Origin of the sequence: Streptomyces sp. NPDC056987 (genome assembly GCF_042673865.1) — a bacterium.
Lineage (GTDB): Bacteria > Actinomycetota > Actinomycetes > Streptomycetales > Streptomycetaceae > Streptomyces.
Window position 1 is genome coordinate 1 of sequence record NZ_JBHURV010000033.1, and the last position, 56,733, is coordinate 56,733.

The window sequence follows — 56,733 nt, forward strand, 5'->3', positions numbered from 1 at the left end:
CGCGAGGTGGCGCCTTCACCCGTTTCCCGGAGCTACGGCCCTATGGCGTTACGGTCCTGCGGTGCTACGGCTCTACGTGCTACGGCCGTACGGTGTTACGGCGTGATGCGCGTCCGGCGCGTCAGCGGTCCACCAGCCGGTCGAACTGCGTCGTCGTATGGCGCAGATGCGCCACCAGCTCATCCCCGACCCGCGGCTCCTGCGCGTCCGACGGCACGAACAGGATCGACACCTGCATGTGCGGCGGCTCCGCGAACCAGCGCTGCTTGCCGTCCCAGACGAACGGCGACAGGTTCCGGTTCACCGTCGCCAGCCCCGCCCGGGCGACCCCCTTCGCCCGCGGCATCACCCCGTGCAGCGCCTTCGGGGCCTCCAGCCCCACGCCGTGCGACGTGCCCCCCGCCACGACCACCAGCCAGCCGTCGGACGCGGCCTTCTGCTGCCGGTAACCGAACCGGTCCCCCTTGGCGACCCGCGTCACGTCCAGCACCGAACCCCGGTACTCGGTCGCCTCGTGGTCGCCCAGCCACAGCCGCGTGCCGATCCGCGCGCGGAAACGGGTCTGCGGGAACTGCTGCTGAAGCCGCGCCAGCTCGGACGCCGCGAGGTGGCTCACGAACATCGTGTGCAGCGGAAGCCGGGCGGCGCGCAGCCGGTCCATCCACGCGATGACTTCCTCGACCGCGTCGGAACCGTCCGTACGGTCCAGCGGAAGGTGCAGGGCGAAGCCCTCCAGCCGTACGTCCTCTATGGCGGCGTGGAGCTGGCCCAGCTCCTCCTCCTTCACCCCGTGGCGCTTCATCGAGCTCATGCACTCGATGACCACACGGGCGCCCACCAGGGCGTACACGCCGTCGACGGACGAGACCGAGCGCACCACCCGGTCCGGCAGCGGCACCGGCTCCTCACCCCGGCGGAAGGGGGTGAGGACCAGCAGATCGCCGCTGAACCAGTCCTTTATGCGGGCGGCCTCGTAAATCGTGCCCACGGCCAGCATGTCGGAGCCGAACCGCGTGGTCTCGTCGGAGAGACGTTCATGACTGAAGCCGTAGCCATTGCCCTTGCAGACCGGGACCAGCCCCGGGAACTGCTCGATGACCGACTTCTGGTGCGCCCGCCAGCGCGCGGTGTCGACGTAGAGGGAGAGCGCCATTGCCGGTCCGGAACCTTTCTCTCGGCTGCGGTGTATCAGAGTGCTGCGGTGATAAGAATATGAATCGTCGTGCGGGTGGGAGTTCCTTGTCAGAAGGATCCACCCCGCACCGCCGCCGGAAACCTACGGCGGCACCTCAACCGGTCGGCCGACCGATCAACCGACCGATCAGCGGCGCGACATGTACATGTCGAGCGCCTTGTGGAGCAGCTTGTTCAGCGGGAAATCCCATTCCCCGATGTACTCGACGGCCTCCCCGCCGGTGCCCACCTTGAACTGGATCAGACCGAAAAGATGATCGGTCTCGTCGAGTGAGTCGGAGATACCGCGCAGGTCGTACACCGTCGCACCCATCGCATACGCGTCCCGCAGCATCCGCCACTGCATCGCGTTCGAAGGCCGCACCTCGCGCTTGTGATTCGCCGAAGCACCGTACGAATACCAGACGTGACCACCGACGATCAGCATCGTCGCCGCCGCCACGTTCTCACCCTCATGACGCGCGAAATACAGACGCATCCGATTCGGGTCCTCGGTGTTCAGCACACTCCACATGCGCTGGAAGTACGACAACGGCCGCGGCCGGAAATGATCCCGCTCCGCCGTGATCTCGTACAACCGCTGCCATTCACCGAGATCCTCGTAACTCCCCTGCACCACATCGACGCCGGCCTTCTCGGCCTTCTTGATGTTGCGCCGCCACAGCTGGTTGAACCCCTTCAGCACATCGTCCAGCGAACGATTGGCCAAAGGCACCTGGAAGACATAACGCGGCTGGACGTCGCCGAACCCCGCGCCCCCGTCCTCCCCCTGCTGCCACCCCATCTTGCGCAGCCGGTCCGACACCTCGAAGGCGCGCGGCTCGATGTGCGACGCCTCGACATCACGCAGGCGCTTCACATCCGGATCCTGAATACCCGACTTGATCGCCGCGGCATTCCACCGCCGGATCACCACCGGCGGTCCCATTTTCACCGAGAAAGCACCCTGATGCTTCAGATGCGCCAGCATCGGCTGCATCCACTCGTCCAGATTCGGCGCATACCAATTCAGCACCGGACCCTCGGGGAGATACGCCAGATAGCGCTTGATCTTCGGCAACTGCCGGTACAGCACCAGCCCCGCGCCGACCAGTTCACCGTTCTTGTCGAACCAGCCCAGGTTCTCGGAGCGCCACTCCGTCTTCACGTCAGCCCACGCCGGGACCTGGCAGTGACTCGCCGCGGGCAGACTCTGGATATACGCCAGATGCTGCTCACGGCTGATGGTCCTCAGGGTCAGACTCATACGGGGCGCTCCTCGGCAGGTGTGTCCCCATCGATACAGGGGCTCCGGCTCTCGCGCCGAAGCCTACTGCGCCGATGGAGCGCCCCGTCTGGGCGTCGGCCGGAGCCGACCGGGAAAGTGCGTGACCGGGCCTGGGCCCGGCCGGTAGGAGAGGCCTACCCGATGACCCCGCCGAACAGACCGCCGTGCGCCATACCGAGGAAGAAGCCGACCGCCGAGGCGCCCAGCCCGATGATCAGCAGGAACCGCTCGCGCGTCGTCACGGAGATGAACTGCCCGTACGCGCCCGTCAGGATCCCCACCAGCCCCGCCCACGAACTGATCAGATGCAGCTGGTGGAAGAACGCCGTGACGAAGGCGAGAAGCCCCAGCGCCACCGTCACCACCATCAGAGTGTCCTGAAGCGGATGGGGCTTCCCGTCCGTCGAGAAAAGCGACGTGGAGGGGTTCGGTCGCATTGCCTGTGCCATCTGGCACCTCCTGGCCTTGCCGGAGGCGGCGCATCGTAGCGCCGCGCACACCCGATGTGTACAGATTGCGCCCGCGGGCGGCAGGATTTCAACAGGAAGCCACCGGGCGGGTAGTCTGTACGGTCTGCACCGGTGTCTGCCCTGGCCAGAACACGATCCGCTCGTCCGACGAGCCGGATTGTCAGTGGCCGCCGATACCGTTGCTCACGCATCACGACCCTCCTGCCACGGAACGACCGTGGCCGCTGAGTCCAAAGGAGGTGGGTTCCACATGCGTCACTACGAGGTGATGGTCATCCTCGACCCCGATCTTGAGGAGCGCGCTGTCTCCCCGCTGATCGAGAACTTCCTCTCCGTCGTCCGTGAGGGCAACGGAAAGGTCGAGAAGGTCGACACCTGGGGCCGTCGTCGTCTCTCTTACGAGATCAAGAAGAAGCCCGAGGGCATCTACTCGGTCATCGACCTCCAGGCCGAGCCTGCGGTCGTCAAGGAGCTCGACCGACAGATGAACCTGAACGAGTCGGTCCTCCGGACCAAGGTCCTCCGCCCCGAGACCCACTGAGCCACCGGCTCAGCGTCATCGGGACCGAGTAGCAGCAAGCAGCCAGAAGCAATCCCCGCCGAGAGGTTCACCCAATGGCAGGCGAGACCGTCATCACGGTCGTCGGCAATCTCGTCGACGACCCCGAGCTGCGCTTCACCCCGTCCGGTGCGGCGGTCGCGAAGTTCCGCGTCGCGTCCACTCCCCGCACCTTCGACCGGCAGACCAATGAGTGGAAGGACGGCGAGAGCCTGTTCCTCACCTGCTCGGTCTGGCGGCAGGCGGCGGAGAACGTCGCCGAGTCGCTCCAGCGCGGCATGCGCGTCGTCGTGCAGGGCCGGCTGAAGCAGCGGTCCTACGAGGACCGCGAGGGCGTCAAGCGCACGGTCTACGAGCTGGACGTCGAGGAAGTCGGCCCCAGCTTGAAGAACGCCACGGCCAAGGTCACCAAGACCACCGGCCGCGGTGGCCAGGGCGGTTACGGCGGCGGCCAGCAGGGCGGCGGCGGAAACTGGGGCGGCGGCCCCGGTGGTGGCGGTCAGCAGGGCGGCGGCGGTGCTCCCGCCGACGACCCGTGGGCCACCAGCGCGCCGGCCGGCGGCGGTCAGCAGTCGCAGTCGCAGGGCGGCGGGGGCAACGGAGGCGGCTGGGGCGGAAGCTCCGGCGGCGGCTACTCGGACGAGCCGCCCTTCTAAGGGCGGGCTCGCACCCCACTTCTTGATCACACAGGAGAAACACCATGGCGAAGCCGCCTGTGCGCAAGCCTAAGAAGAAGGTCTGCGCATTCTGCAAGGACAAGACCCAGTACGTGGACTACAAGGACACGAACATGCTGCGGAAGTTCATTTCCGACCGCGGCAAGATCCGTGCCCGCCGCGTCACCGGCAACTGCACGCAGCACCAGCGTGACGTCGCCACGGCAGTCAAGAACAGCCGTGAGATGGCGCTGCTGCCCTACACGTCCACCGCGCGATAAGGGAAGGGTGACCGAATCATGAAGATCATCCTCACCCACGAGGTCTCCGGCCTCGGCGCCGCCGGCGACGTCGTCGACGTCAAGGACGGCTACGCCCGCAACTACCTGGTCCCGCGCGGTTTCGCGATCCGCTGGACCAAGGGCGGCGAGAAGGACGTGGCGCAGATCCGCCGCGCCCGCAAGATCCACGAGATCGCCACCATCGAGCAGGCCAACGAGATCAAGGCCCGCCTCGAAGGTGTGAAGGTGCGTCTGGCCGTTCGCTCCGGCGACGCCGGCCGCCTCTTCGGCTCCGTCACCCCGGCCGACCTCGCCTCGGCGATCAAGTCCGCCGGTGGTCCGGAGGTCGACAAGCGTCGCATCGAGCTCGGTTCGCCGATCAAGACCCTGGGCTCGCACCAGGTGTCGGTGCGTCTGCACCCCGAGGTCGCCGCGAAGCTCGGCGTCGAGGTCGTCGCCGCCTAAGCGACGCGCTCGGCAGAGCACGCAGGAAGAGGGCCGTATCCCGGTGGGGTACGGCCCTCTTCTCGTTCCCGCTCTCTTCGTTCCCGCAGCCCGGCCCTGTTCCCCTCGCCTCGGCGTCGTGCCAGGTTTCATATGAAACGGGCACACTGGGTGTTTCACGTGAAACGGTGGCCCGGTCGGGGTGTGTCAGCGTGTAGCGCCCGTGACCAGCCACTGGCCGGAACGGGTCCGCAGCCAGAGCGTCAGCATGCGGACCGTCATCATCAGCCCCATCGCCCACCAGAGAGCCGTCAGCCCGCCGCCCAGGACCGGCACGAGCAGAGCCACCGGCGCGAAGACCACCAGCGTCACCAGCATGGCCCCGGCGAGATACGGGCCGTCCCCCGCGCCCATCAGCACGCCGTCCAGTACGAACACGATCCCCGCCAGCGGTTGCGTCACCGCCACCACCAGCAGAGCGGGCACCAAGGTCTCCCGCACCGCCGGGTCCCCGGTGAACAACGGAATGAACAAGGGGCGCGCGACCACGATCAGCACGCCTAGCACCACACCCGACACGATGCCCCACCGCACCATGCGCCGGCACACCTCCCGGGCGCCCGTGGTGTCCCCCGCCCCGAGATAGCGGCCGATGATGGCCTGCCCCGCGATGGCGATCGCGTCGAGCGCGAATGCCATCAGGCTCCACAGCGACAGAAGAATCTGATGTGCCGCGATGTCCGCGTCCCCGAGCCGTGCGGCGACCGCCGTGGCGATCATCAGAACTGCCCGCAGCGAGAGCGTACGGACCAGCAGTGGCGCACCGGCCTGTGCACTGGCCCGTATCCCCGCCGCGTCGGGCCTCAGCGATGCGCCGTGCCGACGCGCTCCCCGTACGACGACGACCAGATAGACGGCGGCCATGGCGCACTGCGCGATCACCGTGCCCCAGGCGGAGCCGGCGATGCCGAGGCCGGCGCCGTAGACGAGCGCGACGTTGAGCGCCGCGTTGGCGCCGAAGCCGCCGATGGCGACGTACAGCGGAGTACGGGTGTCCTGAAGCCCGCGCAGCACGCCGGTGGCGGCCAGAACCACCAGCATGGCGGGGATGCCGAGGCTGGAGATCCGTAGATAGGTGACGGCGTACGGGGCGGCGGTGTCCGAGGCGCCGAAGAGACCGATGAGCCAGGGTGCGGTGGGCAGGGCGACCGCGACGACGGCGGCGCCGAGCAGCAGGGCCAGCCAGATGCCGTCCATGCCCTGGCGGATGGCGGCCGGGAGGTCGCCGGAACCGACCCGTCGGGCGACGGCCGCGGTGGTGGCGTAGGCGAGGAAGACGAAGACGGACACGGCGGTCGTCAGCAGGGCCGCCGCGATGCCCAGTCCGGCGAGTTGCGGGGTGCCGAGATGGCCGACGACGGCGCTGTCGAACATCACGAAGAGCGGCTCCGCGACGAGGGCCCCGAAGGCCGGAACGGCGAGTGCGACGATCTCGCGATCGTGCTGTCGCCGTACCGTCCTGGATGGCGAGGGGGCCTGTGTCATGCGCTCAACCTAATCTTCCACAGGTAAGTGATGCAAGCGGTAGGTGATCCTTACTTCTGTCTCTGCTGAAGGATCGGTTGTGCGGTGGTTCCGCTGATCTTGGCCCAGTCGGGAAAGTTTTTCTCCCCCACAGCCGGTGGATGGAAAAAGCCCAGGTCAGTAGCAGTGTGGGGCCGCCGGTATGACTTTGTCCACAGCACTGTCCCCCGCTCCGTGCACAGGTTCGCGCACGTTCTCCACAGCATCTGGTCTTTCGTCCACACGGCCTGTGGATAACAAGATTGGCTGACGTCGCTGACGGGCCTACCGTGGACCGGCGTCCGACGCGCCGGAACCGGAGTCAGACCTCTCGTTTTGTCAGTGTCGTGCCGTACAAAGAGTGGCACGGCGAGGTCCGCTGGGCGGACATGAGGAGGTGGCCGGTGAGCATTCCCGAGCCGTTGGACGACCCCTGGACCGATACCGGTCCCAGCGACCGTCTGCCTGTCTCCCGGCAGCGCCGTGGGGAGGGCCGGGGCCGCGAGGAGCAGCACGACCGGGGCAGCGAGAGCGGCCCCTGGGACGGCGGTTCCGGGTTCGAGCGGGTGCCTCCGCAGGATCTCGACGCGGAGCAGTCGGTGCTCGGCGGCATGCTCCTGTCCAAGGACGCGATCGCCGATGTCGTGGAGATCATCAAGGGCCATGACTTCTACCGTCCGGCGCACGAGATGGTCTTCCAGGCGATTCTCGACCTCTACGCCAAGGGGGAGCCGGCCGACCCCATCACGGTGGCGGCCGAGTTGGTCAAGCGCGGTGAGATCGGCAAGGTCGGCGGGGCCTCGTATCTGCACACCCTCGTCCAGTCGGTGCCCACGGCGGCGAACGCGTCGTACTACGCGGAGATCGTGCACGAGCGGGCGGTTCTGCGCCGGCTCGTCGAGGCGGGTACGAAGATCACACAGATGGGGTATGCGGCCGACGGGGACGTCGATGAGATCGTCAACTCCGCTCAGGCCGAGATCTATGCCGTCACGGAGCAGCGGACGAGCGAGGACTACCTGCCGCTGGGCGACATCATGGAGGGCGCGCTCGACGAGATCGAGGCGATCGGTTCGCGCAGCGGTGAGATGACCGGGGTGCCGACCGGCTTCACGGACTTCGACTCCCTCACGAACGGTCTCCACCCCGGCCAGATGATCGTCATCGCGGCCCGTCCGGCCATGGGTAAGTCCACGCTGGCGCTGGACTTCGCGCGTGCGGCGTCCATCAAGAACAATCTGCCGAGCGTGATCTTCTCCCTGGAGATGGGGCGGAACGAGATCGCGATGCGTCTGCTGTCGGCGGAGGCGCGGGTGGCGCTGCACCACATGAGGTCGGGCACGATGACGGACGAGGACTGGACTCGGCTGGCCCGCCGGATGCCGGACGTCTCGCAGGCGCCGCTGTACATCGACGACTCGCCGAACCTGTCGATGATGGAGATCCGGGCCAAGTGCCGTCGTCTCAAGCAGCGCAACGACATCCGGCTGGTGGTCATCGACTACCTCCAGCTCATGCAGTCGGGCGGTTCGAAGCGCGCCGAGAGCCGGCAGCAGGAGGTCTCTGACATGTCGCGAAACCTGAAGCTGCTGGCCAAGGAGCTGGAGCTGCCGGTGATCGCGCTGTCGCAGCTCAACCGTGGTCCCGAGCAGCGTACGGACAAGAAGCCGATGGTCTCCGACCTGCGTGAGTCGGGCTCGATCGAGCAGGACGCGGACATGGTGATCCTGCTGCACCGTGAGGACGCGTACGAGAAGGAGTCGCCGCGCGCCGGCGAGGCGGACCTCATCGTGGCGAAGCACCGTAACGGTCCGACGGCGACGATCACGGTGGCGTTCCAGGGGCACTACTCGCGCTTCGTGGACATGGCGCAGACCTGAGTCGGCGGCCCGGCTCTCGGAGTTTCGTGCGGGTTCCGCGTCGACCAGGTCGACAGGCGCGATCGTCGTTATGCCGTTTCGCCGGTGCCGGCGACCATGCGGACGAGGGTGTCGATGAGTTCGTCGGCGGTGGTGTGCAACGAGCCTGTCTCCAAGTGGCCGCTGAGCTCCATGTCCGTGATGCCGTGGGTGCTGGTGAGCAGCAGGGCGCCGTAGTGCCGTGCGCTCCGCTCCCCCACGAGGGCGGCGACGATGGCCAGGAACTCGTCCTGGAAGCGTCCTGCCGCGCGGATGCGGTCCGCGGTCGGGTCGTCCGCCGGTCCGCATAGCTGACGCCGGACGTGATCGAGCCCTTCACCGAGTTCTTCGGGGCGGTGTCCGGGACGCCTGAACAGCATCTGGTACAGGTGCGGCCGGTCCCGGCCGATGCCGACGAGGGTGTGGAGAGCACCGCGCAGGGTGTCCGGGGCCGACAGGGAAGGGTCGGCCCTCAGCGCGTGGACCTGGTCGCCGATCCGTTGCCAGCTCTCGGTCGCGACGGTGGTCAGCAGGCTGTCCTTGCCCGTGAAGTGCCGGTACGGCGCTCCCCGGCTCACGCCTGCCCGCGCACCCACCTCGCGCAGGGTGACCGCTTCGGGGCCGCCGAGGTCGAGGAGTTCGGCGGCCGCGTCGAGCAGGGCGCGGCGGGTGACGGCGGCGGACTCCGCACGGGTGACCATGACGTCCATCCTACAGTTGACGGTGTCATCCGAACTGGTATCTTAATCGAGGTGACAACGTCATCTGAAATCCAGAAGCTGGTCGTCGTAACCGGAGCCTCCACGGGCATGGGCGCGTCAGTCGCCCGCGAACTGGCTCGCCGGGGATTCCACGTCCTGGCCGGCGTGCGGCGCGACCAGGACGCCGACGCCATCCGGTCGACCGGCATCGAACCGGTCATCCTCGACATCACCGACGCCGAGCACGTGGAGGCACTCGCCGCGCGGGTCGCCGACGACCCGCGGGCGCTGCACGCGCTCGTCAACAACGCCGGCGTCCAGGTGAACGCCCCGGTCGAGGCCCTGCCGATGGCACAGTGGCGGCGGGTGTTCGAGGTCAACCTGTTCGGCCACATCGCCGTCACCCAGGCGCTCCTGCCCGCCTTGCTGCGCAGCAGGGGCCGTGTGATCAACATCAGCTCGGTCGGTGGCAAGGTCGCCATGGCCACGTACGGCGCGTACGCCGGTGCGAAGTTCGCCCTGGAGGCGGTCAGCGACTCGCTGCGCCGGGAGGTCGCGCCGCTGGGCGTACAGGTCGTCGTAGTCGAGCCCGGCGGCGTCCGAACGGAGATGGCCACCCGCGGGATCGCGACGGCGAACGACCTGGCCGCTCGGATGACGCCGGAACACGACGGGCGCTACGGCAGCCTGGTCCGGGCGAACAACACGTTCATGGCCTCGGGCACGGCGTCGGGCCTGACCGCCGACGCCGCAGCCCGGGTCATCGCGAAGACCGTGACGACCCGCAGACCGCGCACCCGCTACACCGTGGGCCGGGATGCCGCCCTGGTCACCCGCCTGGTCCGGATGGTGTCCGACCGCACGCTCGACCGCATCCTCGCCGCCAACCTGCGCCGCCACTACCCGAAGGGAGCCACCCCCGTCCCCACCACCCGGGGCCGTCGGGTGGGACCCGCCCGGTGCTAGGGCGGACCGATCAACGAGCCGCCGGAGCAACCGTTCCTTGCCGGGGGAGGATGACCGCATGGCATCGCGACTGGAGTTCGGTGAGAGCGTGTGGGCGGAGCTGGGGCGGCCGGTGGGGGCGCGTCGGCTGGAGAGCAGTCCGCGTTCGCGGGTGTGGCGGGTCGGGCTGGCCGGGGGATCCGCGGTGGTCAAGCAGGTGGTGGAGGGACCGGACGCGGATGAGCGGTACGCCCGTGAGGTGACGGCGTTGCGGCTGGCGGCGCGGGTTGATCCGCCGGTGGTTCCCGCGGTGCTGGGGACGGATCCCGGGGAACGGGTGCTGGTTCTGGAGGATCTGGAACATCTGCGCCCGCCGGGTGACTGGGTGGTGGCGTACGCGGGCGGGCTGGCGCGGTTGCATGCGGCGACCGGTCCCGGGGACGCGGGGGTGCTGCCGCGATGGGCCGGGCCGACGCGGGGCGATGTTGCGTCGTTTCTGGCGCTGGCGGAGTCGCTCTCCGTCCCTGTGGCACGTGAGGTACCCGGTGAGCTGGACGCCTTGGTGGCGCGGCTCGGCAGTCTGCCCGGGGACGCGTTGCTGCACGGGGATCCGTGCCCCGGCAATGACCTGCACACCGCCGCGGGAGTTCGGTTCATCGACTTCGAGCAGGCGTCCCTCGGCAGTGGTCTGGTGGAACTGGCGTATCTGCGGATCGGTTTTCCCACCTGCTGGTGTGTGACCGAGGCGTCCGCGCCGCTGTTGGGGCGGGCGGAAGCGGAGTATCGCTCGGTGTGGCGCGCGGAGACGGGGAGCGAGCTGGAGGGCGATGCGGTGGACGCGTGTGTGGGCTGGTTGCTGCGGGGGGACGCGCTGGTGGAGCGGGCGTTCCGGGGGAGCGCCGACCATCTGGCGCGGGTTCCGGACGAGGACTGGACGTGGGGCACCGCGACCGCGCGGCAGCGGCTGGTGCACCGGCTGGGTGTCGTCGGGCGGGCGGCTTCTGGCCGGCCCGGGCTGGGGGCGGTGAGCCGTCTCTCCCTGGATCTGCGCGCGCGTATGCGCGAACTGTGGCCCGGGGTGCGGCCGTTGCCGTCGCGGCGCCCGGAGGGCTGACCGGTTAGGCGGGGGCGCTGTGTGCGGACGGGTCAGGCCGCTCGTTCGGCCGCGTTGCGCTCCACGCAGAATTCGTTGCCCTCGGGATCCGCGAGGGTCACCCAGCCCGAGCCGTCGGGGCGGCGGCGGTCGGCCACGAGGGTGGCGCCCAGCGCGAGGATGCGTTCCACCTCTTCGTTACGGGTGCGTTCCTGGGGCTGGAGGTCGAAGTGGACCCGGTTCTTGGCGATCTTTTCGTCGGGAACGGCGATGAACAGCAGGGTGACGCCTCGCGCTTCGAGGAGCGCTTCCGAGTCCCCGGGCAGGTCGTCGTCGGCGAGGGAGGCACCGAGGACCTTGCCCCAGAAGGTGCCGAGAGCGTAGGTGTCGCTGCAGTCGATCGATATGTGATGCACGAGAGAAGTCATGGGGGTCACAGTGGTGATGGCCGGCGGTGCTTGTCCAGCACTTTTTGAGGCGGCGCCCGGTTTCCCGGCGGCGCGGGGTGGCGAGGGTTTCGGCGCACGGCGAAATGTGGTCGACGCGGCGGTGCGGCGCGGGTAGATGTGGTTCATGACCACACCCTGGGAAGAGTTGTTGCCCGGAACACGACGGGCCTTGCTGCATCGTGTCGCTGTCGCGCAGGCGGAGGCGCGGGTGCCTTCGGTGGTTGCGGCGGTGGCTCGCGACGGGCGGATGGTGTGGTCGGGGGCGCGGGGTTCCGTGGGCGGGCAGGAGCCGGACGCCGGTACGCAGTACCGGATCGGGTCGATCACGAAGACCTTCACGGCTGTGCTGGTGCTGCGGTTGCGCGACGAGGGGCTGATCGGTCTCTCGGACCCGCTGGAGAAGCACCTTCCGGGCACGGGGGTGGGTGAGGTCACCGTCGCGCAGCTTCTGGACCACAGTGCGGGGCTCGCCGCGGAGAGTCCGGCTCCGTGGTGGGAGCGGACGCCGGGTGAGCTGCGCCCGGAGCTTGCGGATGTGCTGGGTGAACGGCCGGTGGTGCACCCCGCCGGACGGCGGCACCACTACTCCAATCCGGGGTTCACGCTGCTGGGTTCGCTGGTCGAGGCGGTACGTGGCATGCCGTGGGCGGAGGCCCTGCGGCGTGAGGTTCTTGAGCCGCTGTCCATGGACCGTACGACACCGCAGCCGGTCGCGCCGGCCGCCGGCGGCTGGGCCGTGCACCCGTGGGCCGACGTGATGCTGCCGGAACGGGTCGAGTCTCTGGGGCTGATGGCGCCCGCGGGTCAGCTGTGGTCGACCGCCGCCGACCTCTGCCGGTTCGCGGGATTTCTCGTGGAGGGCGATGAGAAGGTCCTGAGTGCGGCATCCGTGGCGGAGCTGCGCACGCCGTCGGTGGCACCTGAGACGGGTCAGTGGGACGGCGGCTACGGCCTCGGGACGCAGTTGATGCGGCACGGCGACCGGACACTGGTGGGGCATACGGGGTCGCTGCCAGGGTTTGTCGCCGGCCTGTGGGCGAGCGTGGCCGACGGGGTGGCGGCGGTGGTGCTGGCCAATGCCACGTCGGGGCTGGCGTCCGGTTCGGTGGCGGCGGAGCTGATCGGGATCGTGGCGGACGCGGAACCACGGATCCCGGCACCCTGGAAGCCGCTGCCCGAGGTGGACCAGGAGCTGCTGGCGCTCACCGGGCCCTGGTACTGGGGTACGCAGGCGGTCGCGCTGAAGCTGACGGCGGACGGCGGGCTGGAGCTGTGCCCGTTGCGCGGTGGCGGACGGGGTTCGAGCTTTGTCCCGGCGGGCGACGGCGGCTGGACAGGGCTCGACGGTTACTACGCGGGGGAGACCTTGCGGGTGGTGCGGCGTCCCGACGGATCCGTGAGCCATCTCGACCTCGGCTCGTTCGTCTTCACCCGAGGGCCGTACGAGCCGGGTGACGCGGTTCCCGGCGGGGTGGACGCGGGGGGCTGGCGCGGGCTCGACGGGTAGCGCCGATGGTGATGTTTCACGTGAAACCGGACGCTCCGGTCGAGGGGCGGTAGAGTGCTACCGGGCCCGAAGCCGCAAGCGTGAATTGCGACTTCGGGCCTTGTCGTTGAGGTGGGTCAGTTGCGGAACGCCTGGAGTTTCGCGCCTCCGTGCCATGCCTCCAGCAGACCCCGGTGGACGGCGGTCATGTCATGGCGTCCGGCGAGCAGCAGTGCGTCGCGGGTGAAGGGGCAGGTGGCGACGAGCAGGGCGATGTCGGCTTTGTGGTCGAGCTTGGCCATGCCGATGAACCGCTGTACGTCACCGCTGGTGATGGTCGCCGCAGGGGTGCGTGCTCTGCACTGGACGACCACGCGGCGTCCGTCGGGCGTGTAGGCGACGATGTCGGCTCCGGTGCCGCCGTGGCCGCCGGTCACGATGACCGGATCGCATCCGTCACGGCGGCAGAGCCACGCGATGTGTTGCTCGAACTGGCTGCTGTTCATGGCGTCGAGCGCGCCCATGGAACCGGCTGCCTCGCTCTCGCGCAGGATGCGCTTGAGACGGGTCACCTCGTCCTCCAGGGCTTCGATCCGGGCGCGCTGCTCGCCGTCGTTCCGGATGGCTGTGTTGAGCGCCGGGACGACCGCCGTGCCGATGGTGGTGCGGACGATGTCCTCGGCGATGCGCACCGCGTCGGCGTCGGCGGGCGCGGTGGGGTGCAGGGCGAGGGCGTCGGTGATGCGGGTGTCGATCCACTCCTTCAGCCTGTGGATTAAGTTATCCACAGGCTCTGCGGAGTGGCTCCGCTCGCTGTCGAGCAGGTATGTACGCACCTGACGTGCGACGATGCTGTCGCGGAGCAGCATCGCGATGTTCAGGACGGCGCGACGGGAGAAGATCCCGAGGGAGCGGCTGCGGGACCTGATTCCACAGACTTGCTTGAAGTAAGTCAGTTCCTCACCGCTGAGAACGCGGTATCCGTTGGCGTCGAGTTCGCTCCGATGGTCGTGGATGACAGCCCAGATCGCGTTCTCGCTGACCTCGAAGTAGGCGGCGACGTTCTTGGTCGTGGCATGCAGGCCGTCCGGTGAGAGGGCCAGTTCTTTGACTCTGTCGAGGACTTCGTCGCGTTCCGCGACGCTTGCGCGCAGGGAGCTGGACTCCAGCAGAGCCATCTCGTCGAGCATGTGGTCCGTCTCCTCCTGGCCGTGCGGCCCGTGGGAGGGGCGGGATCCGAATGGGCATATGTCCCGCCCCCTTGCCGGGGGCAACGAGCCGGATCGGATAAGGATGCGGTTTTCAGATACTCAGTTTGAATCCGACGTGGGAGGCGGTGAAGCCGAGTCGCTCGTAGAAGCGGTGCGCGTCGGTGCGGGTGGCGTCGGAGGTCAGTTGGACCAGTTGGCAGCCCTCGCGGCGCGATACGTCGATCGCCCATTCGATGAACCGGGTGCCGAGGCCGCTGCCGCGTTCGTCGGAGTGGACCCGTACCGCTTCGATGAGGGAGCGGGTGGCACCGCGGCGGGAGAGCCCGGGGACGATGGTCAGCTGGAGGGTTCCGACCACGCGGTGGCCGCGTACGGCGACGACGAGGTGCTGGTTCGGGTCGGCGGCCAGCCGGGCGAAGGCCGCGGTATACGGAGTCAGGTCGTCGGGCGACTCGCGCTGTGCGCCGAGCGCGTCGTCCGCCAGCAGGGCCACGATGGCAGGGATGTCGTCGGGGACCGCGGGCCGTATCTCCACGTCGTTCATGGTCGGCAGCGTACGCCGCCGGGGTGTGGCCGGGGTGGGCGGTCAGCCCGTGGCCAGGGTCAGTGGTGCGAAGCGGCGGGCCCGGTCGCCGGGCAGGTCGGGGAGGCCGTACGTCATGAGCGTGGTGTGGTTGGCGAGTTCCAGACCGTGTTCTTTCAGCCAGTTCAGCAGCCCTTCGTCGCGTACGTCGACGGAAGTGCGCAGCGGCCGGTCCGGACCGGGGGCGAGGGCGGAGATCAGGGCCTTCGCGGTGTCGGTGTCCCGGGCGACGAGGGGGCCGATGACATCGGTCGCCGGGGTGGGCCAGGCCGCCGCATAGCCGGTGATCGCGGAGGCTTCCTCGGCGACAGCGAAGCGGTCGGCGAAGGCGGGGAGTCGCGCGAGTAGGTGGGTGCGGTCCGCTCCGAAGACCTCGTTGTCGAGGCGGACGATGGCGGGCAGGTCGGCGGCGGTCGCGGGCCTCGTCGCCGGGAGCGGTGTACCGGGGCCTGAGGGCCGGAAGCGGCCGAGGACGGTCTCGATGGTGCCGATACCGGTGAAGCCGAGCCGTTCGTAGAGCGGTCTGCCGTGGGGCGTGGCGTAGAGGACGAGCGGTGTGGTGCCGGCCTCACGCAGGACATGGGTCATCAGACGTTGTCCGAGTCCCTGACGGGCGTGCCGGCCGGCGACGAGGAGCATGCCGACGGCGGCGAGTTCACGGCCGTAGGAGGTGACGACGCAGACGGCGGCCAGGCCCTTGCCGTCCGGGTCGTCGATGCCGTGACCGACGCCCGCCGACAGGAGCAGGCCCCATCGGTGTTCTTCGCGTGCCCAGTCACGGTCTTCGGCGAGGTCCGCGCAGGCCGTGAGATCTCTCATGGTCAGGCGCCGGACGGGCAGTGCGGAGTGCGGTGTCGGCATGGAGATCAGGCTGTCGGAGCCGGTGATCGTTCGTCCACCGTTTTACGGGAAGTGGCCAGGACCCGGAGGCGTCGGCCGCGGCGGGTGAGCCCCCAGGGCTTGAGGACGGAGATGGCCGTCAGGAAGAGGTAGGCGGTGGCGGAGACGACGGGGGCCGCGACGAGGCTGAGGTCGGGCTGTCCGTCGGCCGCGGCCTGGTGGATGTTCGGCCGCAGGGCGAAGACGGTCGCCGAGAGCGTGACGAGAGTCAGCCAGAACTTGATCCGGACCCAGTGGTGGCGCGCCAGGCCCCAGGGGGTGCCGAGGGAGAGCAGTACGCCGCTGAGGAAGGCGAGCAGGGCGAGGGGGACGATCAACCAGTCGGCGACGATCTGCATGGCGCGGTAGGCGGCCTGCGTGGTGGCGGGGTCTTCCGCGGTGTAGGCCGCGATACCGAGGGCCAGCAGACCGAGGGCGAGTCCCAGCCAACTCACGGAGACGATGACGTGGAGGGCGAGGAGGGTCCGGCGCATGGGCCGCTTGAGTTGTTTCACGTGAAACACGGTGCCTGGCGGGTGGGCGGCGGGCGTCTGCCCACGGGAGTAACCGCGCGTACTAGCCTCGGCGTACATGGCGAGTATGACGAGCACGGCGAGCGGACCCAGGCTTCATCTCTTCGACCTCGATGGCACGCTGATCCGTGGTTCGGCCGCCGCCGTAGAGATCTCCCGGCAGTTGGGGGTGGGCCGCGAGATCGCCGAGCTGGAGCGGGACTTCGTCTCTCGTGGGCTGCCGCCTGACGAGTTCGCGGTACGGGCCCGGGAGCTGTGGGCCGAGCTGACGGTGGAGCAGGTGGCAGCGGCTTTCGAGGGTGCTCCCTGGCTGTCGGGAATCCGTGAGGTGTGGGGTGACATCCGGAAGAGAGGTGATTACTGCGCTGTTATCTCCCTCTCGCCTGATTTCTTTGTTTCGCGGCTGCTGGAGTGGGGTGCGCACGCCACGCATGGTTCGCGGTGGCCGGGTCTGCCTTTCACCGAGCCGGTGGACCGGGCGGGCATTCTCAACCCCGCCGCGAAAGTGAAGATCGCGAATCGGCTGTGTGCAGAGTTCGGGGTGGGGCTGGACCGCTGTGTTGCCTATGGTGATTCGATGTCCGATGCGGAGATCTTCACGGTGGTGCCCTGTGCCGTGGCCGTGAATGCCGATCATCACCTGTCGGGGCTCGCCACGTACACGTACGCGGGAGACGATCTGCGCGAGGTCTATGAACTGGTGAGCCTCCAGCAGTAATACTCTGGTCCGGAGGTGCCGTGGAAACGCGGCGGGGATCCGGCGATTGAGTGCGGGAGCGATGCACCCTAACGGTAAATCCAGTGTGGATGCCCGAACTTCACGCTCTTTGTCCGCTGTCGCGGCATGGCCTGCCATGCTGCGACGACGGGCGTTGCGCGCTGTGCCGTATTCCCGCGCTTCCTGTCCCCGCGGGGGCTGAGGCGGGGGTTGGGCGGGCTGTCGGCAGTCCGAGTCAGAACGGGGAATTGCCTGCGTATTCCGGACCAGCGGATGTGCGCAGACCGACCGAAAGATGTTCGAGGCGAGGCACACGATGGACGCTCCGACCACCACGTCGGCTGACAACGGCACTCCCGGGGACGACGGCGGCTCCGGGGAGCGCGCGGGCGGCGGTTGGTTCTCCCCTCGGCGGGCGCCGAGCGGCGAGGGCCGGCCGGACCCGACGGCGTCGGGCGGTGCCGGAGAGGCGGCCGGCCGGGACCGAATACCCCCCCAGGGCCGTACCTTCGCCTCGCTGCGCCCGGTGGGCTCCGGCGGGACCCGTACGGCGCCGCCGTGGCGCGACGGCCCGGCCGCCCCGGGCCAGGATCCTGGTACGGAGCAGCCGTCGCCCGCGCAGCCGTTCCCCGCGGACGAGAGTGTTCCCGACGCGTTCCGGCCGCGGCCCAAGGGCACGCGCGCGGGGGAGGGTCCCGCGGCCCATCCGCAGGTCTCCGAAGGACCCGGGACGACAGCCGGCGGGATCGGCGGGCCCGTTTCCGCGGCCGCCGCGGAGGCGGCCGTACGCTCGGCCGCCGCGCGCCCCGGCCCCGTACCGCCGTATGCCGACGACGCCGTACGGCACCATCCCGTGCAGCCGGAGTACGAGCGACCCCTGGGCGGCGAGAGCGCCGGTGCGGCGCCCGAACCGGCTGACGCCGAGTGGGCCGCGGAGCCTTCGGGTGGCGAGGAGCGTGTGCAGGATGCCTCTCCGGGCGTCTCTCCGCCGCCGCAGATGTCCGTGTCGGCGGCGCTGCCGCCCGAGGCGCCGGCCGCCGCCCCGGCGGCACCGGCGGGGCAGCCGTCGGTCGTGCCGCCCGCTCCCGCGGCGCCCGATCCGAACGCCTCGCCGGACGCGATTCTCGTCCGCCGGACGCTGGCCGAGGTCGCCCCGGTGTCCGATCAGCTCACCTCGTACTTCTACTCGCTTCTCTTCGTGCGCCACCCCGATCTGCGCGGGCTGTTCCCGGTGGCGATGGACGCGCAGCGCGACCGGCTGCTCAGGGCGCTGCTGACGGCCGCGGAGCACATGGACTCGCCGGCCGTTCTCACGGACTATCTCCGGCAGCTGGGCCGCGGGCACCGCAAGTACGGCACCCAGTCCGCGCACTACCCCGCGGTCGGTGAGGCCCTCATGGGCGCGCTGGCGCGTTACGCCTCGGCCAGCTGGGACGAGGAAACCGAGGGGGCCTGGGTCCGGACGTACACGACCATCTCCCAGATCATGATCGACGCGGCGGCCGAGAACGAGCAGCACGCTCCGGCGTGGTGGCAGGCCGAGGTCGTCGCGCACGAGTCGCGGACCTCCGACATCGCCGTGGTGACGGTCCGTCCGGACCAGCCGTACCCCTTCCTCGCCGGGCAGTACACGAGTCTGGAGACGCCGTGGTGGCCGCGGGTCTGGCGGCACTACTCCTTCGCGTCGGCGCCCCGCCCGGACGGTCTGCTGTCGTTCCACGTCAAGGCGGTGCCGGCGGGCTGGGTGTCCAACGCGCTGGTCCATCACGCGAAGCCCGGCGACGTGCTGCGACTGGGGCCGCCGGCCGGCTCCATGACCGTCGACCACAGCACGGACAACGGCCTGCTCTGTCTGGGCGGAGGGACCGGCATCGCACCGATCAAGGCGCTCATCGAGGATGTCGCCGAGCGCGGGCAGCGGCGTCCGGTGGAGGTGTTCTACGGCGCGCGCAGTGATCACGACCTGTACGACATCGAGACGATGCTGGAGCTGGAGAGTGCGCACCCGTGGCTGTCGGTGCGCCCGGTGGTCGCGGAGGGGCCCACGGCGGGACTGACGGGGCGGCTCCCCGAGGCGGTGCGCGACCACGGCCCGTGGCACGAGTTCGACGCGTATCTGTCGGGGCCGCCCGGGATGATCCGCAGCAGTGTGGACGCGCTGCGGGGCGCCGGGATCCCCTCGGACCGGATCCGCCACGACTCTCTCGAGGAGCTGGTCGCGGCGGCCACGTAGTACCCGGTCACGGAAGACCCGACCGCGGAACGTCCGGGGCACCGCTCCCCGGCCGGGTCGTGTCGGCCGGGGCCGCCGGTCAGCCCAGGTCGGGGGCGTGCATCGCGCGCACGCCCTCGATGTTGCCGTCCAGGTAGTGGCGCAGGGAGAGCGGTACGAGATGGACGGCGGCGATGCCGACCCGGCTGAACGGCACCCGGACGATCTCGTACTCCCCGAGCGGCTCGTCGATCTCGGGGCCGTGCCGCAGCGAAGGGTCCATCGAGTCCAGCCGGCAGACGAAGAAGTGCTGCACCTTCACGCCGGTGACGCCGCCGTCGGCGATGTGCTCCACGGTGTCCACGAAGCACGGCACCACATCGATGATCTTGGCGCCGAGTTCCTCGTCCACTTCGCGGTGGAGGGCGTCGACGACGGTGGCGTCCGTTCTCTCGACCCCGCCGCCGGGTGTGAGCCAGTACGGATCCACTCCTGGCTTGGTCCGTTTGATCAGGATCAGGTCGTCGCCGTCCAGCAGGATGGCGCGTGCGGTGCGCTTGACCACGGGCCGTTCGGTCATGGGAAGAGGTTCGCCCGTCCCACCACTTCTGAAACTCCCGGCGCCGCTCCGGCTCGCCGCCCGTCACCACTCCACGGCGGCCCGCAGCAGCCACTCGTGCGCCCGCGCGACCGGCGGCAGGGCGAGGGTGCCGGTGCGCACGGCCAGGAAGTACGTGCGCAGCGGGGGGACGGGCGGGTCGAGCAGGGCGATGACCTCACCGCGCTCCAGGGCCGCCTCGCAGAGGTAACGGGGCAGGACGGCGAGCCCGGCGCCCGCCGCCGTGCACTCCAGCACGGCCCGTAAGTCAGGGGCGATCACGGTCCCCGCCGCCGCGGGCCGGGTCTCGAACACGGTGGCCCAGTAGCGGGAGACGAACGGCAGGGACTCGTGGACCTCGACGACCGGAAGCTGTTCGAGCACCACGATCCGCTCGCGCAGCACCTCGTGGCCGAGGCGGGCCGCCCAGCGGGGAGCCGCGATCAGGACGTGCTCCTCGTCGCAGAGCGGAGTCGAGGTGAGCAGCCCGCCGCGCGGCCGGGCGGTGGTGATGGCCAGATCATGATGTCCGGCGGCCAGCCCTTCCAAGGTTTCCTCGGAGTTTCCGAAGAACGAGGTGCGCAGGGCGAGGCCCTGGGCGGTGAGCGCGGTGAGCGCGGGCAGGGCACGCAGGGAGGTGAATTCGGGCGGACCGGCGAGATGGAGGGTGCGTACGCCGGACTCCTCGTCGAGTCCGGTCTCGGCGATCTCGACCAGGGCGTCGAGGTGGGGTGCGGCGCGGTGCGCGAGTTCGTCGCCGATGGTCGTGGGGGTGACGCCGCGGGCCTGGCGGAGGAAGAGAGGGCGCCCGAGCTGCCGTTCCAGGGTCCTGATCTGGCCGGTCACGGCGGGTTGGGAGAGGCCGAGCAGGGCCGCGGCGCGGGTGAAGGAGCCGGCGCGGTGCACGGTGACGAACGTGCGCAGCAGAGCCAGGTCCATGTCCCGCTCTCCCGTCTCGAACCGCGCCTGCGCCCTGTCCGGACAGGGCCTCGCCCCGGTGGCGACCCCGCGTCGCCAACTATAAATAAGTCGATAGGCCGCTGTCGCTACTGTGATTGGACACTGACGCAGAGTCAACTAGCCTTGGTTAAATGGTTCTCCGCGCGTGGAACCTGGGACGGTCCGAGCCATGAGGGGGGAGGCTCGGACCGTCTCTTTTCGTATACGGCCAGGTACGGCGACAGTGGACGGCGGGCCGCCGCCGGTCCTGCCTCGCGCGGTCGGCGCCCGCCGCGTCCGGTCAGCGCCCCGTTTGCCGGCGCACCGTGTCGAGGGCGTTCAGGACATCCGCGAGCAGGTCCTCGGGGTCCTCGGCGCCGACGGAGAAGCGGATGAAGCCGTCCGGTACGGCGTCGCCGCCCCAGCGTCCGCGCCGCTCGGCGGTGGACCGTACGCCGCCGAAGCTCGTCGCGTCCTCCACGAACCGCAGCGCGCCGAGGAAACGTTCCGCCTTGTCCCGGTCGGGCAGGACGAAGGAGACCACGGAGCCGAAGCGGCGCATCTGGCGCGCGGCGACGGCGTGCGAGGGGTCGCCGGCCAGCCCCGGGTGGCGCACGCCGCTGACGTCGTCGCGTTCCGCCAGCGCGCGGGCGAGGACCAGCGCGTTGGCACACTGGCGCTCGACACGGAGCTGGAGGGTGGCGAGCGAGCGGTGGGCGAGCCATGCCTCCATCGGCCCGGGGATCGCCCCGACGACCTTGCGCCAGCGCCGCACCCCCGCGGCGAGCTCCGGGTCGCCGCTGGTCACATGGCCGAGGAGGATGTCGCCGTGGCCGGTCATGCCCTTGGTGTCGCTGGCCACGGAGAAGTCCGCGCCGAGCTCCAGGGGCCGCTGGCCGAGCGGGGTGGCCAGGGTGTTGTCGACGGCGACGAGGGTGCCGCCGGCGTGCGCCTCGCGCACGAGCCGGCGGATGTCGCAGACGTCGAGCCCGGGGTTGGACGGCGTCTCGATCCACAGGAGGCGCGCCCCGGCCAGGACCCGGAGCTGGGCGTCGCCGCCGGTCGGCGCGGTCCGCACCGCCACGCCGTACGCCTCCAGCCGTTCGCGCAGCAGCGGAAGGGCCTGGTAGCCGTCGTCCGGCAGGACGATCGCGTCGCCGGCCCGGAGCTGGGAGAAGGCCACCGCGGAGATCGCGGCCATGCCGGAGGCGAAGGCGACGGTCTCGACGGACCTGCCGGGCGCCTCCAGCTCGCTGATGGCCTGTTCGAGATGGGTCCAGGTGGGGTTCTCGTCCCGGCCGTAGGTGTACGGGCCGGTCGGATCGCCCGGCAGGTGGTAGTGGGCGGCGAAGACCGGCCCGGGGAGGGTCGGTTCGTGCTTCACCGGCTCGGGCAGCCCGGCCCGTACGGCTCGCGTGCCGTCGCCGATGTCAGGAGAGTGGTTCACGGCCGGCCTCAGTCGTTGTCGTCGGGGAGCGCGACATTCAGTGCCCACGACACCACGGAGATGACCAGACCGCCGAGCACGGCCGTCCAGAAGCCCTCGACATGGAAGCTCAGGCTCAGGCTCTCCGCGAGCCACGAGGTCAGCAGCAGCATCAGGGCGTTGATCACCAGGGTGAACAACCCGAGGGTGAGGATGAACAGCGGCAGCGTCAGCAGCTTCAGCACCGGCTTGACGAGGAAGTTGACCAGCCCGAAGAGCAGCGCCACCAGGATCAGCGTCAGGGCCTTCCGGCCGGTGCTCTCGCCGGTCAGGGTGATGTTCTGGATCAGCCAGATCGCCACCGCCAGGGCCGCTGCGTTGGCAATCGTCTTGACTAGGAAATTCTTCATGGTCTGATCGTGGCATGAAGGCATTTCGACTGGATGAGCTGGAGGCGGAGCGTGCCGCCAACGACGGCGCGTATCTGCAGTTTGTACGAGAACGCAACATGTCCGTGGGCCTGTACGCGCTGGACGCCGGCGCGACCGACCCGCAGCAGCCGCACCGGCAGGACGAGGTGTACTTCGTCGTCAGCGGACGGGCGTCGATCACGGTCGGTGCGGAGACCACGCAGGTCAGCCGCGGCAGCGTCGTCTACGTACCGGCCGGGGCCGCGCACAAGTTCCACCACATCACGGAGGATCTGCGGGTGATGGTGGTGTTCTCACCGCCCGAGGGATGACCCTCAGATGTGTCTCAGGGTCGGATCAGGGGAGAGCGGGGGCTGTGGGGCCACCGCGGGCGCTGCCGCGGCTCTAGCATCGAAGACGTACAGCGGATACATCACGACTCGGTGAAGCGAGGTAGGGACGATGGCGGTTCGGGAGATGTTCACGGGCATGCCCTGGTGGGTCAAGTGGATCGCGGTGCCCGCGATCGCCATCGTGGTCTTCGGCGGGCTGATCATCAGCCTGCTCGCGTTCGTGATCGGCCTGCTGTTCAAGGTGCTGATATTCGTCGCCCTGGTCGGCGGACTGATCTACGTCGTACGGAAGTTCACGGCGTCGTCCTCGTCGCGCGGTGACTGGTAGGGCTGTCAGTCCATACGGCTGTTAGCCCGCCCGAGGGAAAGGTGAAGGGGAAACCAACCCCCGCCCCGACCTGCCCCTAGAGTGGCTCACCTCTGCCGCACCCGGCGGGCCTCCGGCCCGTCAGCACGCCTGGGGGTGATCTTTGGTCACAGCTACATCCGCCGCGGCTCCCACCCTGATCGGATCGGTGCGGCGGGCGCTGCGACTGCTGGAGTCGGTGGGAGCCCATCCCCACGGAGCCACCGCGAAACAGCTCGCGCGGGAAGCGGGGCTCGCCCTCCCCACCGCCTATCACCTGCTGCGCACCCTCACCTACGAGGGCTATCTCCGCCGCGAGAGGGGCGTCTTCGTTCTCGGGGACGCCGCCCAGCGGCTGGTGTGCGCCGGAGCCGCCCGGAGCCGCCGCGCCACCCTCGCCGAGGTCCTCGGCCGACTGCGCGACGCGCTCGGCGTCCCCGTGTACTTCGCGGTCTACCACGAGGGCGAGATGGACCTCCTCTGCGTGGCCGACAGTCCCGCGTGCCCCGCGGTCGACGCCCGCGCCGACTTCCGCGCGACCGCCCATGCCCACGCGATCGGCCAGTGTCTGCTGAGCCAGCTCGACGAGGCGTCCCGCCGGGACCACCTGGACCGCTATCCCGTCCGCCCGCTCACCCCGTACTCGGTACGGGACCGGAGCACCCTGCTGGAGCGTCTCGACTCGCTGGGGCGGATGGAACCGGTCGTGGCCCGCCAGGAGTACCGGCTCGGGACGGTATGCGCCGCCGTGCCGATCACTGTCGGATCCGCCGCGGCCGCGCTGGCCATTTCTATACCGCTCCGTCAACAGGAACGACTGCTTCCGGCGGCCGAGCGGTTACGCAGAGAGATCGGATCCCTGCTGACCTCGCAAATCCTCTCTATCAGTATCTGAAAAATTACTCCTTGTGATCTGCTAGCGCTTACAGGACTATGGCGTCAAGAGGGTCAACGGGGATCATTCCCAGCCACTGTTCCATCTACTCCGGAGTACAACGATGCGCGAGTCGGTCCAGGCCGAGGTCCTGATGAGCTTCCTCGTCTCCGAGGAGCTGTCGTTCCGTATCCCGGTGGAACTCCACTACAAGGTGGCTGATCCGTACGCGGTGCGCATGACGTTCCATCTGCCCGGCGACGCGCCTGTGACCTGGACTTTCGGCCGCGAGCTGCTGCTCGACGGCATCAACACGCCCAGCGGGGACGGGGATGTGCACATCTCGCCGACGACGCCCGAGGACCTGTCCGACGTCCATATGCGGCTCCAGGTCGGCGACGACCACGCGCTCTTCCGGGTCAGTGCCGCGCCGCTGGTGGCCTTCCTGGACCGTACGGACCGGTTGGTTCCGCTCGGCCAGGAGCGCACGCTCAGCGACTTCGAGGACAGTCTTGAGGAGGAGCTGGGCCGCATCCTCGCCGAGGAGAACGCCGGCTGAGGGCTTGTTGAGGGGGCCGTCCGGGTGATTCCGGTGTCCGGGGTGTCCACGGGACCCCGCAAGGGTACGGGCGGCCCCGCGGGCCGCTCAGGACCTCTCCGGAGCCGCTCCGGAGAGGCTCGCCCGCCCTACTTCTTGCGGCGGCGGCCCCTGCTGCCCGGGGCGCGCGTGGGCGGGGCAGGCACCAGCATCCCCGGCTCCAGAGGTCCGGGACCAGGCCCCGCCCCAGGTCCCGCGCCCGGTCCCGGAGAGGCGGGCTGCGTGGACGGAGCCGGGGGGTTCTCCGGGACGGACCGGTCGGCGGAGACCACCAGCGCCGCCAGCGCCGTGGTCACCGGCACCGACGCGACCAGACCGATCGACCCCACCAGCGTCCGTACGATCTCCTCCGCCACCAGCTCACTGTTGGCGACCGTCCCCACGCTCGACTGCGCGATGGAGAAGAGCAGCAGGAGCGGCAGCGCGGCGCCCGCGTAGGCCAGCACCAGTGTGTTGACCACGGACGCGATGTGGTCCCGGCCGATCCGGATGCCCGCCCGGTACAGCGCCCGCGGCCCCATCGTCGGATCCGCCTGGCGCAGCTCCCACACTGCCGAGGTCTGCGTCACCGTCACATCGTCCAGCACGCCGAGCGAACCGATGATCACGCCGGCGAGCAGGAGACCGCTCATGTCGATCTCTGGGTAGAGACCGTGGATCAGCCCCGTGCTGTCGTCGGTGTTGCCGGTCAGGCTCGCCCAGCCGATGAAGAGCGACCCCAGCAGTCCGATCAGCAGCAGCGAGATCAGGGTGCCGAGCACCGCCACCGAGGTGCGGGCCGTCAACCCGTGACACAGATACAGCGCGACCAGCATGATCGCGCTCGCCCCCACCACCGCCACCACCAGCGGATTCGAGCCCTGGAGGATCGCCGGCAGGATGAACAGGGTCAGGATCGCGAACGAGACCACGAGCGCCACCAGCGCCATGACCCCCCGCATCCGCCCCACCACGATCACCGCGATCGCGAAGATCCCCGCCAGCAGCGTCAGCGGGAACTGGCGGTCCACATCGGACACCGAGTACTGGAGATCACGGGGCGCGTCCGGTGCGTAGGCGACCACAACGCCCTGTTTCACGTGAAACTGCCGTGGCGCGTCCGGCTGGACGATCTCGATGAAGGTGTGGCCCTTCTCCTTGCCGCTCTTCAGCTCGACCGTCGCCTTCTTGCACTCGCCGGTCTCCTCCCGCACCGCCTCGCGGCCCTGCGGCGTCGAGGTGTCACCGGTCGAAGGGACCTGGGAGGCGTTCACGTCCTTGCAGGCGACCCGCTCGACCTGGACCACCTGGCCGTCGAAGGTCTGCCGGTCGAAGCCCACACCCGTCCGCTCGTGCGCGGGCGCACCGCCCGGCCAGAGCACGGCGAGCCCGACCACCACGGCGGCCGCGAACGGAATCAGCACCGCCGCGATCACCTTGCGGAGGTGCCGGGAGACCGGCGCGGCGGGGCCATGACTGTGCGAGTGGCCGTGTGCGTGGCCGTCCGATTCGTGGGTCTGCATGGGTGGTGTCACCGACCGATCATCGCAAGAAGGCGGAGGAAGCGCGGGGCCCTCTGTTCAGCGCGCCCGATCTGACGCTAGCGTGGAGGCACCTTTGCACACGCGGGAGCTCGGAGCACCGGGCTGAGAGGGCGCTGACGTGTAGTCCCGGGGACGAGTCCCCGGACACCTGCGCTGCGCCGACCGCTGAACCTGTTACCGGGTAATGCCGGCGTAGGGAGTAGGTCTCATGACCGTTCAGGACGCACACACGCCTGCCTCCGGCTCGGAGGACACCAGCACGGACACCAGCACGGACACCGGCGCGGATCCGGCCCTCCGGGGCGGGACCGAGGGCGGACGGCCCATCGGCTGGCACAAGGGATACATCGAGGGTTCCCGCCCCGATCTCCGGGTGCCGGTCCGCCAGGTCCACCTCACCAACGGCGAGGACGTCACGCTGTACGACACCTCGGGGCCGTACACCGACCCCGAGGTCGTCACCGACGTGCGCCGCGGACTCGCGCCGCTGCGGGAGAACTGGATCATCGGCCGCGGCGACACCGAGGAGTACGCGGGCCGGCCACCGCGACCCGAGGACGACGGGCTCAAGCACACTTCCCCGCGCGGAGGGCTGCTACGGAGCGGAGCGGCGGCCGATCTGCGGGGACTTGACGCGGTCTTCCCCGGTCGGCCGCGCCAGCCCCGCCGGGGCCGCGAGGGCCGCGCCGTCACCCAACTCGCGTACGCCCGCCGCGGGGAGATCACGCCGGAGATGGAGTACGTCGCGATCCGCGAGAACGTCTCCCCGGAGACCGTCCGCGAGGAGATCGCCGCGGGCCGCGCCGTACTGCCGGCCAACGTCAACCACCCGGAGATCGAGCCGATGATCATCGGCAAGCGGTTCCTGGTGAAGGTCAACGCCAACATCGGCAACTCCGCGGTCACCTCCTCCATCGAGGAGGAGGTGGACAAGATGACATGGGCGACCCGCTGGGGCGCCGACACGGTCATGGACCTCTCCACCGGGCGCAACATCCACACCACCCGCGAGTGGGTGCTGCGCAACTCCCCCGTGCCCATCGGCACCGTGCCGCTCTACCAGGCGCTCGAAAAGGTCGACGGCAAGGCCGAGGAGCTGACCTGGGAGATCTACAAGGACACCGTGATCGAACAGGCCGAGCAGGGCGTCGACTACATGACGGTCCATGCCGGTGTCCTGCTGCGGTACGTGCCGCTCACGGCCCGCCGCAAGACCGGCATCGTCTCGCGCGGCGGTTCCATCATGGCCGCGTGGTGTCTCGCGCACCACAAGGAGTCGTTCCTGTACGAGAACTTCGACGAGCTGTGCGAGATCCTCGCCGCGTACGACGTGACGTACTCCCTCGGCGACGGGCTGCGGCCGGGCTCCATCGCGGACGCCAACGACGAGGCGCAGTTCGCCGAGTTGCGCACGCTGGGCGAGCTGAACTCGATCGCCAAGAGCCACCACGTACAGACGATGATCGAGGGCCCCGGGCATGTCCCGATGCACAAGATCAAGGAGAACATCGACCTCCAGCAGGAGATCTGCGAGGAGGCGCCGTTCTACACGCTCGGCCCGCTGACCACCGATGTGGCTCCGGCGTACGACCACATCACCTCCGGGATCGGCGCGGCGATGATCGCGTGGTGGGGGACGGCGATGCTCTGCTACGTCACCCCCAAGGAACACCTCGGCCTGCCGGACCGCGACGACGTGAAGACGGGCGTCATCACGTACAAGATCGCGGCCCATGCGGCGGATCTCGCGAAGGGCCACCCGGGGGCGCAGGAGTGGGACGACGCGCTGTCGGACGCCCGGTTCGAGTTCCGATGGGAGGACCAGTTCAACCTGGCGCTCGATCCGGACACGGCACGGGAGTTCCATGACGAGACGCTGCCGGCGGAGCCGGCGAAGACGGCTCATTTCTGCTCGATGTGCGGGCCCAAGTTCTGCTCGATGAAGATCTCGCAGGACATCCGGCGCAAGCACGGCGGCGAGCCGGCGAGCGGCGCGCACGACACGGGCGGCACGGATGGCACGGACCGTGCGGACGGCACGGACCCTGCGGGCCGTGCGTCGGCCGACGAGATCGAGGCGGGCATGGCGGAGAAGTCCAAGGAGTTCGCCGCGGCCGGCAACCGGGTCTATCTGCCGCTGGTCGACTGACCGCTCCCGCGCCGGGCCGCTCGGAGGGCCGGATCTCTGTCCCAGGGCCGGGCCCCGCGCCCCGCCCCGGGTCCGGCGTCGGTCATGACGCGACCGAGCGGCCCGGACCACCTGCCGGGGTCATTCCGGCCGGTGCTCCGGGCCGCCGAAGTCGGGGCTGGTGAAGTCCGGACCACTGAAGTCCGGGCTGCTGAAGTTCGGCCGCTGTCCGGCGGAGGAGCCCTCGTCGGGGCTGCTGAAGTCCGGCCTGCTGTAGCCGATCTTGGGGAGCTGACCGGACGAACGAGGCGGGGCCGGCGCCGCCGGGTCCGCGCTCGGGTCGTCCAGGGCGGCCCGCAGGAAGGGCAGGATGCCGCGTTCCAGCAGGGCATGGCGCCACGCCTCGCGTGCGCGGGCGACCTCGTCGGGCAGCTCTCCGCCGGCCGTCTCGTCTGCGGGAAGCTGGGTCGAGCTGTTGCGCAACGCGGTGACCAGCAGCCCTATCGCGGCGGCCAGGATGCCGAGCGCGGTCACGGCCGCGAAGAACCAGCCCACGGCGAGCATGCTGTCCGCGAACGCGGGCGCCGGGTCGAGGGCCTTCAGGAGATAGCCGACGAGCAGGAAGATCGCCGCCGCGGTGCCGCCGAGGATGGGGACCAGGACCGTGATGACGGCCGTGAGCCCGGCGCCGGAGTCCGTCGTGGCGTCCTCCGCGGGTGCCAGCACCGAGTCGCGGATGGACGTGGTGGTGCCCGGTGAGCGGGACTCCTCGCGGATCTTGGCGTAGTGCTCGTACTCCGCCGTCGCGGAGGAGGCGATCCGGCCCGTCGCGTTCAGCGCCATGGTGCGCAACTGCTCCGCGTTGAGCCGCTCCCCGACGGCGGCGAGGTCCGGACGTTCGTGTGCATTACGCAGCACATCGCTGAGGATGCGCTCGAAATCCGCGCGATCCTCGCTCAGCAGGTGCGGAGCGCTTTTCATGTGCATCCCCCGATACTCCGTAGGGCCGTTGCGCCCGTGTGGAACGAGCCGCAGTCGGCGGAAACGGAGGAGAGCCTGCTACGGATAAGCCGATGGTAGAGCGGTTTTGGCGTGCCGTAACAGGGGGTTTCCGGAAAACACCTGTCCTACATTGATTCAGTTGGCCAACGGAAGCCGTACGACCAGCAGTTTTCCTGCCATCGTCACTCCGCCGTCCATGGCGATCGCCAGCCCGTCGGCATATACGTGTGGCCCTTCCACGACCGGTCCGGTGTCGCCTTCGTCGTCCGACGCGTCTTCTGTGCCGACTTCGCCGAGCAGATAGGGAATCGGGCTGTGGCCGTGGACGACACGTCCTCCGCCGTACTGGGAGAGGAGTTCCTGGACGGCCTGGGGGCCGCCTTCGTCACGGAACGCGAAGCGTTTGGTGAGTTTGCGGAACAGGTCCCAGCATTCGTCGGCGTCATTGCGCGTCAGGATCTGGTAGATGGTGTCGTTGACCTCGTCGATGGACGAACCGTAGTCGAGATAGGCCGTGGTGTCGGAGTGCATCAGCAGATGCCCGTCCTCCTCGACCACCGCGTCGAGATGGGACATCCACTGGAGATGGACGTCCTGGAGGCGCTCCATGTCCGTGCGCTGGCCGCCGTTGAGGATCCACGCGGCCTGGAAAGTGGCGGTGCCCGCACCGGAGTTGACCGGGGTGTCGCCGAACCGCTTGGCGCCGATGAGGAGCAGTTCGTGATTGCCCATCAGCGCCTTGCAGTAGCCGCCGGCCGCCGCGGCCTCCGCGGAGAGCCGCATGACGAGGTCGATGACCCCGATGCCGTCGGGGCCGCGGTCGGTGAAGTCGCCGAGGAACCACAGGCGTGCGTTGCCGGCCGCCCACTGGCCCTCGGCGTCGATCAGGCCCTGTTCGCCGAGGGCGGCGACGAGTTCGTCGAGATAGCCGTGGACGTCGCCGACGACGTAGAGCGGTCCCGGTCCGTCGGAGTCGGCGGCCTCGGTGGGGTCGATGTCGACCTGCACGGTGTCGCCCCGGTTGACCCTTGTGATCACCGGAAGGTCGCGTTCGGTGGGGGTGTACCCCTCCGGCATCCCGTCGGCGGGTACCGCGTCGCCGGGGTGGCCCGACACGTCGGCCGCCGGGCGCTCGGGGCTCTCGGTCCCGGGTACGGCGGCCGGGTGCGGAACGGTGGCGGCGGGCGCGTCCTGGCCGGCGGCCGGCTGCTCGGGGACGGTGCCGAGCTGTTCCTGTTCGGCACCGAGCTGGTCCTGTACCGCGCCGAACTGCTCCTGCACCGCGCCCAGCTCGTCCTGTACGGCGCCCTGTTGGACCTGCGGGGCTGCTGACGGGGCCGCTCCGGCGACCGGCTGCTCCGGCGCGCCGACGGGGGGCCGCCCGGGCCCGCCGGACGCGGTGCCGGCCGGTTCCTGCTGCCCGGGTCGGACCGGCTGCCCGGCCTGCCCTGGCTGTGCGGACTGCACGGGAACCTGCGCGTACGGCGGCACCCGGAAGTCGCGCAACGTCGCCGTCCGCACCGCGGGTCCCTGACCGGCCCCCTGTGTCATCGACCCCTCCACCACCGTCGTGCCGCAATACACCTCTCGGCCCCGCCGCCCTGCCGGACGGAGTGAGTCCGTCGGCGGAAAAGGGAAGGTCCGTGGTGTCGTGCGCCCATCATAGGAATGACCTCGGGCCTCTGCGACGCACCAGGGGTGGTGAATCGAATCGTACCGCCGGTTCGGCGGCTGTTTTCTCGCCGATCGCCCGAAATGCGGAAGGTCCGACCGTTCGGCCGGGCGCCGGGATCCGCGGGCCGCATGGTGCCGCGGGGCGCCGAGAGGCGTCGTACGGCCCCGAATCGCCGGGCCGCGGGCGATCGCGTCCCGCTTTCGTACCGCCTCCGTACCGGTTCCGTACGGCGCCGGTACGGAGGCGGTACGGAACCGGCGGGGCCGGCCCCGTACCGGCACGGCCGTGGCGCACGCGTCGCCTACGGCGGCGGTCAGTCGCCCGCCGGTGAGCGGGGAGCGCTGACCGTGGTGCGCGGCGGGCGGCGCTGTGAGGAGGTCCTGATGATCAGTTCGGTCGGTATCACCTGCTCGACCGGCCGGTCGGCCTCGATCCCCTCGATGGCGTCGATGAGGAGCTGGATGACGGCGGTGCCGATCCGGCGCGGCTTCAGCGAGAGCGTGGTGACGGGCGGTTCGGTGGAGGCGTACACCGTGGACTCGCTGCAGCAGACGATCAGCAGGTCCTCCGGTACCCGCAGCCCGTACCGCCGGGCGGCGGCGAGCAGATCGGTGCCGTTGGGGTCGAAGAGCCCGTAGACGGCGTCCGGGCGGTCCGGGCGGGCCAGCAGCCGGTCGGCGGCGACGGCCCCGGCGCACGGGTCGTGGGCGGGGTAGGACTCGTAGACCGGATCCTGGCCGACGCGCTCGCACCAGTGCAGGTACGCCGTGGTGGAGAGCCGGGTGTAGGTGTCCGTGGTGGTGCCGGTGAGCAGCCCGATACGGCGGGCTCCGGCGTCGGCGAGATGGTCGAGCAGGTCGAGGACGGCCGCCTCGTGGTCGTTGTCGACCCAGGCGGTGACGGGAAGGGTGCCCGCGGGCCGGCCGTCGGAGACGACGGGAAGGCCCTGGCGGACGAGTTCGGCGACGACGGGATCGTGGTCGGAGGGGTCGATGACCACGGTGCCGTCGAGGGCGACGTTCGCCCAGACGTCGTGGCGGGAGGTGGCGGGGAGGATGACGAGGGCGTAGCCGCGGGCGAGGGCGGCGGAGGTCGCGGCCCTCGCCATCTCGGCGAAGTAGGCGAACTCGGTGAAGGTGAAAGGTTCATCCCCGTACGTGGTCACGGTCAGGCCGATGAGCCCCGACTTGCCGGTACGGAGGGTTCGGGCGGCGGCGGACGGGCGGTAGCCGAGGCGCTCCGCTACTTCTCGGACATGGCTCCGGGTGGCGTCGGGTAACCGTCCCTTGCCGTTGAGCGCGTCCGAGACAGTCGTGATGGAGACACCGGCTGCGGCGGCGACGTCCCGGATGCCCGCCCGACTCTGCCGGCTTCCCCGGCGGGTTGTGTCCGTCCGGCTCACCTGGTGTTTCCCTGCTGCTGTCATGGCGAGCCGATAGTAGGGCTCGATCGGGCGGTGGGGCCGGTCGCATATGCACCCGGCAGCAGGCACGTTTCTGCAAGACAGACCAAGGCCAACCTCCTTGGAACACAAGGGAGTTAATCGTTACTGCCATGGTCTCCTATGTAAGGAGCGGTCTGGACCTGTTGAGAGGCCCATGTTTCGAAGAGGTCTCAACTCACCTCTACGAGGGATGCGCGCCACGGCGTGAGCCACCGGCGCTCGGGAGGGACGTAAGTGCTCCCCCCTGTTTTCCGGAGCCTGCGTCCTTTTCCGGGCGCCCGGCGTCCGCGGCGGCCGTCAATCCTCATAAGGTGAGCAGCATTGAAGGCGCCCGGACGGTGCAGGACCGGGCGCCCACCGGATGAACGGCCGAGGAGGACCCGCGGTGAGCGAGACGAGCCCCAAGCTGCGCGCCGAGCTGGACGGCATTCCGACGTACAAGCCGGGCAGGCCGGCCGCGTCGGACGGGCCCGTCGCGTACAAGCTGTCCTCCAACGAGAACCCTTACCCCCCGCTGCCCGGGGTGATGGAGCAGGCGATCTCGGCCGCCGGGGCCTTCAACCGCTATCCCGACATGGCCTGTACCGGGCTGATGAACGAGCTGGCCGACCGGTTCGGGGTGCCTGTCCCGCACCTCGCGACCGGCACCGGTTCCGTGGGCGTCGCACAGCAGCTTCTCCAGGCCACGGCGGGGCCCGGCGACGAGGTCATCTATGCCTGGCGCTCCTTCGAGGCGTACCCGATCATCACACAGATCTCGGGGGCGACCGCCGTACAGGTGCCGCTGACGCCGGGCGATGTGCACGATCTGGACGCGATGGCCGAGGCGATCACCGACCGGACCCGGCTGATTTTCGTCTGCAACCCCAACAACCCGACCGGCACAGTGCTGCGCCGGGCCGAGCTGGAACGATTCCTCGACCGGGTGCCCGGCGATGTGCTGGTGGTGCTGGACGAGGCGTACCGCGAGTTCAACAGGGATACCGCGGTGCCGGACGGTGTCGAGATCTACCGCGACCGCCCGAATGTGGCGGTGCTGCGCACCTTCTCCAAGGCGTACGGGCTGGCCGGGCTGCGGGTCGGATTCGCGATCGCGCACGAGCCGGTCGCCACCGCGCTGCGGAAGACGGCGGTCCCCTTCGGCGTGAGCCAGATCGCACAGGAGGCGGCGGTGGCCTCGCTGCGCGCCGAGGACGAGCTGCTGGGACGGGTCGGATCGCTCGTCGCGGAGCGCGAGCGGGTGTACGAGGGCCTGGTCGGCCAGGGGTGGACGGTGCCCGTGACGCAGGCCAACTTCGTCTGGCTGCGGCTCGGCGAGCGGACGTCGGCCTTCGCGGCGGCGTGCGAGGCGGCGGGTGTGGTCGTACGGCCCTTCGCGGGGGAGGGTGTACGGATCACGATCGGCGAGCACGAGGCCAACGACCTCTTCCTCCGGACGGCGGGGGCGTTCCGCAAGGAGCTCTAGCCCGGCTTCCGTGTCTTTTCGAACACGCGTTTCATTCGAACGTGGATTTCAGGGGTGACCTTTATGAGGTCACCCCTGACGTGTGTCGGCGCCGAGGGAGGAGCGTTTCGGGGAGTCGGCGCTCTCGGCGTGGGGGTGGCATTGCTCGTTCCGTGGGGGCGACGGGGCTCGCTCCTTGAGGTCAGCGGCACTCGTTCCTTGAGGGACCCCCCCCGCGAAGATCCGGAAGACTTGTGCGACATAATGCTTGTGAATGTGAACGCGTTCACAAGCTCGTCCGGTTCCAGGCGTTACGCCCCGGTCAAAAGGGACGGACAGGCTTGACGTAAGGAGAGAAGACGTGGATCTCGCTCTGGCGCCGGAGACCCTGGCGCGCTGGCAGTTCGGCATCACGACCGTCTACCACTTCCTCTTCGTCCCCCTGACGATCTCGCTCGCCGCGCTCACCGCCGGGTTGCAGACCGCGTGGGTCCGCACGGAGAACCCGAAGTACCTCAGGGCCACCAAGTTCTGGGGCAAGCTGTTCCTGATCAACATCGCGATGGGTGTGGTCACCGGCATCGTGCAGGAGTTCCAGTTCGGCATGAACTGGTCCGACTACTCGCGCTTCGTCGGCGATGTCTTCGGCGCCCCGCTCGCCTTCGAGGCGCTGATCGCCTTCTTCTTCGAGTCCACCTTCATCGGGCTGTGGATCTTCGGCTGGGACAAGCTGCCGAAGAAGATCCACCTGGCCTGCATGTGGATGGTCTCGATCGGCACTGTTCTCTCCGCGTACTTCATCCTGGCGGCCAACTCCTGGATGCAGCACCCGGTCGGCTACCGGATCAACAAGGAAGCGGGACGGGCCGAGCTCACCGACTTCTGGCGGGTTCTCACCCAGGACACGGCGCTCACCCAGTTCTTCCACACCATGACCGCCGCGTTCCTCGTCGGCGGTGCCTTCATGGTCGGCATCGCGTCCTTCCATCTCCTGCGCAAGAAGCACATCCCTGTGATGCGCACCTCACTGCGCCTCGGTCTGATCACCGTCGTCGTCGCGGGCATGCTCACCGCCGTCAGCGGCGACACGCTCGGCAAGGTCATGTACAAGCAGCAGCCGATGAAGATGGCCGCCGCCGAGGCGCTGTGGGACGGCGAGGGACCCGCACCGTTCTCGGTGTTCGCCTACGGAGACGTCGACAAGGGCCACAACAAGGTCGCCATCGAGATCCCCGGACTGCTCTCCTTCCTCGCCAACAGCGACTTCACCTCGCACGTCCCCGGTATCAACGACATCAACAAGGCCGAACAGGAGAAGTACGGCCCCGGCGACTACCGGCCCAACATTCCCGTCGCCTACTGGTCCTTCCGCTGGATGATCGGCTTCGGCATGGCGTCCTTCGGCCTCGGCCTGCTCGGACTCTGGCTCACCCGCAGGAAGTTCCTGCTGCCGCCCGCCCTGCGGACCGGCGAGGACGAAGTCCCGCACCTCGTCCTCTTCCGCAACAAGGCGCTCAGTCCCAGGTTCGCCAAGTGGTACTGGATCACCGCCCTCTGGACGCTGCTCTTCCCGCTGATCGCCAACTCCTGGGGCTGGATCTTCACCGAGACGGGCCGGCAGCCCTGGGTGGTGTACGGAGTCCTGCGCACCGCGGATGCCGTCTCCCCCGGCGTCTCCCAGGGCGAGGTGATCGCCTCGATGATCGTCTTCACCCTGCTGTACGCGGTCCTCGCGGTCGTCGAGGTCAAGCTGCTCGTGAAGTACGTGAAGGCCGGACCGCCGGAGCTCACGGAGGACGACCTCAATCCGCCCACCAAGATCGGCGGCGACCACGCGGACGCCGACCGGCCGATGGCCTTCTCGTACTGAGGAGTTGAGGAGCTATGCACCTTCACGACGTCTGGTTCGTGCTGATCGCCGTCCTCTGGACCGGCTACTTCTTCCTCGAAGGATTCGACTTCGGCATCGGGGTCCTGACCAAGCTGCTGGCCCGCGACCGCAAGGAGCGCCGGGTCCTCATCAACACCATCGGTCCCGTCTGGGACGGCAACGAGGTCTGGCTGCTGAGCGCCGCCGGAGCCACGTTCGCCGCCTTCCCCGACTGGTACGCCACCCTCTTCTCCGGCTTCTACCTGCCGTTCCTGCTCATCCTGGTCTGTCTGATCCTGCGCGGGGTCGCCTTCGAGTACCGGTCCAAGCGGCCCGAGGAGAGGTGGCAGCGCAACTGGGAGCACACCATCTTCTGGACCTCCCTGATCCCCTCCCTCATGTGGGGCTTCGTCTTCGCCAACATCGTGCAGGGCGTGAAGATCGACGCGGACATGGAGTACGCGGGCAACCTCGCGGATCTGCTGAACCCGTACGCGCTGCTCGGTGCGCTGGTGACGCTCGCCCTCTTCACCTTCCACGGCACGGTGTTCGCCGCGCTCAAGACGGTGGGGGACATCCGGGTCAGGGCCAGGAGGCTGGCACTCGGCCTGGGCGCCGTCACCGCCGTGCTGGCGCTCGGCTTCCTGGCCTGGACGCAGGCGGACAACGGTGACGGGGCGAGCCTGGTCGCGGCGGTCGTCGCCGTGGCCGCGCTGGTGACCGCGGTCGGGGCCGTCGCGGCGGGGCGTGAGGGCTGGTCCTTCACCTTCTCCGGGGTGACCGTCGTCGCGGTGGTCGCGATGCTCTTCCTGACGCTGTTCCCGAACGTCATGCCGTCCTCGCTGAACGAGGCGTGGAACCTGACGGTGACGAACGCCGCCTCCACCCCGTACACCTTGACGATCATGACCTGGTGCGCGGGGATCGCGACACCCGTCGTGCTGCTCTACCAGGGCTGGACATACTGGGTGTTCCGCAAGCGGATCGGGACGCAGCACATCGCGGACGCGCCGCACGTCGCCGATGCGCGGCCCGTCGCCGACGCGTAACGGGGGTTCGGCAGTGGGTGGCAGCAGGCGTCGCAGGAGTAGTCGTAGCGGCCGCGGTCGTAGCGGCGGAAGTGGGTGTTTCACGTGAAACCAATCGATCCGCGTCTGCTCCGGTACGCCCGCGCCACCCGTCTCTTCCTGGTGGCCGTGGTGGCGCTCGGGGCGGCGGGGGCGGCGCTGGTGATCGCCCAGGCGATGCTGATCGCCGAGGTGGTGGTCGGTGCGTTCGAGCGCGGGTACGACGCCTCCGACCTGCGTACCCCCCTGCTGCTGCTCGCGGCCGTAGCCGTCGGGCGCGCCCTGGTCTCCTGGCTGACGGAGCTGGCGGCCCACCGGGCGAGCGCGGCGGTCAAGTCCGAACTGCGCGGTCGGCTGCTGGAGCGGGCGGCCGCGCTCGGGCCCGCCCGGCCGGGCGGCCGGCGCATCGGTTCGCTGGTCGCGCTGGCCACCCGGGGGATCGACGCGCTGGACGACTACTTCGCGCGCTATCTGCCCCAGCTCGGGCTCGCGGTGGTCGTCCCCGTGGCGGTGCTCGCGCGCATCGTCACCGAGGACTGGGTCTCGGCGGCGGTGATCGTCGTGACGCTGCCACTCATCCCGATGTTCATGATCCTCATCGGCTGGGCGACACAGTCCCGGATGGACCGGCAGTGGCGGCTGCTGTCCCGGTTGTCCGGCCACTTCCTGGACGTGGTCGCCGGGCTGCCGACCCTCAAGGTCTTCGGCCGTGCCAAGGCCCAGGCCGAGTCGATCCGTACGATCACCTCCGAGTACCGCCGGGCCACCCTGCGCACCCTGCGGATCGCCTTCCTGTCGTCGTTCGCGCTGGAACTGCTCTCGACGCTCTCGGTGGCGCTGGTCGCTGTCGGCATCGGGATGCGGCTCGTCCACGGCGACCTCGATCTGTACACCGGGCTGGTGGTGCTCGTGCTCGCGCCCGAGGCGTATCTGCCGATCCGGCAGGTCGGGGCGCAGTACCACGCGGCGGCCGAAGGGCTCTCCGCCGCCGAGGAGATCTTCGCGGTCCTGGAGACGGAGCCCGCCGCGCGCGGTACGGAAACGGTGCCGCACACGGCGGGGACACCGGGCACGCCGCGGCTGGAGCTGGAGGGGGTGACGGTCCGCCACCAGGGCCGTACGGAACCCTCGCTGGACGCGGTCACCCTGGCGGTCGAGCCGGGGGAGACCGTCGCCCTGGTCGGTCCGAGCGGCGTCGGGAAGACCACGCTGCTCCACACGGTGCTCGGCTTCGCCGTACCGGACGAGGGCCGGGTACGGGTGAACGGCCGGGATCTCGCCTCCCTCGACCCGGAGCGCTGGCACGAGACCATCGCCTGGGTGCCCCAGCAGCCGTACCTCTTCGCCGGGACGATCGCCGAGAACGTACGGCTGGCCCGTCCCGACGCGGACGACACGGCCCTGGTCACCGCGTTGCGGGACGCGGGTGCGTACGACTTCGTGTCGGCGCTCCCCCACGGTGCGGAGACCGTGCTCGGCGAGGACGGTGCCGGTCTCTCGGCCGGTCAGCGCCAGCGGCTCGCGCTGGCCCGGGCCTTTCTCGCCGACCGGCCGCTGCTGCTCCTGGACGAGCCCACCGCGGCGCTCGACGGCGAGACGGAGGCGGGCATCGTCGAGGCGGTACGGCGGCTGGCGGCGGGCCGTACGGTCCTCCTGGTCGTCCACCGGCCGGCGCTGCTCGCGGTGGCGGACCGGGTGGTCGCCCTCCCGGAGCGGTCGGAAGGGCCGGAAGGAGCCGCGCTGTCGGAAGGGGCCGCGCAGCCGGGGCGTACGGAGACGGCGGTGTCCTCGGACGGCGTCTCCGCGGTGGAGCTGCGCGAACGCGCGGCGCTGCTGGACCCGTCGGCGGGGGAGCCGGCCGGCCCGGCCGGGGAGGCTGTGCGTACGGCCGATCTCGTCCCCGGAGGTGAGCAGGCGGAGAGGACGGCGGTCGGCGGCGCGGCGCTCGGGGCCAGGAGTCCGCTCGCCCGGATGCGGGACGCCGCCGGGGCGCTGAGGGGCCGCTTCGTGCTGGCCCTGGTCCTCGGCAGCTGCGCCCTCGGCTCGGCCGTCGGCCTCATGGCCGTCTCCGGCTGGCTGATCTCACGCGCCTCCGAGCAGCCCCCGGTGCTCTATCTCATGATCGCGGTCACCGCGACCCGTGCCTTCGGTATCGGCCGGGCCGTGTTCCGGTACGCCGAGCGCCTCGTCTCGCACGACGCGGTGCTCAGGATGCTCGCGGATCTCCGGGTCTCCGTGTACCGGCGGCTGGAACGCATCGCGCCCGCCGGGCTGCATGCCACGCGGCGCGGTGATCTGCTGTCCCGGCTCGTCGCGGACGTGGACGAACTCCAGGACTACTGGCTCCGCTGGCTGCTCCCGGCCGGCACCGCCCTGCTCGTCTCCCTGGGCGCCGTCGGCTTCACCGCCTGGCTGCTGCCCGAGGCGGGCGCCGCCCTGGCGGTCGGGCTGCTCGCCGCCGGAGCCGGCGTACCGCTGCTGAGCGGCGTCTGCGCCCGCCGCACCGAGCGGCAACTGGCCCCGGCGCGCGGGCTGCTGGCCACCCAGGCCGTCGATCTGCTCCGGGGCACCGCCGAGCTGACCGTCGCGGGCGCGCTGCGCGGCCGGCTGCGCCGGGTGCGCGCGGCCGACGCGACGCTGACGTCGATCGCCTCGCGCAGCGCGGGCGCCCAGGCGCTCGGCGCCGGACTCACCGCGCTGATCTGCGGCGTGACCGTGGCAGCCGCCGCGTTCCTGGGCGTCCAGGCCGTGCACGCGGGGCGACTCGCGGGCATCGAGCTGGCCGTGATCGTGCTGACCCCGCTCGCCGCGTTCGAGGCCGTCACCGGGCTGCCGCTCGCCGTGCTCCACCGGCAGCGGGCCCGCCGCAGCGCCGAGCGGGTGTGCGAAGTGCTGGACGCGCCCGTCCCCGTACGGGAGCCGGAACGGCCCGCGCCCGCGCCCGGATCGCCCTTCCCGCTGGAGGTGCGCGGGCTGTCGGCGCGGTACCCGGGGCAGCGGCGGGACGCGCTCGCGGGCTTCGACCTGACGCTGACCGCCGGGAAGCGCGTCGCTGTCGTCGGACCCTCGGGCTCGGGCAAGACCACGCTCGCCCAGGTGCTGCTGCGCTTCCTCGACGCCCGCGAGGGCAGCTGCCGCCTCGGTGGCACGGGTGGCGGTACGGGTGGGGGCACGGGTGGCGGTACGGATCTGGCCGCGCTCGACGGGGACACCGTACGGCGCCTTGTCGGGCTCTGCGCCCAGGACGCCCACCTCTTCGACAGCTCCGTCCGGGAGAACCTCCGGCTCGCCCGGACGGACGCGGACGAGGACGACCTGCGGGACGCGCTGCGCCGCGCGCGGCTGCTCGACTGGGTCGACGCGCTGCCCGCCGGGCTCGACACCCTCGTCGGCGAGCACGGTGCCCGGCTCTCCGGCGGCCAGCGCCAGCGACTCGCGCTGGCCCGCGCGCTCCTCGCGGACTTCCCCGTACTGCTCCTCGACGAGCCCGCCGAACACCTCGACCTGGCGACGGCCGACGCGCTGACCGCCGATCTTCTCGCGGCGACCGAGGGGCGGACGACGCTGCTCATCACCCACCGGCTGCGGGGACTCGAAGCGGTCGACGAGGTGATCGTGCTCGACGAAGGCCGCACCGTACAGCGTGGTCCGTACGGTGAACTCGCCGCCGTCGAGGGACCGCTGCGGCAGATGCTGGAGCGGGAGAGGGCCGGCGATCTGCTCGGCGCGACCGCGGCGGCGCAGGCCGACGGCGCCACGGAGCGGGAAATCCGACTTTCGGTGTGAAATAGCCCTTATTACTCTCGGGTCCATGGAAGAGCCCGAACACCCGGACCCGCTGGATCCGCTCGACCCCCTGGAAGCGGCCACCCGCGCGGCCGCGAGTCTGGAAGGGCTCTCCGCCGAGACCACCGCGCGGGTCCCCCAGCTTCTGGAGGCGATGTGCTCCGTCGGCGCGGGGCGCGGCCTGCACGCCACACTCGACCGGATCTGCTCGACCGCTGCCGAACTCGTCGGCGCCCGGTACGCCGCGATCGGTGTCGTCGACGAACTGGGCGACGGGCTCTCGGACTTCGTCACGTACGGGGTCGACGCGGACACGGCCCGGCGTATCGGTCACCGTCCCGACGGGCATACCGGACTCCTCGGTGCGCTGATCAGCCATCCTGAGGCGATCCGGCTCGCCGATCTGACGAAGGACCCGCGCGCGGCCGGATTCCCGCCGGGACATCCCCCGATGCGCACGTTCCTCGGGGTCCCGGTCCGGGGCCAGGGCGAGGTCTACGGGAACTTCTATCTCGCGGAGAAGACCGGCAGTGGGAAGTCCGGCACCGGGAAGTCAAGCGCCGGGAAGTCCGGCGGAACCGAGGCCGACGGAACGGAGCCCGCGGAGCAGCGGCCCGCGGAGTTCACCGACCACGACCTCCACATGGTGCGCGTCCTGGCCACCGAGGCGGGCATCGCCATCGGCAACGCCCGGCTGTACGAGGCGGCCCGGCAGCGCGAACGGTGGATCGACGGCTCGGTCGCCGTCACCACCGCGCTCCTCTCCGGCGGCTCCACCGAGGACGCGCTCAACATCGTCGCGGAACAGGCCCGCCGCCTCTCGGACGCGGCGATGGCCTCGGTGATGCTCCGTACGCCCAACGGCGAACTGGAGGTCGTCGCCGTCTCCGCCGATCGCCCCCGTGTCAGGCCCGGCTACCTCATCCCGGCCGAGAGCCCCGCCGCCGCGGCCCTGCTGGCGGGCGAGGCCGTCATCGTCGAGGACGCCCGCAGCGATCCGCGCGTGATCACCGAGATGGCCTCGCTGTACGGCCCGATCATGCTGCTGCCGCTGCGCACCGACGGCAGGGTGCTCGGCGCGCTGGTCATGCCGCGCGAACGGGGTGCGGTCCCGTTCGGCGAGCGGGAGCGGACACTGGCGGGCCAGTTCGCCTCGCAGGCGGCGCTGGCGCTGATGATGGCCGGGGCGCAGCACGACCGGGAGCGGCTGGCGGTCCTGCAGGACCGTGACCGGATCGCCCGTGACCTCCACGACCTGGTGATCCAGCGGCTGCACGCCACCGGGATGATGCTGGAGAGCGCCCAGCGCGGCACGGTGGCGCCGGAGGTCCACCAGGGCATCGACCAGGCCGTCGAGGCGCTGGACGTGACGATCCAGGAGATCCGCGCCGCCATCTTCGCCCTCCAGCAGGGCCCCGCGGAGGCACTGTCGGGGGTACGGACGCGGGTTCTGCGGGAGATCAACATGGCGGCGGTGCCGCTCGGCTTCACCCCTACGTACCGCTTCGTCGGCCCGATCGACGCGGCTGTGGGCGAGCCGTACGGGAAGAACCTCATCGCCGCGCTCCGGGAGGCCCTTTCCAATGCCTTCCGGCACGCGCGCGCGTCCCGTATCGAGGTGGTCGTGGACGCGACGGCACAGCTCGCCGACGGGAGGAGGGCGGTGCGGCTGACCGTCGCGGACGACGGCGTGGGCATCCCGGCCGGAGGACGGCGCAGCGGGCTGCGCAACCTCCGGCGGCGGGCGGAGTCGCTGGGCGGGGCGAGCTGGTCCGAGCCGGGGCTCGGCCGAGACACGGGTGAAGGGGGAGAGGCGGGAGAAGAAGAGGCGGGAGGTGCGGTAGGCGCCACGGTGATCTGGGAGGTGCCGTTGTGAGCCGCCCGTAGCGGAGCGGTGGCGGTGGCGGTGGTGGGGAGCCTGGTGAGAGGGGGTGGCCGCCCGTCCGTCTCAGAGCCGCGCGAGGATCTGCTCGATGACGACCGCGACGCCGTCCTCGTCGTTGGTGACCGTACGGCCGGACGCGGCGGCCAGCACGTCCGGGTGGGCGTTGCCCATCGCGTACGACGTGCCCGCCCAGGTCAGCATCTCCAGGTCGTTGGGCATGTCCCCGAAGGCGACGACCTCGTCGGAGGAGATGGAGCGCTCGGCGCAGCAGAGGGCGAGCGTGCTCGCCTTGCTCACGCCCAGGCCGCTGATCTCCAGGAGCGCGGTCGGGCTGGAGCGGGTGAGGGTGGCGTGGTCCCCCGCGACCGTACGGGCCAGGGCGAGGAAGCCGTCCGGGGTCAGCTCGGGGTGGTGGGCGAGCAGCTTCAGTACGGGGGCGGAGCCGTCGTCGGTCTCCTCGGCCCGCAGGAGCTTCTCCGCGGTGGCGATCGTGGCGCCCGGGTCCTGGGAGAAGGTCGGGTACGCCGGCTCGTAGTTGATCCCGGTGGTCTGCTCGACCGCGAAGGTCGTCCCGGGGGCGGCGTCGCGCAGCGCCCCGACGACGCCCAGGGCGGTCGCCCGGTCCAGCGGGCGGGCCATGAGCAGCTTGCCGTCGGAGTGCAGATCGACGACCGCGGCGCCGTTGGCGCAGATCGCCATGCCGTGGCCGTGGACATGGGCGCTGACGACATCCATCCAGCGGGCGGGCCGGCCGGTGACGAAGAAGACCTCGATACCGGCCTCCTCGGCGGCTTCGAGCGCGGCGATCGTACGGTCCGAGACGGACTTGTCGCTGTGCAGCAACGTTCCGTCCAGATCCGTGGCGATGAGCCGGGGCCGGGCGGGAAGCGGGGAGGCGTCGGGTGCGGGAGCGGATCCACGGGGCGAGGTCACGGGGCCATTCTCACGCACGGCCGCGCACGGGCGGGCGGAGGGGCGCACGTTTGAGCCGACCACGGACAGAGGTCCGCGCCTCGGCCGGTGTCGTCCGGGCCGACCTGTACCTGTGCCGGTGTCGCCCGGGGCAACCTGGACCCGTACCGCTGGCGCCTGGGGCGACCTGGACCCGTACCGGTGGCGCCTGGGGCGACCTGGACCCGTACGGTGTCGCCCGGGCCGACCTGGATCCGGACCGACCCGTATCGTCGCCGTCATGCGTCTGAGTACCGTGATTCTTCCCGTCCGTCGCTGGCACGACGGTGGCCGCGACGAGTGGCTGCGCGCCGAGCGGCTGGGCTTCCACACTGCCTACACCTACGACCACTTGTCCTGGCGGACCTTCCGCGACGGCCCGTGGTTCGGGGCGGTCCCCACCCTCACGGCTGCTGCCGCCGCGACCGAGCGGATCCGCCTCGGCACGCTCGTGACCTCGCCGAACTTCCGGCATCCGGTGACGCTCGCCAAGGATCTGCTCACGCTCGACGACGTGTCGAACGGCCGGATCACGCTGGGGATCGGTGCGGGCGGCACGGGGTTCGACGCCACCGCGCTCGGCCAGGAGCCGTGGTCGCCGCGTGAGCGTGCCGACCGGTTCGCCGAGTTCGTACCGCTGCTCGACCGGCTGCTGACCGAGGACTCCGTGACGTACGAGGGGACGTTCTACTCGGCGGTCGAGGCCCGGGGCATCCCGGGGTGTGTGCAGCGGCCCCGGCTGCCGTTCGCGGTGGCGGCGACCGGGCCGCGCGGGCTGCGGCTCGCCGCCCGGCACGGTCAGGCGTGGGTGACGACGGGGGACCCGAAGCTGTTCGAGGCGGGCACGCCCGAGGAGTCGCGGGCGGCCATCGGCGGGCAGATCGAGCGGCTCGGCGCGGCGTGCGCGGAGATCGGACGGAAGGTGTCGGAGGTGGAGAAGGTCCTGCTGACCGGCTTCACGCCGGACCGGAACGGGCCGATGGAGTCGCTGGACGCGTTCGTGGACTTCGCGGGGCGCCACTTCGAGCTGGGGATCACGGAGATCGCGGTGCACGCGCCCATCCCGGACTCGGATTTCGCTGCCGACCAGCGGGTGTTCGAGCGGATCGGCACGGAGGCACTGGCTCAGCTCCGTCCCTGAACACGAGTCCAGCCGCGTCAGCCGGGGAAACGCAGGTAGCGCGGGGGCACGGAGTCGGTGAGCCAGACGCCGTTCGCGCTGATGTGGAAGATCAGTCCGGCACGGTGCATCGCCCCCGCGTCCACCGCCAGCACGACGGGCCGGCCCCGCCGGGCCCCGACGCGGGTCGCGGTCGCGCGGTCCGCCGAGAGATGGACATGGTGCCGGGCCATGGGGCGCAGGCCCTCGGCCCGGATCGCGTCCAGGGCGCGCGGGACGGTGCCGTGGTAGAGGTACGCGGGCGGCTCCGCCGGTGCCAGCTCCAGATCGACGGCGACGGTGTGCCCCTGGTTGGCCCGAATCCGGTCGCCCGGGCCTTCGCCGTCCGCGCTCTCGATGGTGAAACGGCGTTTGTCGTTGACGGCGACCACATGGTCGAGTTCGGCACGGCTGAACCGGAAGCCGTGGGCGCCGGCCGCGCGGATCAGTTCGTCGACCGCCACCCAGCCGTTCGGGTCGAGGGTGAGCCCGATCCGTTGCGGCTGGTGGCGCAGGTGTTTGGAGAGGTATTTCGACACCTTCACGGTGCGTCGTTCGTCGGGTACGCGGGGCGGCTCCGGGCGGTCCGTCGGGTATGTGCGGCCCGCCCTCTCGGGTTCGTTGTGCATCCGGCCAGCGTGCCCGCCTGCGCCGAGGTGCCGCCACAGGATTTTCAACTCGTCATGGTTCACAGGTTTGATCCACAGTCAATTCGACTTATCCACAGGCTATTTGGCGAATCTGTGGACAACGGGCGGGTCTTTTCATCCTGTTTGAGCAATAAAGCTTCTCTGTCCGTTGATTGCGCTGGGGACACCCAAAACCCATGCCCGGCGCCCTCGTTACCGTCCCGCGGCGCTCACAGCCGCGGCTCGACCCGGGCGACGGCGCGCCGCGCCCGCGGCGCGATCCGCCCCAGGATCCGCGCGCCGCGGGCCTCCGGGGTGACGGGCACGACGGCCTGGTTGCGGACAACGGCGCGCAGCACGGCGTCGGCGACCTTCTCGGGCGGGTAGCCACGCATCCCGTACAGCCGGGCGGTCTTCTTCCTGAGCCGGTCCTCCTCCCCGGCGGAGACACCGGTGAAGTGCGCGGTGGAGGTGATGCCGGTGTCGACGAAGCCGGGGCAGACCGCGGTCACCCCGATGGACTTCGCGGCCAGTTCGGCACGCAGGCACTCGCTGAGCATGAGCACCGCGGCCTTGGACGTGGCGTACGCGCTCAGTACCCGGGAGGGCTGATAGGCGGCCGCGGAAGCGGTGTTGACGATGTGACCGCCCTGCCCGCGCGCCGCCATCTGCCCGCCGAACAGCCGGCAGCCGTGGATGACGCCCCACAGGTTGGTGTCCAGGACCTCCTTCCACTCCTCGGCGGTGGTGTCGAGGAAGGCGCCCGACACTCCGATGCCCGCGTTGTTCACCAGGACGTCGACCGTGCCGTACTCCGCCGCGACCTTCTCCGCGAGCCGCTCCATGGCCGGACCGTCGCCGACATCGACGCACTCGCTCCAGGCGTCCGGGGCGCCGATCAGGCCAGCCAGCTCGGCGGTCCTGGCCGCGCCGTCGCCGTCCCGGTCGACCGCCACGACCCGGGCGCCCGCCTCGGCGAACGCGAAGGCCACCGCCCGGCCGATCCCGCCGGCCGCGCCCGTGACCAGGACGAGCTGTCCGCCGAAGCGCTCCGCGTACGGGCCGCTCGGCGTGCCGGCCGCGGAGCGGGGCTCGCCCTCCTCCTGCGCGAGCACGAAGTCGGTGATCCAGGAGGCCAGTTGGTCGGGGCGGGTGCGCGGAACCCAGTGCTTGGCGGGCAGCGTGCGCCGTACGAGCCGGGGAGCCCACCGTTCCAGATCGTCGTAGAGCCGCTCGGAGAGGAAGACGTCGTCGGCCGGAGTGATGAGCTGCACCGGTACGGACGCGTAGGCGTCCGTACGCGGCCGGCGCAGCCGGGGGCGGATGTTGTCCCGGTAGAGCCAGACCCCGTGTGCCGCGTCCCGCGGCAGCGAGGGGGCCGGATAGCCCTCGCCGGACAGCTTCTCGATCCGCCGCACCGCCCCGGGCCACCGTCTGCCGAGCGGCCCGCGCCAGGCCAGTTCCGGCAGGACGGGGGTGTGCAGCGCGTAGATGTACCAGGACCTGGCGCTCTGGCCGAGGAGCTCACCGACCCGGCGGGGGGAGGGGTGCTCGGCCCGCTCCCTGATCCAGTGCCCGAGATGATCCAGGGACGGGCCCGACAGGGAGGTGAACGAGGCGATACGGCCCGCGGTCCTGGCCACGGTGACGAACTCCCAGGACTGTACGGAACCCCAGTCGTGGCCCACGAGATGGACCGGCCGGTGCGGGCTCACCGCGTCGGCGACCGCCAGGAAGTCGTCCGTCAGCTTCTCCAGGGTGAAGCCCCCGCGCAGCGGGACCGGCGCCGTCGACCGGCCGTGCCCCCGTACGTCGTACAGCACCACATGGAACCGCTCCGCGAGGCGCTCGGCCACCTCCGACCAGACCTCCTTGGTGTCCGGGTAGCCGTGCACGAGCACCACCACGGGGCGCGCCGGGTCGCCCCGTTCGGCGACGCACAGCTCGACCCCGCCGGACCGCACCCGGCGCTCGCGGTACCCGTCACCTGCGCGGTACCCGTCACCCGCGCGGTAGCTCTCACCCGCACGGTCCTCGTCACCTGCGCGGTCCTCGTCCTTCATACGGCCTCCTTCGTGCCCGCATACCCCAGGCGCCGGACTCCCCGAATCCCCGCGACCCGGCGGTCCGTCCGTGGATCGGCACCGCGCCGCCCGCCACGCTCCGTGTGCGCTCCGTGTTCGTAACGTGACACCGACGAATGTCGCAATGGCCGACGGCCGCGTCAAGTGACCCGTCGTCCCTGTGGACAACGACGCCCTCTCCCGCACCTCGCCTCCTGTCCCTCCTCCTAGGGGCATGCCCCCCTACGGGTCCGTACGACTGGAGGCGGACACGGATACAGGCGCCAAGTCTGACGCTCGTTGTGGCCCGCGCCACTACCTTCGGAATGTGACGACTGTGATCGCGACCGAAAGCCTGAGCATGCGGTACCCCCGGGTGACCGCACTCGACCGGCTGTCCCTGGACATCGGGCCCGGTGTGACCGGCCTGGTGGGCGCCAACGGAGCCGGCAAATCCACCATGATCAAGATCTTGCTCGGCCTGTCCCGTGCGACGGAGGGCCGGGCCGCCGTGCTCGGGCTCGACGTCGCCACCAGCGGCAGCGCCATCCGCGAGCGGGTCGGATACATGCCCGAGCACGACTGCCTGCCGCCGGACGTCTCGGCCACCGAGTTCGTCGTCCACATGGCGCGCATGTCCGGGCTGCCGCCGACCGCGGCCCGCGAGCGGACCGCCGACACCCTGCGCCACGTCGGCCTCTACGAAGAGCGCTACCGCCCCATCGGGGGCTACTCCACCGGCATGAAGCAGCGCGTCAAGCTCGCCCAGGCGCTGGTCCACGACCCGCAGCTGGTCCTCCTCGACGAGCCGACCAACGGTCTCGACCCGGTCGGCCGCGACGAGATGCTGGGCCTGATCCGCCGTGTCCACACCGACTTCGGCATCTCCGTGCTGGTCACCTCGCACCTCCTGGGCGAACTCGAACGCACCTGTGACCATGTCGTCGTCATCGACGGCGGGCGGCTGCTGCGCTCCAGCTCGACCAGCGACTTCACCCAGATCACCACGACCCTCGCGGTCGAGGTCACCGACACGGACACGCACCCCGACGGAACGCGGGCGCTGCGCGACTCCCTCGCCGCCGCCGGGGTCACGCTCCAGGCGGGCACGGAGGACGGGCTGCCGGGCGCGGGCCACATCCTGCTGATCGAGGCCACGGGCGAGGAGACGTACGACATCGTCCGCGACACGGTCGCCGGGCTCGGCCTCGGGCTCGTACGGATGGAACAGCGCCGCCACCACATCGCCGAGGTCTTCCGGCCGCGGTCGGCCGCCGAGGCGGACCAGGCCGCCGAGACGGACCGTGCGGACCAGGACCAGGACCAGGGCGCCGGTCAGGCGGCGTACGCAGTGCAGCAGCAGAAGGGAGGTGCCCGCGATGAGCGCTGAGACCGACGCCCGTTCCGGTACCCACGGCGCCGCCGACACCGGGGCCAGCCGGATCCACAACATCGGATACCGCTCGTACGAAGGAGCCCGGCTCGGCCGTGCCTACGCCCGCCGCTCCCTCTACTGGCAGTCCCTGCGCGGCGCGTACGGACTCGGCCGCTCGGCCAAGTCCAAGGTCCTGCCGATGATCCTCTTCGCGGTGATGTGCCTGCCCGCGGCGATCATCGTGGCGGTCGCCGTCGCGACGGACCTCAAGAGCCTGCCGATGGACTACACGCGCTACGCGATCTTCACCCAGGCGGTCATCGGCCTCTACCTCGCGGCGCAGGCGCCCCAGTCCGTCTCCCGCGATCTGCGCTTCAAGTCCATCCCGCTCTACTTCTCGCGCCCCATCGAGCGCGGCGACTACGTCCTCGCGAAGTTCGGCGCGATGGCCTCCGCCCTCCTCGTACTGACCGGCGTGCCGCTGCTCATCCTCTACATCGGCTCTCTGCTCGCCGGCATGGACTTCGTCGAGCAGACCAAGGGATTCGGCCAGGGAGTGGTGTCGGTGACGGTGCTCTCCCTCCTCTTCGGCGGACTCGGCCTCGTGGTGGCCGCGCTCACGCCGCGCCGCGGGTTCGGGGTCGCGGGTGTGATCGCAATAATGACCATCTCCTACGGCGCCGTCTCCGTCCTCCAAGGGATCGCCACGGCCACGGACCAGGCCGGCGCCATCAAGTGGCTCGGCCTCTTCTCCCCCATCACACTGATCGACGGACTGCAGACCGCGTTCCTGGGCGCCTCGTCGTCCTTCCCCGGGGGTGCGGGTCCCTCGGCCGGGGCCGGGGTGCTCTATCTGCTGGTCGTCATCGCGCTCATCTCCGGCTCGTACGCCGTCCTCATGAGCCGTTACCGGAAGGTCGGGCTGTGACCACCATCAACATCGAGCACACCTCGCGCTGGTTCGGGAACGTGGTCGCCGTCAACGACGTGACCATGACGATCGGCCCCGGCGTGACCGGTCTGCTCGGCCCCAACGGCGCCGGCAAGTCCACCCTCATCAACATGATGGCCGGCTTCCTCGCCCCTTCGACGGGCGCCGTCACCCTCGACGGAGCGCCGATCTGGCGCAACGAGTCCGTCTACCGGCAGATCGGCATCGTGCCGGAGCGGGAGGGGATGTACGACTTCCTCACCGGCCTCGAATTCGTCGTCGCCAACGCCGAACTGCACGGGCTGGGCCTCAAGGCGGCCCGCGCCGCCCTCGCCACGGTCGAGATGGAGTACGCGCAGGACCGCAGGATCGGGACGTACAGCAAGGGCATGCGCCAGCGGGTCAAGATGGCGTCCGCGCTGGTCCACGACCCGTCGGTGCTGCTGCTCGACGAGCCGTTCAACGGCATGGACCCGCGCCAGCGCATGCAGCTCATGGAACTGCTGCGGCGCATGGGCGCCACGGGCCGTACGGTCCTGTTCTCCTCGCACATCCTGGAGGAGGTCGAGCAGCTCGCCTCGCACATCGAGGTGATCGTGGCGGGCCGGCACGCCGCCTCCGGTGACTTCCGCAAGATCCGCAGGCTGATGACCGACCGGCCGCACCGCTATCTCGTACGGTCCAGCGACGACCGCGCGCTCGCCGCCGCGCTGATCGCCGACCCGTCGACGGCCGGCATCGAGGTCGACCTCGCCGAGGGCGCCCTGCGTATCCAGGCCGTCGACTTCGGCCGCTTCACCGAGCTGCTGCCGAAGGTCGCCCGGGAGCACTCCATCCGGCTGCTCACGGTCTCCCCGTCGGACGAATCCCTTGAGTCGGTCTTCTCCTACCTCGTAGCGGCCTGAGCGGCCTGAAAGGAGCTGTGACGTCATGTACAACCCCACAGTCGCCCGGCTCACCTACCGGGCCCTGCTCGGCAGGCGCCGGGCCGCGATCCTCTTCGTACTGCCCGCGCTGCTGATCGTGATGGCCGTCGCCGTCCGGATGATCAACGGCGTCGACGACCACGTCGCCTCGGAGGTGCTGGGCGGCTTCGCCCTCGCCACGATGGTCCCGCTGATCGGTGTGATCGCCGGTACGGGCGCGATCGGTCCCGAGATCGACGACGGTTCGATCGTCTATCTGCTCTCCAAGCCGGTGAAGCGGTCGGCGATCATCTTCACCAAGCTGATCGTGGCGATCGCCGTCACCATGGGCTTCTCCGCGATCCCCACCTTCATCGCCGGATGGATCCTCAACGGCAACGGGCAGCAGATCGCGATCGCCTACACGGTGGCGGCGCTCGTCGCGTCGATCGCGTACAGCGCGCTCTTCCTGCTGCTCGGTACGGTCAGCCGGCACGCGGTGGTCATCGGCCTGGTCTACGCGCTCGTCTGGGAGGCCCTCTTCGGCAGCCTGGTCTCCGGCGCGCGGACCCTCAGCGTCCAGCAGTGGGCGCTGGCACTCGCCCAGCGGATCGGCGAGGGCTCCACGATCACCTCGGACGTCGGACTGCCCCTGGCGGTGAGCCTGCTGGTGGGCGTCTCGGTGGCGGCGACCTGGTACGCGGGCCAGAAGCTCCGGACGCTGACGCTCGCGGGCGAGGAGTGAGGGCCGCTCGGGAGCCGTGTGACCGCGTAACTGTACGTTTATCGGCTCGTTGTTCCGTGTGCGTGGAGGCAATTGGAGTTCGTAGCGTCGAGCGTTCGTGAATCTGGGGATTGCCGGGGGCGGTTCGGGAGAGCCGCACCGGTCATTGGGTGAGTAGCCACCGTGAGCCGACCTCCGCCCCTGAAGCCCGGGGAGAGGGCCGGCCATCAACGGTTCACGAATGGAAGGCATGCTCATGCCACCCGAAGGTGCTCTGCTCGAATCGCGCTCGATGCGTGACAGCGTCATGGCGCGGGTCGAGGCGCTCGACAAGGTCAAGGCTCTGCGGCTGCTGCCGGACGGCGTACATGTCACGACCGAGGGCGTCGCCCGCTACTTCGAAGTATCCACAGACGTCATCAGGCAGTTGACCGCGCGGCATCGCGCGGAGCTGTCGGAGAACGGACTGCATGTGCTGCGCGGCTCTGACCTGCGCGAATATCAGAGTGACAACATGTCACTCTCATCCGGGGGCGACGGAAGTTATCCACAGAGGCGTTCCAGCCTCACCCTCCACACCCGCCGCGCCGTACTCAACATCGCGATGCTCCTCCGCGACAGCGATATCGCGCGGTGCGTTCGTACGTACCTCCTCGACGCCGAGGAGGGGTGGCGCGAGGGGTACGCGGCGCTCGACCGGCGGGTGACGAACGTCGAGTCCTGCCTCGGCGGTGTCGGGGTGGCACTTCAGGAGCTGGGGCCGGTGCTGAACCGGATGTCGTACCGGCTCGACAGCCTCGACCGGAGGCTCGACGCCACCAACCAGGTGGTCGCCGCGATCAGCAACCGGCTGTGCGAGATGTCCGACCGTATCGACCGGGTGGACGCCAAGGTGGACCGCGTCGCCCAGCAGGTGGGGGAGTTGCGGCGCGGCCGCAGGCGCAACTGATCCGCTCCCGGCCGGCCGGTCCGTCGGATGGGCCGGCCGGCCCGTGTCCGTCCCGTCGTTACGCGGCGGGCGGGCCCGGGCCCGTACGGATAATCAGTGGCGGGCCCCGGTGCGCCGGGGCACAGTGAGTGGTGTCACGGCGGTCGACGCGCCGGGGCGCACCACAGACCGGGAGCGGAGCACGGCGATGACCGGCTGACGAGTCCGTCGAGTCCGTCAGGTCCGTCGAGTTCCGAACAGGGCAGCACCGCGCAGGCACCGGAGGAGCCATCACCACTCCGCGCAGCCGCGCGAGTGCCGCCCGGGGGCGGCCGCTTCGAGCGCGCATCCGCGCGGGCCGCCCCTCCCGTACTCCCCAGCCCGTAACTCCCCGGGTCCCCCGGGTTCCGTACGTCCGTGTGTCAGCTCGCCGCGCGGCTCAGCCGAGCAGCAGCTTCTCCAGCACGACCGCGATGCCGTCGTCCCCGTTGGACTCCGTGATCTCGTCGGCCACGGCCTTCAGCTCCGGGTGTGCGTTCGCCATGGCCACGCCGTGCCGTGCCCAGCCGAACATCGGGATGTCGTTGGGCATGTCGCCGAAGGCGATCGTGTCCGACGCCTTCACGCCGAGCCGGCGCGCCGCCAGTGAGAGGCCGGTGGCCTTGGTCAGGCCCAGGGGGAGGATCTCCACTATCCCCTCGCCCGCCATCACCACGTCGACCAGGCTGCCGGCCGTCGCCCGCGCGACCTGGGTCAGCGCGTCGTCGTCCAGCTCCGGATGCTGGATGTAGACCTTGTTCAGCGGCGCCGTCCACAGCTCCGCCGGATCCTCGACGACCGTCGCCCGCAGCGGGCCCTCCTGCAGCCGGTAGTCGGGGGAGACCAGCACCTCGCCGTCGAGCCCGTCCCGGCTCGCGGCCAGCGCGAGCGGACCGGTCTCGCCCTCGATCTTGGCGAGCGCCAGCCCGGCGAGCTGCCGGTCCAGCGTCAGCGAGGTCAGCAGCCGGTGCTCGCCCGCGTGGTAGACCTGTGCCCCCTGTCCGCACACCGCGATGCCCTCGTACCCCAGATCCTCCAGGACGTGGCGCGTCCAGGGCACGGACCGTCCGGTGACGACGATGTGCGCCGCACCCGCCGCGGTGACCGCGGCGAGCGCCTCGCGCGTACGGACCGAGACCGTGCCGTCCTCCCGCAGCAGCGTGCCGTCGAGATCGGTCGCGACCAGCTTGTACGGGAACGGGACGGCCGAGGCCGACGAGGCCGACGAGGCCGACGGAGACGGGGCCGGGAGCGGGGGTGTGGACGGGGCGGGGACGGGGACGGGGGCGGGCTCGGCGGTCACTTGGCGATCGGCTCCAGCACCTCGCGGCCGCCCAGATACGGCCGGAGCACCTCGGGCACCCGCACCGAACCGTCGGCCTGCTGGTGGTTCTCCAGGATCGCCACGATCGTGCGCGGCACGGCGCACAGCGTGCCGTTCAGCGTCGCGAGCGGCTTGACCTGCTTGCCGTCGCGCATCCGGACCGAGAGCCTGCGGGCCTGGAAGCCGTCACAGTTGGAGGCCGAGGTCAGCTCGCGGTACTTGCCCTGGGTCGGGATCCACGCCTCGCAGTCGAACTTGCGCGAGGCCGAGGCGCCCAGGTCGCCCGTCGCCACATCGATCACCTGGAAGGGCAGCTCAAGGCCGGTCAGCCACTGCTTCTCCCACTCCAGGAGCCGCTGGTGCTCGGACTGGGCCTCCGCCGGGTCGACGTACGAGAACATCTCGACCTTGTCGAACTGGTGGACCCGGAAGATGCCCCGGGTGTCCTTGCCGTACGTGCCGGCCTCACGGCGGAAGCACGGCGAGAAGCCCGCGTACCGCAGGGGCAGCTTGTCGGCGTCGATGATCTCGTCCATGTGGTACGCGGCGAGGGGGACCTCCGACGTACCGACCAGGTAGTAGTCGTCCTTCTCCAGGTGGTACACGTTCTCCGACGCCTGGCCGAGGAAGCCCGTGCCCTCCATGGCGCGCGGGCGGACCAGCGCAGGGGTGAGCATCGGGACGAAGCCGGCCTCGGTGGCCTGCGCGATCGCCGCGTTGACCAGCGCCAGCTCCAGCAGCGCGCCGACCCCGGTCAGGTAGTAGAAGCGCGATCCGGACACCTTGGCGCCGCGCTCGACGTCGATGGCGCCGAGCGCCTCGCCCAGCTCCAGGTGGTCCTTGGCCTCGAAGCCCTCCGCTCCGAAGTCACGGATCGTCCCGTGCGTCTCCAGGACGACGAAGTCCTCCTCGCCGCCCACCGGGACGTCCGGGTGGACGACATTGCCGAGCTGGAGGAGGAGCCGCCTGGCCTCCTCGTCCGCCTCGTGCTGCGCCGCGTCGGCGGCCTTGACGTCGGCCTTGAGCTGCTCCGCCTTCTTCAGCAGGTCGGCACGCTCCTCGGCGGACGCCTTGGGGATCAGCTTGCCGAGCGACTTCTGCTCGGAGCGCAGCTCGTCGAAGCGCACGCCGGACGACCTGCGCCGCTCGTCGGCGGAGAGCAGGGCGTCGACAAGGGCGACGTCCTCTCCACGGGCGCGCTGGGACGCGCGCACACGGTCGGGGTCCTCACGAAGCAGGCGAAGGTCAATCACCCCACCAGGCTACCGGTGCGCGATGACAACACCCCACTCGTTTGCCGGTGGGCACTCCTGCTGCCCGAATTGCCGCATTTGCTAAAACTGTCGGTAAATCCCTCGCCGGTTGCCTGCCGTTCGTCAATAAAGGGGAGTGAATTCCCCGGAACGAGGCATTCCGTCGTAGTTGCCTTGACCTACTTCCCTTGTGTGGGGCGGGACTTGGGGCGGGTGACAGTGGGTGCCGAGCTGCCTGTTGTCCACAGAAAAACGGCCATCCCCAAAGTTATCCACAGGGTGTGCGGGAGATCTGTGGATCCGGGAATGCCTCTCTCCGAAAGCTGGACGGGGGCGGGAAAAGCGCCTCTCAAACCCGCTTCACACACTCATTCGGGTGGGAATTGCTCGCTCTAACGAGTTGATCACGGGAATGGGGGTGACACAGGGCCGTCGGCGGTCCTGTGGACGAAACCGGGACGAGTGCGGAGATTTGTCGACTGCGCCGGGCAGGGTTGTCGACTTGTCCCCAGGTCGAGAGTCGATCCTGTGGATAACTCGGGTGTTTGTCCACAGGCCCCTGCCAGGCCCACGGAAGACCTCGCGGTCAGCTCAGCCCACAAGAGCCCACAAGAGCCCAGAAGGAGCCCGGAAGGAGCCCAGAAGGAGCCCGGAAGAAGTCCACAGGACCCGGTGCACCCGGCGTCGGCGCCCCCGGCGTCAGCCCCGGCCGTCCTGGCTGCGCGCCAGCCAGTCCGCCGCGTCGATGAACTCGGCGTCCGAGGTCCCGTGACGCGGCGTCCCCACGTCCGCCGCCGACACCCCGGCCCGCGGATACGAACCGAGGAATCGCACCTTGGGGCAGATCCGCTTCAGCCCCATCAGTGCCTCCCCCACCCGGCGGTCCGAGATGTGTCCCTCGGCGTCCACCGCGAAGCAGTAGTTGCCGATCCCCGCGCCGGTCGGCCGCGACTGGATCAGCATCAGGTTGACGCCGCGCACCGCGAACTCCTGGAGGAGTTCGAGCAGCGCGCCCGGGTGGTCCTCGCCCAGCCAGATGACCACCGAGGTCTTGTCCGCGCCCGTCGGCGCCGCCGGACGCGCGGGCCGGCCCACCAGGACGAAGCGCGTCTCCGCGTTCTGCGCGTCGTGAATCTCGCTGACCAGGGGTTCCAGGCCGTACGTCGCCGCCGCGAACTCGCCCGCGAAGGCCGCGTCGAACCGCCCCTCCTGCACCAGCCGCGCGCCGTCCGCGTTCGACGCCGCCGACTCCCACAGTGCGTGCGGGAGCTGGGCCCGGAGCCAGTTGCGCACCTGCGGCTGGGACACCGGGTGCCCGGTCACCGTCTTCACGTCGGAGAGCTTCGTCCCCGGCCGCACGAGCAGGGCGAAGCTGATCGGCAGCAGCACCTCGCGGTAGATCATCAGGGGCTCGCCGCCGGCCAGCTCGTCGAGGGTCGCGGTGACCCCGCCCTCCACCGAGTTCTCGATCGGTACGAGGGCCGCCGCGGCCTCCCCGTTCCGTACGGCGTCGAGGGCCGCCGGGACCGACACCATCGGGACCAGCTCCCGGGTGGCGGCTTCGGGGAGGGTACGGAGGGCGGCTTCCGTGAAGGTGCCCTCGGGGCCGAGATACGTATAGCGCGTGGCCGACATACGGTCACCCTAATGGCCCGGCCACGCCGATGGCTCCCGTCTCTGGAGGTGTGGGGCCGGCGGGCTCAGGACTCCAGCAGCCGTTGGCCCACGTACTCCCCCTGGCGCGCGCCCCCGGGTACGGCGAAGAGTCCGCTCGCCTCGTGGCGGATGAACGCCGAGAGCGCGTCACCGCGGTCGAGCTTGCGGTGCACGGGGACGAACCCCTTGAGCGGATCGGCCTGCCAGCAGACGAAGAGCAGCCCGGCGTCCGGTGTCCCGTCGGCGCCGATGCCGTCGTGGAAGGAGAAGGGACGGCGCAGCATGG

Annotated in this window: 50 protein-coding genes, 1 pseudogene and 1 riboswitch (1 of these 52 only partly in view); of the genes and pseudogenes, 26 read left to right on the top strand and 25 right to left on the bottom strand. The window is 70.2% G+C overall.

Annotation, left to right across the window (positions count from 1 at the left end):
* Positions 1-121: 121 nt before the first annotated feature.
* From ACFTZC_RS30755 to ACFTZC_RS30765, 3 genes are all read right to left on the bottom strand, one after another.
* Positions 122-1,153: an alanine racemase gene (locus ACFTZC_RS30755; RefSeq protein WP_365807516.1), complete on the bottom strand. Its 1,032-nt coding sequence runs from the start codon at positions 1,151-1,153 to the stop codon at positions 122-124.
* Between the two features lie 168 nt (positions 1,154-1,321).
* A complete protein-coding gene (locus tag ACFTZC_RS30760; RefSeq protein WP_365807514.1) occupies positions 1,322-2,440 on the bottom strand; it encodes a peptidoglycan bridge formation glycyltransferase FemA/FemB family protein in 1,119 nt (372 codons plus the stop codon).
* A 155-nt stretch (positions 2,441-2,595) separates the two neighbouring features.
* The gene (locus tag ACFTZC_RS30765) at positions 2,596-2,910 is read right to left on the bottom strand and encodes a hypothetical protein (RefSeq protein ID WP_365807513.1); all 315 of its coding nucleotides are present in this window, start codon (positions 2,908-2,910) and stop codon (positions 2,596-2,598) included.
* Positions 2,911-3,181: 271 nt separating this feature from the next.
* Here ACFTZC_RS30765 and rpsF point away from each other — a divergent pair, with 271 nt between their 5' ends.
* The 4 genes from rpsF (at position 3,182) to rplI (ending at position 4,892) form a co-directional block, all read left to right on the top strand.
* Positions 3,182-3,472 carry a 30S ribosomal protein S6 gene (gene rpsF / locus ACFTZC_RS30770; RefSeq protein WP_006604399.1) on the top strand — a complete coding sequence of 97 codons (291 nt, stop codon included), beginning with the start codon at positions 3,182-3,184 and terminating at the stop codon, positions 3,470-3,472.
* A gap of 74 nt (positions 3,473-3,546) precedes the next feature.
* Positions 3,547-4,146 carry a single-stranded DNA-binding protein gene (locus tag ACFTZC_RS30775; RefSeq protein WP_382895230.1) on the top strand — a complete coding sequence of 200 codons (600 nt, stop codon included), beginning with the start codon at positions 3,547-3,549 and terminating at the stop codon, positions 4,144-4,146.
* Positions 4,147-4,190: 44 nt separating this feature from the next.
* A complete protein-coding gene (rpsR, locus tag ACFTZC_RS30780) occupies positions 4,191-4,427 on the top strand; it encodes a 30S ribosomal protein S18 (protein WP_003967857.1) in 237 nt (78 codons plus the stop codon).
* 18 nt (positions 4,428-4,445) lie between these two features.
* Positions 4,446-4,892, top strand: a complete 447-nt coding sequence (gene rplI, locus ACFTZC_RS30785) for a 50S ribosomal protein L9 (protein WP_365807510.1) — start codon at positions 4,446-4,448, stop codon at positions 4,890-4,892.
* Positions 4,893-5,078: 186 nt separating this feature from the next.
* Here the strand turns inward: rplI and ACFTZC_RS30790 are convergent, their stop codons facing one another.
* Positions 5,079-6,416 (bottom strand): MATE family efflux transporter, encoded by a 1,338-nt coding sequence (locus ACFTZC_RS30790; protein WP_382895233.1) that lies wholly within the window; start codon positions 6,414-6,416, stop codon positions 5,079-5,081.
* 440 nt (positions 6,417-6,856) lie between these two features.
* Here ACFTZC_RS30790 and dnaB point away from each other — a divergent pair, with 440 nt between their 5' ends.
* A complete protein-coding gene (gene dnaB, locus ACFTZC_RS30795; protein WP_365807692.1) occupies positions 6,857-8,314 on the top strand; it encodes a replicative DNA helicase in 1,458 nt (485 codons plus the stop codon).
* A gap of 68 nt (positions 8,315-8,382) precedes the next feature.
* Here dnaB and ACFTZC_RS30800 read toward each other — a convergent pair whose 3' ends face one another.
* The gene (locus tag ACFTZC_RS30800; protein ID WP_382895235.1) at positions 8,383-9,033 is read right to left on the bottom strand and encodes a TetR/AcrR family transcriptional regulator; all 651 of its coding nucleotides are present in this window, start codon (positions 9,031-9,033) and stop codon (positions 8,383-8,385) included.
* 51 nt (positions 9,034-9,084) lie between these two features.
* Here ACFTZC_RS30800 and ACFTZC_RS30805 point away from each other — a divergent pair, with 51 nt between their 5' ends.
* Together ACFTZC_RS30805 and ACFTZC_RS30810 are read left to right on the top strand one after the other, a co-directional pair.
* A complete protein-coding gene (locus ACFTZC_RS30805) occupies positions 9,085-9,999 on the top strand; it encodes an SDR family NAD(P)-dependent oxidoreductase (RefSeq protein WP_382895237.1) in 915 nt (304 codons plus the stop codon).
* Positions 10,000-10,057: 58 nt separating this feature from the next.
* Positions 10,058-11,092 (top strand): aminoglycoside phosphotransferase family protein, encoded by a 1,035-nt coding sequence (locus ACFTZC_RS30810; protein WP_382895239.1) that lies wholly within the window; start codon positions 10,058-10,060, stop codon positions 11,090-11,092.
* A 35-nt stretch (positions 11,093-11,127) separates the two neighbouring features.
* Here ACFTZC_RS30810 and ACFTZC_RS30815 read toward each other — a convergent pair.
* Positions 11,128-11,499, bottom strand: a pseudogene (locus ACFTZC_RS30815) (VOC family protein); the annotation flags it as partial.
* 145 nt (positions 11,500-11,644) lie between these two features.
* On the opposite strand from ACFTZC_RS30815, the gene ACFTZC_RS30820 reads away from it, so the two are divergent.
* Positions 11,645-13,027, top strand: a complete 1,383-nt coding sequence (locus ACFTZC_RS30820; RefSeq protein WP_382895241.1) for a serine hydrolase domain-containing protein — start codon at positions 11,645-11,647, stop codon at positions 13,025-13,027.
* A 116-nt stretch (positions 13,028-13,143) separates the two neighbouring features.
* On the opposite strand, the gene ACFTZC_RS30825 is transcribed toward ACFTZC_RS30820, so the two are convergent.
* From ACFTZC_RS30825 to ACFTZC_RS30840, 4 genes are all read right to left on the bottom strand, one after another.
* Positions 13,144-14,196 (bottom strand): restriction endonuclease, encoded by a 1,053-nt coding sequence (locus tag ACFTZC_RS30825; RefSeq protein ID WP_382895242.1) that lies wholly within the window; start codon positions 14,194-14,196, stop codon positions 13,144-13,146.
* 112 nt (positions 14,197-14,308) lie between these two features.
* Positions 14,309-14,761, bottom strand: a complete 453-nt coding sequence (locus ACFTZC_RS30830) for a GNAT family N-acetyltransferase (RefSeq protein ID WP_382895244.1) — start codon at positions 14,759-14,761, stop codon at positions 14,309-14,311.
* A gap of 42 nt (positions 14,762-14,803) precedes the next feature.
* Entirely contained in the window at positions 14,804-15,661 is an 858-nt protein-coding gene (locus ACFTZC_RS30835; RefSeq protein ID WP_382895246.1) for a GNAT family N-acetyltransferase, read from the bottom strand.
* Positions 15,662-15,666: 5 nt separating this feature from the next.
* Positions 15,667-16,194 carry a DUF2269 domain-containing protein gene (locus ACFTZC_RS30840; protein ID WP_382895248.1) on the bottom strand — a complete coding sequence of 176 codons (528 nt, stop codon included), beginning with the start codon at positions 16,192-16,194 and terminating at the stop codon, positions 15,667-15,669.
* A gap of 85 nt (positions 16,195-16,279) precedes the next feature.
* Between ACFTZC_RS30840 and ACFTZC_RS30845 the strand changes: the two genes are divergently transcribed.
* On the top strand, positions 16,280-16,930 hold the full coding sequence (locus ACFTZC_RS30845; RefSeq protein ID WP_382895250.1) for an HAD family hydrolase: 651 nt from the start codon (positions 16,280-16,282) through the stop codon (positions 16,928-16,930).
* A 316-nt stretch (positions 16,931-17,246) separates the two neighbouring features.
* Entirely contained in the window at positions 17,247-19,163 is a 1,917-nt protein-coding gene (locus ACFTZC_RS30850; RefSeq protein WP_382895252.1) for a globin domain-containing protein, read from the top strand.
* 79 nt (positions 19,164-19,242) lie between these two features.
* On the opposite strand, the gene ACFTZC_RS30855 is transcribed toward ACFTZC_RS30850, so the two are convergent.
* The 4 genes from ACFTZC_RS30855 to ACFTZC_RS30870 all read right to left on the bottom strand — a co-directional run bounded on the left by ACFTZC_RS30855 (position 19,243) and on the right by ACFTZC_RS30870 (position 22,515).
* Complete coding sequence (locus ACFTZC_RS30855; protein WP_365807478.1) at positions 19,243-19,722, bottom strand: NUDIX hydrolase; 480 nt, start codon at positions 19,720-19,722, stop codon at positions 19,243-19,245.
* Positions 19,723-19,785: 63 nt separating this feature from the next.
* Positions 19,786-20,679 carry a LysR family transcriptional regulator gene (locus tag ACFTZC_RS30860; protein WP_382895254.1) on the bottom strand — a complete coding sequence of 298 codons (894 nt, stop codon included), beginning with the start codon at positions 20,677-20,679 and terminating at the stop codon, positions 19,786-19,788.
* A 301-nt stretch (positions 20,680-20,980) separates the two neighbouring features.
* On the bottom strand, positions 20,981-22,126 hold the full coding sequence (locus tag ACFTZC_RS30865; protein WP_382895256.1) for a cystathionine gamma-lyase: 1,146 nt from the start codon (positions 22,124-22,126) through the stop codon (positions 20,981-20,983).
* Positions 22,127-22,134: 8 nt separating this feature from the next.
* Complete coding sequence (locus ACFTZC_RS30870) at positions 22,135-22,515, bottom strand: phage holin family protein (protein ID WP_382895258.1); 381 nt, start codon at positions 22,513-22,515, stop codon at positions 22,135-22,137.
* Positions 22,516-22,529: 14 nt separating this feature from the next.
* Here ACFTZC_RS30870 and ACFTZC_RS30875 point away from each other — a divergent pair, with 14 nt between their 5' ends.
* The 4 genes from ACFTZC_RS30875 to ACFTZC_RS30890 all read left to right on the top strand — a co-directional run bounded on the left by ACFTZC_RS30875 (position 22,530) and on the right by ACFTZC_RS30890 (position 24,647).
* Entirely contained in the window at positions 22,530-22,847 is a 318-nt protein-coding gene (locus ACFTZC_RS30875) for a cupin domain-containing protein (RefSeq protein WP_382895259.1), read from the top strand.
* Between the two features lie 130 nt (positions 22,848-22,977).
* Positions 22,978-23,196 carry a DUF5326 family protein gene (locus ACFTZC_RS30880; RefSeq protein ID WP_365807468.1) on the top strand — a complete coding sequence of 73 codons (219 nt, stop codon included), beginning with the start codon at positions 22,978-22,980 and terminating at the stop codon, positions 23,194-23,196.
* 142 nt (positions 23,197-23,338) lie between these two features.
* Positions 23,339-24,109 carry an IclR family transcriptional regulator gene (locus ACFTZC_RS30885; protein ID WP_382895262.1) on the top strand — a complete coding sequence of 257 codons (771 nt, stop codon included), beginning with the start codon at positions 23,339-23,341 and terminating at the stop codon, positions 24,107-24,109.
* 103 nt (positions 24,110-24,212) lie between these two features.
* Positions 24,213-24,647, top strand: a complete 435-nt coding sequence (locus ACFTZC_RS30890; RefSeq protein WP_365807465.1) for an SsgA family sporulation/cell division regulator — start codon at positions 24,213-24,215, stop codon at positions 24,645-24,647.
* A 128-nt stretch (positions 24,648-24,775) separates the two neighbouring features.
* Here the strand turns inward: ACFTZC_RS30890 and ACFTZC_RS30895 are convergent, their stop codons facing one another.
* Entirely contained in the window at positions 24,776-26,188 is a 1,413-nt protein-coding gene (locus tag ACFTZC_RS30895; RefSeq protein WP_382895366.1) for a YibE/F family protein, read from the bottom strand.
* Positions 26,189-26,280: 92 nt separating this feature from the next.
* Positions 26,281-26,425, top strand: a riboswitch (TPP riboswitch).
* Here ACFTZC_RS30895 and thiC point away from each other — a divergent pair.
* Entirely contained in the window at positions 26,418-28,358 is a 1,941-nt protein-coding gene (thiC, locus tag ACFTZC_RS30900) for a phosphomethylpyrimidine synthase ThiC (RefSeq protein WP_382895264.1), read from the top strand. Its footprint overlaps the riboswitch before it by 8 nt.
* Positions 28,359-28,478: 120 nt before the next feature.
* Here the strand turns inward: thiC and ACFTZC_RS30905 are convergent, their stop codons facing one another.
* The 3 genes from ACFTZC_RS30905 to ACFTZC_RS30915 all read right to left on the bottom strand — a co-directional run bounded on the left by ACFTZC_RS30905 (position 28,479) and on the right by ACFTZC_RS30915 (position 32,440).
* On the bottom strand, positions 28,479-29,324 hold the full coding sequence (locus ACFTZC_RS30905) for a hypothetical protein (RefSeq protein ID WP_382895266.1): 846 nt from the start codon (positions 29,322-29,324) through the stop codon (positions 28,479-28,481).
* A 150-nt stretch (positions 29,325-29,474) separates the two neighbouring features.
* Positions 29,475-30,905, bottom strand: a complete 1,431-nt coding sequence (locus ACFTZC_RS30910) for a metallophosphoesterase (RefSeq protein ID WP_382895368.1) — start codon at positions 30,903-30,905, stop codon at positions 29,475-29,477.
* Between the two features lie 422 nt (positions 30,906-31,327).
* Entirely contained in the window at positions 31,328-32,440 is a 1,113-nt protein-coding gene (locus ACFTZC_RS30915; protein ID WP_365807455.1) for a LacI family DNA-binding transcriptional regulator, read from the bottom strand.
* A gap of 403 nt (positions 32,441-32,843) precedes the next feature.
* On the opposite strand from ACFTZC_RS30915, the gene hisC reads away from it, so the two are divergent.
* From hisC to ACFTZC_RS30940, 5 genes are all read left to right on the top strand, one after another.
* The gene (gene hisC / locus ACFTZC_RS30920) at positions 32,844-33,923 is read left to right on the top strand and encodes a histidinol-phosphate transaminase (protein ID WP_382895268.1); all 1,080 of its coding nucleotides are present in this window, start codon (positions 32,844-32,846) and stop codon (positions 33,921-33,923) included.
* A gap of 340 nt (positions 33,924-34,263) precedes the next feature.
* Positions 34,264-35,772, top strand: coding sequence for a cytochrome ubiquinol oxidase subunit I (locus ACFTZC_RS30925; RefSeq protein WP_382895270.1), 1,509 nt, complete (start codon positions 34,264-34,266; stop codon positions 35,770-35,772).
* A 14-nt stretch (positions 35,773-35,786) separates the two neighbouring features.
* On the top strand, positions 35,787-36,821 hold the full coding sequence (gene cydB / locus ACFTZC_RS30930) for a cytochrome d ubiquinol oxidase subunit II (protein ID WP_382895272.1): 1,035 nt from the start codon (positions 35,787-35,789) through the stop codon (positions 36,819-36,821).
* An 84-nt stretch (positions 36,822-36,905) separates the two neighbouring features.
* Positions 36,906-40,625, top strand: a complete 3,720-nt coding sequence (gene cydD, locus ACFTZC_RS30935) for a thiol reductant ABC exporter subunit CydD (RefSeq protein WP_382895274.1) — start codon at positions 36,906-36,908, stop codon at positions 40,623-40,625.
* Positions 40,626-40,650: 25 nt separating this feature from the next.
* Positions 40,651-42,501 carry a GAF domain-containing protein gene (locus ACFTZC_RS30940; protein WP_382895276.1) on the top strand — a complete coding sequence of 617 codons (1,851 nt, stop codon included), beginning with the start codon at positions 40,651-40,653 and terminating at the stop codon, positions 42,499-42,501.
* 72 nt (positions 42,502-42,573) lie between these two features.
* On the opposite strand, the gene ACFTZC_RS30945 is transcribed toward ACFTZC_RS30940, so the two are convergent.
* Positions 42,574-43,443 (bottom strand): Cof-type HAD-IIB family hydrolase, encoded by an 870-nt coding sequence (locus ACFTZC_RS30945; protein ID WP_382895278.1) that lies wholly within the window; start codon positions 43,441-43,443, stop codon positions 42,574-42,576.
* A gap of 259 nt (positions 43,444-43,702) precedes the next feature.
* Here ACFTZC_RS30945 and ACFTZC_RS30950 point away from each other — a divergent pair, with 259 nt between their 5' ends.
* Positions 43,703-44,602 carry an LLM class flavin-dependent oxidoreductase gene (locus ACFTZC_RS30950; protein WP_382895279.1) on the top strand — a complete coding sequence of 300 codons (900 nt, stop codon included), beginning with the start codon at positions 43,703-43,705 and terminating at the stop codon, positions 44,600-44,602.
* Between the two features lie 17 nt (positions 44,603-44,619).
* Here the strand turns inward: ACFTZC_RS30950 and ACFTZC_RS30955 are convergent, their stop codons facing one another.
* Positions 44,620-45,249: an RNA 2'-phosphotransferase gene (locus ACFTZC_RS30955; RefSeq protein ID WP_382895281.1), complete on the bottom strand. Its 630-nt coding sequence runs from the start codon at positions 45,247-45,249 to the stop codon at positions 44,620-44,622.
* Between the two features lie 230 nt (positions 45,250-45,479).
* On the bottom strand, positions 45,480-47,312 hold the full coding sequence (locus ACFTZC_RS30960) for an SDR family oxidoreductase (protein ID WP_382895283.1): 1,833 nt from the start codon (positions 47,310-47,312) through the stop codon (positions 45,480-45,482).
* 361 nt (positions 47,313-47,673) lie between these two features.
* Between ACFTZC_RS30960 and ACFTZC_RS30965 the strand changes: the two genes are divergently transcribed.
* The 5 genes from ACFTZC_RS30965 (at position 47,674) to ACFTZC_RS30985 (ending at position 52,196) form a co-directional block, all read left to right on the top strand.
* A complete protein-coding gene (locus ACFTZC_RS30965; RefSeq protein WP_382895370.1) occupies positions 47,674-48,702 on the top strand; it encodes an ABC transporter ATP-binding protein in 1,029 nt (342 codons plus the stop codon).
* Positions 48,692-49,615, top strand: coding sequence for an ABC transporter permease subunit (locus ACFTZC_RS30970; protein ID WP_382895285.1), 924 nt, complete (start codon positions 48,692-48,694; stop codon positions 49,613-49,615). Before ACFTZC_RS30965 ends, ACFTZC_RS30970 begins: the two co-directional genes overlap by 11 nt.
* Entirely contained in the window at positions 49,612-50,523 is a 912-nt protein-coding gene (locus tag ACFTZC_RS30975) for an ABC transporter ATP-binding protein (protein ID WP_382895287.1), read from the top strand. The genes ACFTZC_RS30970 and ACFTZC_RS30975 overlap by 4 nt, the downstream gene beginning before the upstream one ends.
* Positions 50,524-50,548: 25 nt before the next feature.
* Positions 50,549-51,268, top strand: coding sequence for an ABC transporter permease (locus ACFTZC_RS30980; protein ID WP_382895289.1), 720 nt, complete (start codon positions 50,549-50,551; stop codon positions 51,266-51,268).
* A 235-nt stretch (positions 51,269-51,503) separates the two neighbouring features.
* Positions 51,504-52,196 carry a hypothetical protein gene (locus ACFTZC_RS30985; protein ID WP_382895291.1) on the top strand — a complete coding sequence of 231 codons (693 nt, stop codon included), beginning with the start codon at positions 51,504-51,506 and terminating at the stop codon, positions 52,194-52,196.
* 418 nt (positions 52,197-52,614) lie between these two features.
* Here ACFTZC_RS30985 and ACFTZC_RS30990 read toward each other — a convergent pair whose 3' ends face one another.
* From ACFTZC_RS30990 to efeB, 4 genes are all read right to left on the bottom strand, one after another.
* Positions 52,615-53,400: an HAD family hydrolase gene (locus tag ACFTZC_RS30990; RefSeq protein ID WP_382895372.1), complete on the bottom strand. Its 786-nt coding sequence runs from the start codon at positions 53,398-53,400 to the stop codon at positions 52,615-52,617.
* Between the two features lie 113 nt (positions 53,401-53,513).
* Positions 53,514-54,791: a serine--tRNA ligase gene (gene serS / locus ACFTZC_RS30995; RefSeq protein WP_382895292.1), complete on the bottom strand. Its 1,278-nt coding sequence runs from the start codon at positions 54,789-54,791 to the stop codon at positions 53,514-53,516.
* A gap of 699 nt (positions 54,792-55,490) precedes the next feature.
* Positions 55,491-56,426 (bottom strand): prephenate dehydratase, encoded by a 936-nt coding sequence (pheA, locus tag ACFTZC_RS31000; RefSeq protein WP_382895294.1) that lies wholly within the window; start codon positions 56,424-56,426, stop codon positions 55,491-55,493.
* Between the two features lie 65 nt (positions 56,427-56,491).
* On the bottom strand, positions 56,492-56,733 hold the end of the coding sequence (gene efeB / locus ACFTZC_RS31005; protein ID WP_382895296.1) for an iron uptake transporter deferrochelatase/peroxidase subunit. 1,162 nt of this gene lie beyond the right edge of the window; 242 of the gene's 1,404 nt are visible here — the last part of the coding sequence; the start codon falls outside the window, past its right edge; its stop codon occupies positions 56,492-56,494.

Excerpts from the sequence above, each read along its gene's own strand:
- ACFTZC_RS30970 (WP_382895285.1), top strand. The coding sequence starts at position 48,692 with ATGAGCGCTGAGACCGACGCCCGTTCCGGTACCCACGGCGCCGCCGAC.
- ACFTZC_RS30825 (WP_382895242.1), bottom strand. The coding sequence starts at position 14,196 with ATGCTCGACGAGATGGCTCTGCTGGAGTCCAGCTCCCTGCGCGCAAGC.
- cydB (WP_382895272.1), top strand. The coding sequence starts at position 35,787 with ATGCACCTTCACGACGTCTGGTTCGTGCTGATCGCCGTCCTCTGGACC.
- ACFTZC_RS30855 (WP_365807478.1), bottom strand. The coding sequence starts at position 19,722 with ATGACCGAACGGCCCGTGGTCAAGCGCACCGCACGCGCCATCCTGCTG.
- ACFTZC_RS30950 (WP_382895279.1), top strand. The coding sequence starts at position 43,703 with ATGCGTCTGAGTACCGTGATTCTTCCCGTCCGTCGCTGGCACGACGGT.
- rpsR (WP_003967857.1), top strand. The coding sequence starts at position 4,191 with ATGGCGAAGCCGCCTGTGCGCAAGCCTAAGAAGAAGGTCTGCGCATTC.
- ACFTZC_RS30940 (WP_382895276.1), top strand. The coding sequence starts at position 40,651 with ATGGAAGAGCCCGAACACCCGGACCCGCTGGATCCGCTCGACCCCCTG.
- ACFTZC_RS30960 (WP_382895283.1), bottom strand. The coding sequence starts at position 47,312 with ATGAAGGACGAGGACCGCGCAGGTGACGAGGACCGTGCGGGTGAGAGC.
- ACFTZC_RS30870 (WP_382895258.1), bottom strand. The coding sequence starts at position 22,515 with ATGAAGAATTTCCTAGTCAAGACGATTGCCAACGCAGCGGCCCTGGCG.
- ACFTZC_RS30845 (WP_382895250.1), top strand. The coding sequence starts at position 16,280 with ATGACGAGCACGGCGAGCGGACCCAGGCTTCATCTCTTCGACCTCGAT.
- ACFTZC_RS30760 (WP_365807514.1), bottom strand. The coding sequence starts at position 2,440 with ATGAGTCTGACCCTGAGGACCATCAGCCGTGAGCAGCATCTGGCGTAT.
- ACFTZC_RS30955 (WP_382895281.1), bottom strand. The coding sequence starts at position 45,249 with ATGCACAACGAACCCGAGAGGGCGGGCCGCACATACCCGACGGACCGC.
- ACFTZC_RS30895 (WP_382895366.1), bottom strand. The coding sequence starts at position 26,188 with ATGCAGACCCACGAATCGGACGGCCACGCACACGGCCACTCGCACAGT.
- ACFTZC_RS30790 (WP_382895233.1), bottom strand. The coding sequence starts at position 6,416 with ATGACACAGGCCCCCTCGCCATCCAGGACGGTACGGCGACAGCACGAT.
- ACFTZC_RS30810 (WP_382895239.1), top strand. The coding sequence starts at position 10,058 with ATGGCATCGCGACTGGAGTTCGGTGAGAGCGTGTGGGCGGAGCTGGGG.
- ACFTZC_RS30915 (WP_365807455.1), bottom strand. The coding sequence starts at position 32,440 with ATGACAGCAGCAGGGAAACACCAGGTGAGCCGGACGGACACAACCCGC.
- ACFTZC_RS30860 (WP_382895254.1), bottom strand. The coding sequence starts at position 20,679 with ATGGACCTGGCTCTGCTGCGCACGTTCGTCACCGTGCACCGCGCCGGC.
- rplI (WP_365807510.1), top strand. The coding sequence starts at position 4,446 with ATGAAGATCATCCTCACCCACGAGGTCTCCGGCCTCGGCGCCGCCGGC.
- rpsF (WP_006604399.1), top strand. The coding sequence starts at position 3,182 with ATGCGTCACTACGAGGTGATGGTCATCCTCGACCCCGATCTTGAGGAG.
- ACFTZC_RS30890 (WP_365807465.1), top strand. The coding sequence starts at position 24,213 with ATGCGCGAGTCGGTCCAGGCCGAGGTCCTGATGAGCTTCCTCGTCTCC.
- ACFTZC_RS30880 (WP_365807468.1), top strand. The coding sequence starts at position 22,978 with ATGGCGGTTCGGGAGATGTTCACGGGCATGCCCTGGTGGGTCAAGTGG.
- ACFTZC_RS30965 (WP_382895370.1), top strand. The coding sequence starts at position 47,674 with ATGCGGTACCCCCGGGTGACCGCACTCGACCGGCTGTCCCTGGACATC.
- ACFTZC_RS30775 (WP_382895230.1), top strand. The coding sequence starts at position 3,547 with ATGGCAGGCGAGACCGTCATCACGGTCGTCGGCAATCTCGTCGACGAC.
- ACFTZC_RS30905 (WP_382895266.1), bottom strand. The coding sequence starts at position 29,324 with ATGCACATGAAAAGCGCTCCGCACCTGCTGAGCGAGGATCGCGCGGAT.
- ACFTZC_RS30875 (WP_382895259.1), top strand. The coding sequence starts at position 22,530 with ATGAAGGCATTTCGACTGGATGAGCTGGAGGCGGAGCGTGCCGCCAAC.
- ACFTZC_RS30800 (WP_382895235.1), bottom strand. The coding sequence starts at position 9,033 with ATGGTCACCCGTGCGGAGTCCGCCGCCGTCACCCGCCGCGCCCTGCTC.
- ACFTZC_RS30980 (WP_382895289.1), top strand. The coding sequence starts at position 50,549 with ATGTACAACCCCACAGTCGCCCGGCTCACCTACCGGGCCCTGCTCGGC.
- thiC (WP_382895264.1), top strand. The coding sequence starts at position 26,418 with ATGACCGTTCAGGACGCACACACGCCTGCCTCCGGCTCGGAGGACACC.
- ACFTZC_RS30850 (WP_382895252.1), top strand. The coding sequence starts at position 17,247 with ATGGACGCTCCGACCACCACGTCGGCTGACAACGGCACTCCCGGGGAC.
- ACFTZC_RS30755 (WP_365807516.1), bottom strand. The coding sequence starts at position 1,153 with ATGGCGCTCTCCCTCTACGTCGACACCGCGCGCTGGCGGGCGCACCAG.
- ACFTZC_RS30830 (WP_382895244.1), bottom strand. The coding sequence starts at position 14,761 with ATGAACGACGTGGAGATACGGCCCGCGGTCCCCGACGACATCCCTGCC.
- pheA (WP_382895294.1), bottom strand. The coding sequence starts at position 56,426 with ATGTCGGCCACGCGCTATACGTATCTCGGCCCCGAGGGCACCTTCACG.
- ACFTZC_RS30835 (WP_382895246.1), bottom strand. The coding sequence starts at position 15,661 with ATGCCGACACCGCACTCCGCACTGCCCGTCCGGCGCCTGACCATGAGA.
- ACFTZC_RS30820 (WP_382895241.1), top strand. The coding sequence starts at position 11,645 with ATGACCACACCCTGGGAAGAGTTGTTGCCCGGAACACGACGGGCCTTG.
- ACFTZC_RS30765 (WP_365807513.1), bottom strand. The coding sequence starts at position 2,910 with ATGGCACAGGCAATGCGACCGAACCCCTCCACGTCGCTTTTCTCGACG.
- ACFTZC_RS30985 (WP_382895291.1), top strand. The coding sequence starts at position 51,504 with ATGCCACCCGAAGGTGCTCTGCTCGAATCGCGCTCGATGCGTGACAGC.